Source organism: Streptococcus sanguinis SK49 (assembly GCF_000212815.1).
Classification (GTDB): domain Bacteria; phylum Bacillota; class Bacilli; order Lactobacillales; family Streptococcaceae; genus Streptococcus; species Streptococcus sanguinis_C.
In genome coordinates, this window is record NZ_GL890986.1 from 609653 (window position 1) to 667178 (window position 57526).

Sequence of the window (57526 nt, forward strand, 5' to 3'; positions counted from 1 at the left end):
ATAAAAACAGAAAGAATGTTAAATTCTTTCTGTTTTTTATATCTTTTGCTATTATTCAATAACAGCCCACTCATTTTCCCAATTCAAAAAAGACTATTTACATTCTAAAATCACACGTCAATAAATGATCATTGATCATGCCAATTGATTGCAAAAAAGCATATATAGTAGTAGAGCCAACAAAAGAAAATCCTTTCTTTTTAAGTTCCTTACTAATCTTATCGGATAGATCTGTTCGAGCGGGTACCTCTTCAATACTGGACCATGAATTTAAAATTGGTTTATTATTTACAAAAGACCAAAGATAGGGATCTAAACCACCGTAATCCTCCTTTAATTTTATATAGGCTTTAGCATTTTTTATAACTGCCTTTATTTTCAGCTTATTTCGTATCACTCTTTGATCACTAAGCAATTCTTCAATCTTTTGCTCGTCATAATTGGAGAGTATTTCAGGATCGAAGTTTTCATAAGCATCTGTCATAGCATCCATTTTTGATAAAATAGTTTGCCAGCTCAAGCCCGCCTGCTGACCTTCTAAAATCAACATTTTAAAGAGTTTATGCTCGTCATGCACAGGTCGCCCCCATTCATGGTCATGATAATTTCTCTCAAGCTCACTATTTTCGGCCCAATCGCACCTTTTTATCTCAACCATCTATTTTCTCCTTATAGTTTGATTTTCTCAACTTGATTATTATCTAAGACCAAGAAAGCATCCGAAAAAGATACTTCAAAAAGTTGCAAGGAGTTGCTATGCTGCTCAATAATATCTTGATAATAAGGATACTTCTGGATAAAAACGCTTTTTATATCCTCAATAGAAAGCTGGCTTTCTTTGACACTCCCTTGAATCCGGATATACCTCCCATCACCTTTCGGGACTGTTGTAAGAGCAATACGATTATTGATTGCCAGCTCTTGGATTTTATGACTATTTTTAAATGATATAAAGAACAATTTCTTTGTCTCCTCATCATAGTAAAAATTGACAATTCTTACATTTGGGATATCCTTTACAGAAGTAGCTAGAGCCATTTCTTTCTGTTCTGCCAATAAGGCCTTAAAATATTGATTCATATTTGACTCCTTTATTATTTTCTCTAAAACTAGTATAATATAAAAAGGTATCATTTTTTGAAACCATTTAATAAAATATGGAGTTTCTCATGAATAAATCTCAAAGAATTAACGATATGCTTATTTTTCTCAATAAGAAAAGACAATTCAATCTAAAAGATATTATGAATCGATATCATATTTCAAAAAGCACTGCCCTTCGTGATATTGCCAGCCTTGAAACGTTAGGCATTCCAATTTATTCTGACTTAGGTCGGAATGGCAGTTATAAAATTCTTAGCAACGACTTGTTATCTCCTATTATTTTCTCCATAGATGAAATTTCTGCCTTGTATTTTTCCATGCTGACTCTGGAAAACTACAATATGTGCCCTTTTGATATTGACCTGCAAAAATTAAAAGAAAAATTTGAAAACTCGATTTCAGAACAGCAGTTAAGCAAGATCACAAAAATTGAGAAAATCCTTCAACCAGAAGTCAGAAAAACGATCAACAACTCTCAGCTGCGAATCATTCTTGATATTTTATTGCACAGGCAGGGAGAATTTTTTCCAATTAAGTATGAACAGCAGTCTCTTCAGGTTCAATTTATCAAACTATTTAGCTACAAAGGAGACTGGTATGTAGAAGTCCTAAATAAAGACACTGGCCAAAAATGGGAACTTTCCTGCCAGTCTATTGACTTTTACCCGTAAATTTAACGCAAAAAAACCAGCGGTCTCGAGTCTCCGCTGGTTTCTTGATAAATCGTTTGGATTAAGCAGCCAAAACTTTGCGTCCTTTACGACGGCGAGCTGCCAATACACGACGACCGTTTTTAGTTGACATACGGTGGCGGAAACCATGTTTACGCGCACGACGGATTTTACTTGGTTGATAAGTACGTTTCACGATGAATACCTCCTCTTAGATTCTTGTATTCGTTTAGCCGGCTAGTTGTGATCAGTTACTAAACATACTTTACTATTCTATATGATTCCGAGGCTTTTGTCAATACTTACTTAAATAACTTTCTCTTTGTAAACGTAATCATAAAGCCCGAGTCGCCTCATAAAAGGGAATCAAAGCTGTCATGGCCTCCTGCAGCTGGGAAAGCACTTGCTCTCTTGAAGCAGCCTGAGAAAGGGGAATATCGTATTTGACCAAGACCTTACGAACCTGACCGACCACCAGCTGCTGAGTAAGGAGCTGGCGATTTTCCTCTGTTCCTTCAAAACGCTGACTCACACCATCTATCTGGGCAAAATAATAAGCTGGCGGCTGAATAGGCAACTCCAAGACCCGATTTTGCTTGCTGAGGCTGTACTCATCTTTCTTGCGCTCCATGAAGCTCACCTCCAGCGACACTCCAAAATCTTCTGCAGTTCCATACAAGCGCAGGGCAAACATCGGTTCTGTGATTTCCCCATAGCCTTTAAGATAATTCCAAAAATGGGGCCGCAGTATCTGCGCCTGATTCATCCACTGGCTGGTTCGCTCCAAGGTCAGCTTGGGATAGAGGATCTGAAAATCCTTGACTAGTGCCGCAAACTCCTTTCGTGCCGCCTGCCCCTTAGCTCTCAACTCCAACATAGACTCACGCAGCTGCCCTGCCTTGTCTGGAGATATATACTTAGCCCCTTGATGAGGCAGATAACTTTCAATAGCTGGAAAAAGTGACATAAAAAATCCTTTCTTTACTCTCTATAATAGAAAACCTCAGGCTTATCAACAACAACACTCTGAGTTATAAGAATTCGATCTTGTTTTTTATTAGAAGCATCTGCTATCGTTTGATCATCCGCAGTCACAGACATATCAACACCTGCTGGAATAAATAAGATGGCTGCACCCGGACCTCCAGAGGATACTCCACCTTGTAAATAAGAATCAATCATTCTAAAATTATTTCCCAATTTTAGGTCGTTATTAACCAAGCCATTTTTATCAAATACTAATTCACTCCCCTTCCCATTTCTCCATCTACCTTCAATACTAGTATAATCTCCTTTTTGGATGGCTTCCAAATCCAATTGAGGCGAACTACTTTGTTCTTTGCGATTTTCAACACTTGTCGTTGCTTGATAGTCTTCTATGTCTTTCCACTTTAACGAAGATAGATCAACTTCTTTTTTAGAAGCTAACCCAAAAACTGAATCTACGCTTTTTTCAGAATTTGAATCTACACCTGCTATTTGAAAATCTGCTTCTTTTAGCACATCTATACCACTATTATCAGATCTCAGTCGATAAAGATAACCCTTAGCATCAGGACTTAGAGAGTGCCATTGAGCATAAAAGACTGTTCCATCTGTATATATTGTGGCGCTTTCTCGACTTCCACCTGCTGAAGCTACTTTTGATTGAGCTAAATAAGTTGATGTTCCTTGATTCAAATAATAAATAGCCGCTAAATAATAAGCCCCGTCAGAATGATGTCCTGTGATTAGTTCATTCGTCCCATTTTTATCAATATCATAGAATGTGTATATCTGCGCACGGCCTTCAGAAGTATCTTTTGTTAATTTCTCCAAAGTCGAAGCATATAATTTTTCATCTTGTTCTACTGAAATTGAAGAACTCTTTTGCTCTTTATCCAATGCACTCTTACTCGAATCAGGAGTATTATCCTGATTCTCTATTTTCTTTTGGCCACAGGCAGCAAGTAATGCTAACCCTAAAATAATTAGAAAAACTCTCTTCTTCATAATTCTTTCTCCTAGTTTATTACTACAAAAACCAGCATCTCTGCTGGCTTTCTTTTTATTCGCTATCAATATCCACGACGACATAGCGGTTAGGCTCGTCGCCTTCGGAATAGCTAGTCACGCCATCGATGCGAGAGATGATGCGGTGGATAATTTTGCGCTCGCTGTTAGACATAGGGTCAGTGTGCTGACCGCGTCGGTCTTCCAAAGCCCGCTGAGCCAGTTTCTGCGCATAGCTTTGCAGCACTTCTGCCCGATGCTCAACATAATCATTGACATTAATAGAAATGTAGAAGCTCTTAGAATATTGGTTATAAAGATAGTTTTGTGCCAATAGCTGCAGAGCTTTCAAGACTTTTCCGTGGTAGCCAATCACGCGCCCTGGTTCATTGGTATCAATCTGCATGTTAATGGTACGACGATTGTGACTGCTGGAAATGCCCGCTTCCACATCCATCTCATCCACGATTTTCTGAACATAGTTCGTTACGTTGTCAACCACTTCTTCAATATCGTAGTCTGCTTCGACTTGGATACCTAAGTCAGCAAAAGAGCTTTCTTCTGTTTCTGTCGGTTCAGCCTTGTCTTTAGCTGCTTGTTCAAAAGAGATAACCTTGCTATCGTCCGCTTCTGCTTGAGCAATTGACTCATCAATAGCTTGGTTGGTCTTGAGAAGATCAATGGTGCCAGTCTCTTCTAAAATCGTATTGGCTTGCTTGTCATTTTTGAGTATTTCAGCCTTGACCTCATCTGAGATAACTTCGCCTTCGCCTTCGACCTTCTTGATGGCAGCTACCACACGGCCCAAATCAACCGTTGCTTCACTGACAGACTGCACAGGCTCATTCTGAGCGTTAATCTCTTCGGGAACACCTTTTACAGCCTTTTGATTGGCCTTGACAACTGTCGTCTCAGCAATCGGTTCGACATCCACCTGAGCTGGCTTCTTGCCAAACAGACCTAAAAAGCCTTTTTTCTCACGAGAAATAACAGTGATATGCGCTCTCATACGTGGAATATCCAACGTTTTCAAACCATTTTGAATGGCTTCTTCAACACTTGCTCCTGTAAAAATAACCATTGCAAGAGTCCTCCTTCTTACTTACTTTTTCTTTTTCTGTGCTTTTTTCAGGGCACGTTTCTTTTTCTGTTCCAATTGACGCTCTGACCGTTCCCTGGCTTCCCGCTCGGCAATGATTTTAAAAGGATTGCTCAGCAGCAAGGTCTGAACCACCTGATAAGCATTTGAGACTGCCCAGTAGAGGGCCACCCCACTCGCTGCATAGAGGGCAAAAAAGAAAATCACAACTGGCATCAGGTACATCATGACTGTCATCCCGCCATTTCTCTCAGGCAAGGCCTTGTTTGAAAGCCAAGTACTGAAGAAAGTGAAGAGAGCCGCCAACAGCGGAAGAATAAAGGTCGGATCTGTCGCTCCTAGATTGAGCCAGAGGAAGTGACCTGTTTTCATAAAATCAACCCGAGTCAGGGCTTGAAACAGAGCCAAGAGCACTGGCATCTGGATAAAGAGCGGAATGAATGAGGCATAGGGATTGACACCCTTTTCTTTGTAGAGTTTTTGCGTTTCCTCAGCCAAGGCTGTTCTGCTCTCCATATCCTTGCCAGGATACTTTTCCTGCAGTTGTTTGATATGCGGCTGCACTTCCTGCAGCTTGCGCGAAGAAGTCGTCTGAAATTGGAAGACCGGCAGGAGAACTGTCCGGATAATCAAGGTAAAGAGAATAATCCCAATTCCCTTGCTTCCGCCAAAGGATAGAAAACGAATGGTGTCCGCAAAGAAATAGACCAACTTCTCCCAAAAGCCATGTGAATCGGCCGTTACTTGAGTGGTTCCGCAGGCTGTGAGAAAGAGCAGCGAGGCGACCAGTAAAATCCCTAATTTACTTTTCTGTTTCACAAATGAATCCTTCCTGATAAAGTTTAGCAATTTTTAACACATGCAATAAATTTTGTTCAACTTGGTGGTAGTCCAGCTCCTCTACTCCTTTGCGAGCAATAACTACGAAGTCTGCCTGGACTAACTGTTTCTGATGCTGCATCAAGACATGGCGGATTTTTCTTTTAATACGATTACGAACCACTGCATTCCCCAGCTTTTTACTGACCGAAATTCCAACCCGAAAATGCTTTTGCTCTTTTTCTAACATGTAAACGACAAATTTTCGATTAGCAAAACTCTGTCCACTTTTAAAAATCGCATTAAAATCTTTTTCGCTCTTGACGCGATAGTTTTTTCTCAAAACTCAACTCCATCCACCAAAATTATATCTATTATACCATATTTTTCGAAAATGCCAATAAGTCCTGCTATGACGCTGGTTTTGCAAATATTTAAAAGGTTGATTCACTTAAAAAACACCGCAATTTCTTTGCGGCGTTCCCTATATCTTATCCCTTTTTCAGCTGTTTCTTCGCTCTTTCCAACTCCTGACGGATCTGTGCAAATCCTGTCCCGCCAAGGGAATTCCGCTTTTGTACAGCGGTCTGCGACTCAAGCGCTTGATAAATATCTTCCCCAATCAGCGACGACACTTCCTGATAACGGCTCAGCGGGATATCCTGTAGATAATAGCCTGCCTTGCTGCATTCCAGCACCAACTTTCCGACAATCTCATGGGCTTCCCGGAAAGGCAGTCCTTTCTTGGCCAGATAGTCAGCCAATTCTGTCGCATTGGAGAAGTCTTGCTGGGTTGAAACCAGCATTTTTTCCTTATTGACTGTCATACTAGACAGCATACCCGCCATAATATCCAGCGATTTTTGGATAGTATCTACTGTATCGAACATGCCTTCCTTGTCTTCCTGCAGGTCCTTATTATAGGCCAAGGGCAGGGATTTCATAACCGTCAGAAGACTGAAGAGATGGCCATAGACCCGGCCGCTCTTACCCCGAATCAGCTCCGCCATGTCCGGATTTTTCTTTTGCGGCATAATGGATGATCCTGTACTAAAGGTGTCTGACAGACTGACAAAGCCATATTCATAGCTGCACCAGTTAATCAGCTCCTCGCAGAGACGAGACAGATGCATGATGAGAATGCTGCTGTTAGATAGAAATTCCAAGATAAAGTCTCGATCACTTACCGCATCCAAGGAATTGTGGTAAATACCTTTGAAGCCCAATAAATCAGCCGTCAGCTCCCTGTCAATCGGAAATGTTGTCCCCGCCAGAGCCGCTGCTCCTAAAGGAGACAAATCCGTATGCTCCAGATTAAAGGCAAGGCGCTGACTATCACGGCTGAACATCTGATAATAGGCCAGCAGATGATGGGCAAAGCTAATCGGCTGGGCATGCTGAAGATGGGTATAGCCTGGCATAATAGTCTCTACATGCTCCTCAGCCAAGTCCAGCAGCACCTGGCGCAAATTCAAGAGTTTATACGCAATCTGACCGAGCTGATCCTTGAGATAAAGGTGCATATCTGTCGCCACCTGGTCATTACGAGAGCGAGCCGTATGAAGCTTGCCAGCTACTGGCCCAATCTCCTCAGTCAGAAGAGCCTCCATATTCATATGAATATCTTCATTCCGCACATCAAACTCAAGCTCTCCAGATTCATAACGCGCCAACAGCTTTTCCAAGCCTGCCTGAATAGCAGCTGCTTCCTCTGGAGCAATGATTCCCGTCTGTCCCAGCATTTTGACATGGGCTAGGCTGCCCTGCAGATCATAAGGAGCCAGACGATAGTCAAAGCCAATGCTGGCACCAAATTCTTCTACCCAGCCTTCCAGAGAGGCTTCAAAACGTCCGCCCCACAGTTTATGATTCACCATAGGAAAGCCCCTTTCTATTTGTCCTTGTGAGCCTGAACCTCTGCGTGAACCTTAGACGGAAGCCCCCATAGCTTGATAAAGCCAATTGCGGCATCCTGATCAAAAGTATCTGCACTGGTATAGGTAGCCAGACTTTCATCGTAGAGAGAATTGTCAGACTTACGCGCTACGACTGTTGCAGAGCCCTTATAAAGCTTCACTTTAGCTGTGCCATTGACCACCTGCTGAGTGGACTTAAGGTAGGCAATCAAAGCTTCTGTCGCTGGATTAAACCAGAGGCCATTATAGATGAGATTGGACAGTTCATTTTCGATAATCGGCTTGAAATGGGCCAGTTCTCTGACTAGAGTCAGATCCTCGATTTCCTTGTGGGCAGCCAAGAGAGTCACCGCCCCAGGGCATTCATAGATTTCCCGAGACTTAATCCCTACCAAACGGTTTTCCACATGGTCAATCCGTCCAACACCGTGCTGTCCAGCTAAGTCATTTAGCTCAAGGATCAAGTCCGCAAGCTTCATCTTTTTGCCATCTAAAGCAACTGGCACACCTGCCTCAAAGTCAATATTTACATAGACTGGGCTGTCTGGCGCTGCTTCTGGTGCAACCGTCAAATCATAGGCATCTTCCGGTGCTTCATTCCAAGGATTTTCCAAGACTCCGCACTCATTGGCCCGTCCCCAAAGGTTTTGATCGACTGAGTAAGGACTATCCAGATCTGCAGGAATTGGCACACCATTAGCTTTGGCGTAATTAATTTCTTCTTCCCGAGACCATTTCCACTCCCGAACCGGAGCAATGACATTGAGACTGGGATCCAGGGAGGCGATAGCCACTTCAAAACGTACCTGATCGTTTCCTTTTCCGGTACAGCCATGGGCAATGGTTGTCGCCCCCGTCTTGTGGGCAATTTCAACCAATTTCTTAGAAATCAAAGGTCGGCTCAGAGCGGACACTAGAGGATATTTTCGTTCGTAGAAGGTGTGTCCTTGCAGAGCAACCAAGACGTAGTCTTCTGCAAACTCATCTTTAACATCAATAACATGTGATTCGATAGCGCCAACTTTCAGCGCCTTGTCATGAATGAAATCCAAATCATTTCCTTCACCTACGTCCATACAGACCGCGATCACATCATAATCCTTGTTCAGCCAAGTAATGGCCACTGAAGTGTCCAAGCCGCCGGAATATGCTAAAATGACTTTCTCTTTAACCATATGATTACCTCTATCCTTCTACATTTTATTTTTAAACATTCTACTGTATGAAAATGCGATTGTCAAGAGAAATTTTAATATTTATTAAAATAAAAGCGTTTTATCGATTTTTATTCAAAATCAATATATTATATACTGGACTCAAAATAAGAAAAAAGAGTCCGTCAAGACTCCTTATTTTACACGGTAAAAAACATCGGGATGTTCGGAAACGCTCTGGGTGATGATGAAGCGATCTTGACTGGTATCAGTCGGATCCGTCCCATTGACAGTCTCCCCAGCTGGAAGACTCTTTCCTGCTGGAATGATAAGAAAGGCAGCACCGGTTTGGTTTTTCCAACGAATCCCTGCTCGGTAAATCCCATTTTCATCTGGCCCAGAGTAATCTCCTGTCTCAAGCTTGGCAACATCTGACTCGATACCAGACGCATCGAATGTATAACTGTTCCCTTTGGCATCCTGCCAAGTACCAATCATGCTGGAAAAATCGCCAGAAGCAATAGCCTTCATATCCAAATTAGAAGTTGGTGTCATCTCTTTCTCTTCTTTGCTAGCTCCCTTGGTAGACTTTTCACTTTCTGTTTCCGAATGCTGCTGAGAGCCAGCATCAGAAGTTTCTTGATTATCTGAGTCGCCAGAAAGTTCGCTCGAACTGTCCCCTCTTTCAGACTTTTTAGAAGATGCGGAGCTAGTCGAACTTACTTTAGAACTGTTGGAAGCAGGATTCGTCTGCTCTTTCTTTTGGTTACAGGTTACTAGCACGAGTAAAGCTACTAGCCCTCCAACCAAGATGATGAGCCATTTTTTCATTTTTCTCTCCTTAAAGTATTTTCTTATTACAATTGTGACATAAAAACAAAAATTTGCAAAGTAAAAACCAGCTCGAAAGCTGGTTTATCTTATTGAATTTGATTTAGCATGTTTTCGATATGCTGGATGGATTTTTCGCGGCCTAGCAGGTAAATCGTATCTGGCAGCTCCGGTCCATGCATTTCACCCGAAACGGCAATCCTAATCGGCATAAAGAGGTTTTTGCCCTTGATCCCTGTCTCTTTTTGGACAGCCTTGATTTGCGGGAAGATATTCTCTGTCACAAAATCTGCATCAGACATAGCTTCTAGCTTTTCTTTGAAGGCTGTCAACACGGTCGGTACCGTTTCACCAGCCATGACCTCACGCTCCGCATCTGTCAACTCTGGGAAGTCCGCAAAGAAGAGGTCTGTCAGCGGCACAATTTCGTCTACAGACTTCATTTGTGGTTTGTAGAGCTCTACAAGCTTTTCTGCCTTATCGGTCAAACGACCTGCTTCTTCCAAGTATGGCTTAGCCAGAGCAAAGATTGTGTCAAAATCCGCATTCTTGATGTATTCGTTGTTCATCCAGTCCAGCTTCTTCTGGTCAAAGGCAGCTGGGGACTTACTGAGACGTTTTTCATCAAAGAGCTCGATCAATTCTTGGCGAGAGAAAATCTCATGCTCGCCGCCAGGATTCCAGCCCAGCAGTGCAATAAAGTTAAAGACTGCTTCTGGCAGGTAGCCCTTCTTGCGATAATCCTCGATAAACTGCAAGGTATTGGTATCGCGCTTGGACAGCTTCTTACCTGTTTCAGAGTTGATAATCAAGGTCATGTGCCCAAATTCTGGAGCTTCCCAGCCGAGGGCTTCATAAACCATGAGCTGCTTAGGTGTGTTAGCAATGTGGTCATCCCCCCGAATAACGTGCGAGATTTCCATCAGATGGTCATCAATAACCACAGCAAAGTTGTAGGTTGGGTAGCCGTCTTTCTTCTGGATCACCCAGTCACCACCGATATTTCCGCCTTCAAACTCAATTTCACCCTTGACCATGTCAGTCCACTTGTAGACACCAGCTTCATTAACAGCCAGACGAACCGTCGGAATGATGCCCGCTGCTTCGCGCTTAGCGATATAGGCTGCCTTTTCTTCCTCAGACATACCTAGAAACTCATTGATATAACGCGGTGTTTCACCAGCTGCTTCCTGACGTTCGCGTTCAGCCGCTAATTCTTCCTCAGTTACATAGGACTTGTAAGCCAAGCCCTTGTCCAAGAGTTCATTAACGTATTTTTGGTAAATATCCAAGCGCTCAGACTGGCGGTAGTTTTCGTGAGTCTCAGGACTTTCGTCCCAGTCAATACCCAGCCAGCGTAAGTTTTCAAGCTGTGAACGTTCTCCGTCTTCTACATGGCGCTTGCGGTCTGTATCCTCGATACGGATAATGAAGGTCCCACAATAGTGACGAGCATAGAGGTAGTTAAAGAGCGCAGTCCGCGCATTTCCGATATGTAATAGTCCAGTCGGACTTGGTGCATAACGCACTCGAATCGCTTTTGTCAAAGTTCCATTCTCCTATTTGTATTTCGGGGAATCATTCCCACTCCGATTTTCAAACGTAATCATTATATCATACTCTGAGGGCAGAATACGACTTTACAGTCTATTTTTACGACAGGCGCTCTTCCAGCTGGAAGTCGATAGGAAGCCAGGCCAGCACATTCTCCAGCTGCTTTTCCCAGTAATACCACTCATGCTTACCTGGACTGTGGCTGTAAGTAATCTCCAAACCTAAGTCTTGCAGGTTTTTCACTGCCTCCTGATTGGCCTTGTAGAGAAAATCTTCTTCGCCACACCATGCCCAAAGCTTAGTCTTTTTATCAGATTGCTTGGCTATACTCTCCAGCGAATGAGGGCTGCTGGTCCAGTCTTTATAGTCTCCAAAAACTCCTCGCCAATAGGCTGGCGTTGCCATTTCAGCATTATCTGGACGAGCATCAAGAAAACTCAAAGCTCCAGAAAGACTTGCTGCGTATGAAAAACGGTTAGACTTGAGAGCCAGCTTAAAGGCTCCGTATCCGCCCATGGAAAGACCAGCGATAAAATTCTTCTCCCGCTTATCCGACATATTTGGGAAAAAGCGCTTGAGCACCCGAGGCAGCTCCTCAGCGATGGCTTCGTAATAGTTAAAACCGTACTGAGTATCGGTGTACCAGCCATTGCTGGTATTAGGCATGACAACAATCAAGTTGGTCGAGCGAACCAGACGCTCAATATTTGAGCGCTTGAGCCAGCTGTTGTGATTCCCGTTCATACCATGAAGCAGATACAAAACAGGAATATCCTTATCATCCGGCTTGTCTACGCGAGCTGCATCCGGATAGAGGACATTAACGCCCCATTCCATCTCCAAAGCTTCAGAATAATACTCTATTTTCATCACTGCCATTCGCATTTCTCCTTCGTATCTTTCTGACAAGAAAAAGCCGAAACCCGACTTTTCTTGTATTTGTGTTCAGATTTTTACCGCACTTCCATAACGACCGGCAAAATAGCTGGGCGACGCTTGGTTTGGTCAAAGAGATATTTGGCCAGACTGTCACGGACAGCACCCTTCAGCTCACCCCAGTCAAAGCTATCCTGCGCCAAGTATTCTTCCACAGTTTTATTGATAATGTCAGAGCTTTCGCGCAAAATATCTCTGCTCTTCTTGACATAGACAAATCCACGGGTATGTACTTTAGCCTTGGAAATGATTTTCTTTTCCTTACGGTTAACTGTGAGTGCCACGATGAAAATACCATCTTCAGACAAGACCTTGCGGTCGCGGAGGACGATATTACCCACATCTCCAATCGCATTTCCATCAATCATGACATCTCCAGCTGATACTGCACCAGCCGGCACAAAATCACCATGGTCGTATTCCATGATGCTGCCACGCTTAGGAATAAAGATATTTTCCGGCAGCATACCAACTTCCATGGCAGCCTTAGCATGAGCATCCAAGCCACGGTACTCACCCTGAATAGGGAAGAGGTACTTAGGCTGCAGCAGGTTAATCATGAGCTGCAAATCACGCGCATTTCCGTGACCTGAAACCCGCAGGTTTTGGGTAATCAGCTTGACAATGCCCCCCGCCTGATAAATCATATTTTCCACGCGAGCCACGACCGCTTCCTTGGCAATAGACGGCGTAGTTACAATGTAAATCAAATCGCCTTCCTTGATTTCCACATAGCGGTGACGGCCGATCGACATCTTACGCAGACCATTGATAGGCTCGCCCATCCGGCCAGTCTCCAAGATGATCAGCTCATGGTCTTCAAACTTAGACATTTCCTTGGGCTTGATCAAAAGGCGTTCGTCCACCAAGGACAGCTTCTTGAGGCGGATAGCCGTACGAACGATGTTTTCAACATCAAAGCCAGTCAAAACCACGCGGCGGCCAGTCTCTGCCGCTGCATCAAAAACCTGCTGGATACGAGACAGGTTGCTGGCAACCGCCGCAACAATCACTCGACCATCCCAGTCAGCAATCGTATCTTCGATTTCCTTGCCAACCTCGCTCTCACTAGCCACCTGAACACTACTGTCCGCATTGGCTGAATCACTGAGCAAGGCCAGAACACCCTCGCGGCCAATCTCAGCCAGACGGCCAAAGTCTGTCGCATAGGACGGACTGGCAGACTGGTCAAACTTGAAATCACCTGTATAAACGATACTGCCTTTTCTGGTTTTGATGACAACTCCCAAACTCTCAGGAATCGAGTGAGTCGTCCGGAAGAAGGAAACTACTGTTTTGCCAAATTCAATCTCAGTATTTTCATCAATCACATGGAAATCATTGAACTTCTTAACCGCATCGTTATTTTTAACAAAAAGCTTGGCCAGCTCAATCGTCAACTCTGATCCGAAAACCGGCACCTTAGCATCTGCCAAAAGATTTGGCAGAGCACCAATCGCATCTGCGTGCCCGTGTGTCAGAAAGACACCCGCAATCCGCTTCTTGTTTTCAAACAAATAGTCCATATTGGGAACGACATAATCCACACCCAACTGCTCATTTTCTGGGTACTTCAGCCCAACATCCAATACAAAAATGGAATCATCCACTTCGGCAACGTAGAGATTTTTACCATTTTCACGCACGCCGCCCAAAGCAATCAGTTTAATATTGCTCTTGCTCATTTTTTCTCCTATTCAATTTTCAGAATCTCACTTTTATCAAAGATTCTTTATTTTATTACTAACGGTCCTTGGCTAGCCAAGTCGAATTACAGTCTTGCAAACCAAAGGTTCGCATATCCAACCTATTATAGCATTTTTTCATGTTTTTTCAAAGTCAAGTGTGTCTTCTTAGCGTACTTGACTACAAAAAACGACCTCTAGCTTTACTCGGCTAGAGGTCTGGTTTACTTCGCTGGTATGAGAGCAATCAGTTCATCCAAGGTGTAACTGAATAACAATTTTTTGATTTATTGTTTTTATTATTTTTTATAAACTTTTAATTCCTTCAACCGCTAATGATTTTCTTTTTATCTTAGCATTGGAAATCTCTATAATATAATAAAGCACTATTGATTGAATTCTCGAAGTTTGAAAACCATCTAAAAGCTTCTACTTTCTATACAATCGTTACAATCAGGCAGGCTAAGCGGGCCTGTCTGACAATTCAACCAATATGTCAAGTAAAGCAACTACTTATGTATCACAAACAACTATACCAACAAAGTAAACTTTAAAGCGAATGAATTTAGTTTCCTTTCTTTCTATTTCCTTAATTCTATTATAGTACTCTATCCAGATTTTTGCAAGCGTTTACAACAAAGAAATTAAAAAACTTTTTAGCTAAAAAGAAGTCAAGCAAAAAAAGAAAGGAGACCTCAAAATGATCTCCTTTAAATTCTAGATAATTTTTATCCGTGACTATAGCTAACAAAGACTTTTTATAAGGAAAATCAACTATTGGTTTTATTTATCGTCTTTCTTAACCATATTTTTAACGCCTTCGATTGCGCCTTCAACAGCATCTTTGGCATCTTCTGCAACTTCTTTAACTTTAGAAACTACTTTTTCAGCAGCTCCTTCTTTTTCTGTTTTTTTATCACCAGTTAATTTGCCTAGGCCTTCTTTAACAGAACCTTTAGCTTGGTTGAATTTTTCTTCTGTAGACATAATTTAGACCTCCATTGTCAGTTTCAATTTTTAAAGAAATGAAACAATATAAGAATCTCTAATCCCAGTTAGAGGATTAATGAACGCGTGCTTTTTCCTTTGATGCAGCGTCTTTAACAGCATCTACACCATCGCCAACTTTTTCTTGAACAGCTGAGAAACCACCGCTAATGCCAGATTTTGCTTTTTCGAATTGCTCAGAAGCAAATTCGCCTGTTGATTCAGCAACATCTGTCACTCTGTCTTGAAGGCTTACTGAATCCGCTTCGTGTTGTTCTTTCGTTTTAATATCAACAACATTTACATTTACTTCAACAACTTCCAAATCAGTCATCTTAGAAACTTCTTCTGCAACGACTTTCTTGATTTCTTTGTATAAAGTAGGAACATTCTTTTGATATTCTGCAACAACATTCAAGTCAACAGCTACTTGTTCTTTACCAACTTCAACATTGACACCATGAGTGACATTGTCAGAGTTGACCAATTTATCTTTTATGTTAGAGAAGAAACCACCATCAACAGCCAGCAAGCCTGAAACTTTCTCTAAAGAGAGACCGATAATTTTTTGAATGACCTTATCATCGTAAGTCAATTCACCTTTTACTTCGTGAGCTACTTGAGCAACTTCTTTTTTAGCAACATCTTTAACATCTTTATTTGACATGTTAAACTCCTTTATTTTTATTTAAATATATTATTTTTTTGAATATAATATCCGATTCCTGCCCCTAGAGTAGCGCAAATCAAGACAAATAGAGTCTTAAAGAAGCCAAAGGATAGGATAAAACATGCTAGAATAATGCCTGCCAATCCAGACAAGATTGGATATTGATATTTTTTAAACCATTCCATTTTTTACTTCCTTACTTTACTCGGCTAGTAGTTTTTGTAGCCGCTTCTTTTGGCTTGAAGTCTGAGACAGAGATTTTAAGCTTGACATTATGATTGATTCCGAAGAATTCTGTCAATCCAGACGCAATTTCTTCTTGAATCAACTGACTTCTCTTGATGATGTTTTCCGAAGGAACAATCGCTCCTTTAACAGAAACCATGCATTTGTTTTTACGGCTATTTACTGAAACTGTAGGATCTTTAATTAAACCGTGTTCTGTTAACAGACTACGAACAAACCCTTCAATGGCTGAATTTTTCAGCATCAGTTTCCCATCCGCATCAGCTAGCTGAATTTCCAAACGTCTCTTAGGATAAAAAGCTATCACTAACATCAGTAGTAAGATTAAGCTTGCTAAAACCACAGTGCCCCAGAAAACATATCGAGAAAGATAGTAGCCCACAAAAGGAATCTGCTTCCAAGTGAATAACTTCCAACTAAATAACTGGAGCCCCAGACCGCTGACTTTATGAAAGTCTAGCAAAACAGGAATCAAAATTGTCAAGATTAAAATACATAAAATAAGGGAAAGTATTTTTCTTGATTTTGACATATTGAATCCTCACATCATTAAATTTTAAAATATAATTTGAACAGTAAAAAGACAATTTATGCCTTTTTACCTACAAAAAATGATACAACAGCTACTACAATAACTGCACCAATGATAGAAGGAAGCAAGGCCATACCAGCCAAACTAGGACCCCAAGTTCCCAAAAGTGACTGACCGACAGCAGAACCAACTAAACCTGCAACAACGTTTGCAATAACACCCATTGAGCCGCCTTTTTTAGTGATTGATCCAGCAATAAGACCAATAAGACCACCAACAATAATTGACCAAAGCATATTGATTCTCCTTTCTAATTTTTTCTAAATCAAAACTGTTAAGTAATATTTTTTACTATTGTTTTTTGATTAACATAATTATATAATTTTCCAACTTGGAAACATAATAATTCAACTTGGTTTTCTTTCCGTTTATCTGTACTATAGATACGTAAAAATGAGAATACATTGTTTTATAGGCATTTATCAGCGTTTTTAGATATATTTTTGAGTTATTAAACGAGGTTAAATGCATAAAATATGGTATAATTGCCTGATAATAAAAACACTATATAAAGAAAGATAATATTTTAATGCGAGAATTACTGTCTAAAAAGAGCCACAGGCAATTAGAACTATTAGAACTACTATTTAAAAACAAACGCTGGTTTCATATTTCTGAACTGGCTGAACTATTGAATTGTACAGAACGTTCAGTAAAAGATGATTTATCTCATGTCAAGTCTGCGTTTCCTCAATTGATTTTTCACTCGTCCACTAATGGCATACGTATCATTAATACCGATGATAGTGATATTGAGATGGTCTATCACCATTTTTTTAAGCACTCAACCCATTTTTCAATTTTAGAATTCATCTTCTTTAACGAAGGATATGAAACTGAGAGTATTTGTAAAGAGTTTTATATAAGCTCTTCCTCACTCTATCGTATAATCAGTCATATTAACAAAATTATAAAAAAACAATATAATTTCAAAATTAGTCTCAATCCTACTCGGATTATTGGAGATGAGATTGATATCCGTTATTTTTTTGCACAATATTTTTCGGAAAAATATTATTTTCTTGAATGGCCCTTTACAGATTTTTCAGTAGAACCTTTGTGTAAGCTGTTAGCACTGGTCTATAAAGAAACTGCATTCCCTGTCAATTTCGCAACTCAACGAATGTTAAAATTGCTCCTCGTTACAAATTTATATCGAATAAAATTTGGTCATTTCTTGGAAGTTGAGAAAGATTCTTTTAACAATCAATTGTTAGAATCTTTCATGCAGGCAGAAGGAATCGAAGACATTGTAGCGAGCTTTGATTCTGAATATCATATCCCTTTGAATAAAGAAGTGATAGGCCAACTATTTGTCTCCTATTTTCAAAAAATGTTTTTCATTGATGAAAATCTATTTATGAGCTACACAAAAACAGACAGCTATGTAAAAAATTCGTATCAATTATTAAGTGATTTAATTGATCAGATAGAAAGCAAATATAATCTAAAAATAGACAATAATGACAATCTTATTTGGCATTTGCATAATACAGCACATCTGCACCGTCAGGAACTATCTACAGAATTTATTCTGTTTGATCAAAAAGGGAATACCATCAAGAACTTTCAAAATATTTTCCCTCAATTTGTTTCAGATATAAAAAAAGGGATCGAACATTACCTAGAGACTTTGGATATCTATAGCACACCAATGAAAGTCAACCATCTATCCTATACTTTTATCACTCACAGCAAACATTTAGTGCTGAACCTTTTACAAAATCAGCCTAAATTAAAAGTTTTAGTCATGAGTAATTTTGATCAGTATCATGCAAGATCAGTAGCAGAGACACTTTCTTATTATTGCAGCAACAATTTTGAACTGGAGGTTTGGAATAAATTAGAATTATCAATCGATTCTTTAAAAGAATCACCTTACGATATCATCATTTCTAATTTTATTATTCCACCCATTGAGAACAAAAGACTGATCTATTCCAATAATATTAATACGGTCGCACTCATCTCCTTACTTAACGCAATGATGTTTATTCGATTAGACGAGTGATTTAGACTATTTTTATAACAAAAAAACCGCATTCTAGCGGTTTTTTTTAATCTATTTTTATTAATCTATGAGAGTCTTTTGAACATTAATTGTCTAACTTTGTGGGAGCAGTACATTATTTAGTACATATTCTTTCTCTTGGTTTTACAAAACTCTGAGCAAGCCTATTCAAACAAGCCATAGTAGTCTGCGATGGTCATCTTGGCTTTCTCGTCTTTGTTCAAGTCCTGAATAATCTGCCCGTCTTTCATGACGATTAGTCGATTGCCGTATTTTAGAGCATCTTCCATGTGATGGGTAATCATAAGAGCTGTGAGGCGGTCACGACTGACAAACTCATTGGTCAGCTCCATCAAGGCTACACTGGTCTTAGGATCCAGTGCTGCAGTATGCTCATCCAGAAGCAAAAGCTCTGGTCGCTTGAGCGTTGCCATGAGCAGGCTCAAAGCCTGTCTTTGCCCACCAGATAGAAATTCAATCGGCGTATCCAGATGTTTGTCCAGACCATTACCGATTTTCTCAATCGTCGCCTGAAACTCTTCCCTGTAGCTGTTGAGCCCACGGGGCACCAAGCCACGCTTTTCGCCTCGGAATTTGGCGATAAGAAGATTTTCCGCCACTGTCATCCGCGGAGCTGTTCCCATCTTAGGATCCTGAAAGACACGAGACAGGTACTTGGCTCGCTTTTCTGGTGAAAAATGAGTGACATTTTCCCCCAAGATATGAATGCTGCCACTGGTCAGAGGGAGAGTGCCGGCAATAACATTGAACAGGGTCGACTTTCCTGCACCGTTTCCACCTAAAATCGTAATAAAATCATGCTCGTGAATGTCTAAAGAAACATCATTTAGGATGATTTTTTCTTCATCAAAGCCGCTCTTTACAAGCTTGGTTGCATTTCTTAATTCTACAATCGCTGTCATTTGCTTAACTTGGCTCCTTTAAAGAATTTATTTTTCAGGGTTGGAATCATGAGACAGACGGCCAGAATCACCGCACTGTAAAGACGGAGATAGTTGGTATTGAAGCCGAGAGCAATGACACCCCAGATCAAGAACTGATAGGCAATCGCACCAACTACAATAGTGATTAGCCGCTCTGCCAAGGTCAGACTCTGGAAGAGCACCTCGCCAATGATAAGACTGGCCAGACCGACAACGATCACTCCAATCCCGCGGGACACATCCGCATAGCCTTCCTGTTGGGCAATCAGCGCCCCAGCCAGAGCAATCAAGCCATTTGACAGAATCAGTCCCATCAACTCCATACGGCCAGTATTGATTCCAAAACTGCGAGCCATATCCGGATTATCTCCGGTCGCGATATAAGCCTGCCCGAGCTTAGTATCCAAGAAAAAGAGCAGGGCTGCAATCACTAGGCTGACAAAAATCAAACCAGTCAAGAGGTCATTGACTTCCCCTGAAAAGGGCAGAATATCCTGAATCTTACTGCTGCCTAAAAGCCCCAGATTGGCACGGCCCATCAGCATCAGCATGATAGAGTGGCAGGAGGTCATGACCAAAATCCCAGAAAGCAAGGTCGGAATTTTCCCCTTGGTATAGAGCAGACCTGTCACTGCACCCGCAGCACAGCCCGCTAAAACGGCCGTTGCTGTTGCTAGAAAAGGATTGACTCCCTTGGTAATCAAGGTAACGGCCACCGCCCCGCCCAAGGGGAAGGAGCCTTCTGTCGTCATATCAGGAAAGCCCAGAATCCGGAAGGTCATAAAAATACCTAGACCTAAAACGGCCCAAACCAGTCCCTGAGAAATAATGGAAAGAATCATAACATTGTCCTAACTAATTAAAATCGTTTCTCTATTTTAACATAAAAAAGGAGCCAATTTCAATGCTGATGCGCAGACAAAGAAATTGACTTCCTAACTACTCCTCAACAACTGTCATCCGACCAGTATCTACATCATAAACCGCGCCTGAGATTTTTATATCAGCTGGGATCAGCGGCGACTGCCGCAGCAAGGCCATATCCTCACGCACACTTTCCTCTACATCTGTAAAGGGCAAAAAGTCCTGTTCGCTGACATCGACACCTAGTTCTTTATGAAGATAGGCCGTAAAATCTTCATTCTTAAAGGTCTGTGCCCCGCAGTCTGTATGATGCAAAACCACGATTTCCCGCGTTCCTAGCTGCTGCTGGGAGATGACCAGCGAGCGAATCATGTCCTCTGTTACCCGACCGCCGGCATTGCGCAAGATATGAGCGTCTCCAAGCGCTAGACCCAGAGCCTGAGCCACGTGAAGCCTAGAGTCCATACAGGTCACAATAGCTACCTTAGTCTTGGGATTAATGGGCAGATGTGCTGTCCCATGCAAATCAACATAAGCTTTATTGGCCTTCATAAAGTTTTCAAAATATGACATTCTTTCCCCTTGCTGATACTTTGATATTCAAATAATTTTATATTATCTTACCATCTTTTCTGCTATTTGTCAGTTCTCGGCTTTGTTACAAAAAAATAGGACAGTCAAACGCAGCATCTAATCTGGTTTTCTGTCCTAGTTTTATTTGTTATGAGCTTCTTGGGATATACTTGCTGAGTGAGCCTGCAAAGGTTTGAAGATTGAGACTTTGCACATAGACTTCACCAGTACCTTGGAAGGTGTTGACCACTCCTTCTCCCGTTCCGATAGACTGCCAGAAGCCATTTTCCAGATGGATATTATAATTCAAAGACTGGCTCCAAGCTACTACATGGGCATTGTCAATTGTCACTTCTTGGTTATGAAGCTCAATTCTCTTGATAGATCCAAAGGCATTAGCCAAAAGAGTGCCTTGACCTTGTGTCGTCATAACAAAGAGCCCCCCTTGCCCTCCAAAGATAGCCTTACCGACAGACTGGCGCTCCATAGTATAGTATGCCGTACCATCAAGAGCTAAAAAGGCACCGTCATTCAGCCGATATTGCTTTTCGCCTAGCTGAAGAGGAATGACTTGACCAGGAGCATCTGGCGCTAAAGCAAGATAGCCATTATTAGACTGGGCAACAGCCTGGGTGATAAAAGTACTTTCACCCGAGACCATCGAACGCCCTACAGCCTTGACAAAACGTCCTAAGCCAGAACCACTTGCATTGAGCTGGGTATTCAAGGTCACATTCGGCGTGTGGTAGACCATACTGCCACGCTGGATAAAGACAGTTTCTCCTTGATTGAGAGACAACTCAACTAAAGGAAACTGCATATTACTGTCCATAGAAAATCGCATAAGAAATGCCTCCTTGTTTTTCTAAATTATAACAACAATAAAATATTTTTGCAATCTAAAACAGAGCAAATTTATCAAGAAAATACTTTCTTTAAGACTTGTCCAATCGTCGTCACACCGATGACTTGGATATTGTCTGGAACTTTGAGGCCGTTCAGAGAGTTTTTAGGAGCGTAGACTTTGGTGAAGCCCAGCTTTGCTGCTTCATTGATGCGCTGCTCGATGCGGTTGACCCGTCGGATTTCGCCAGTCAGGCCAATTTCACCGATAAAGCACTCTTGGGGGTTGGTAGGCAAATCCTTGTAGCTGGAAGTAATGGCGACCGCTACCGCCAAGTCAATAGCCGGCTCATCTAGCTTGACGCCACCAGCAGACTTGAGGTAGGCATCTTGATTTTGCAGGAGGAGTCCTGCCCGTTTTTCCAGAACTGCCATGATGAGGCTGGCTCGGTTAAAGTCCAGACCAGTCGTGGTTCGTTTGGCATTGCCGAACATGGTTGGTGTCACCAAAGCCTGCACCTCAGCTAAAATCGGCCTCGTTCCTTCCATGGTCACGACAATAGACGAACCTGTCGCGCCGTCCAGACGCTCTTCCAGAAAGACTTCACTTGGATTGACAACCTCAACTAGCCCGCCAGATTGCATCTCAAAAATACCGATTTCATTGGTCGAACCAAAGCGGTTCTTGACCGCTCTCAAGATACGGAAAGTATGCTGACGTTCACCCTCAAAATAAAGCACGGTGTCCACCATGTGCTCCAAAGTTCGAGGACCAGCTAAGGTTCCTTCCTTGGTCATGTGACCAACGATAAAGGTCGCAATATTATTGGTCTTGGCCAGCTGCATGAGCTCAGCTGTCACCTCTCGAACCTGAGAAACAGAGCCTTGAACACTGGAAATTTCCGGCGACATCACTGTCTGAATGGAGTCAATAATCAGAAAATCTGGCTTGATTTTCTCAATCTCTGTGCGGATATTCTGCATATTGGTCTCGGCGTAGAGATAAAATTCACTGTCAATATCACCGAGACGCTCCGCCCGCAACTTAATCTGCTCAGCTGATTCCTCCCCACTGACATATAGGACGGTGCCCTGGTGGGAAAGCTGGGTGGATACTTGCAGAAGCAGGGTGGATTTCCCGATACCGGGATCCCCGCCAATCAGAACCAGACTACCAGGCACTACGCCACCACCCAGCACACGGTTGAACTCGTCCATTTCCGTCTTGGTCCGATTGACATCAATCGAAGTGACCTCAGCCAGCTTCATGGGCCGGGTCTTTTCGCCTGTCAAGGAAACACGGGCATGCTTGACCTCTGCAGCCTCTACTTCCTCAACGAAAGAAGACCAAGAGCCGCAGTTAGGACAACGGCCTAGATACTTGGGCGAATGATATTCACAATTTTGACAGACAAAGGTCGTTTTTTTCTTAGCGATGAGATGTCTCCTTTATATTTCTAATTCACATTCAACAAACTGGCAAAAATCAATCTGCTGATCAGCTACAAACTGGCGAATGAGCATGCGGTGGGCTACAAGAGCTACCGTCTCGTATTCTCTGTATTTACTTAGGGTACGCACAAAGCGGTCTTTCATCTGCTCAGCCGTTTCATAACGGACAGGACTTCCTGCAGGAAGAGAACCATTATTTTCAAAAAATAACTTCCGAGCCTGCTCAAACTTTTCTGTCCCACTCTCATATACCTGCCATTCATGCAGAAAAGGCTCCACAAAAAGCGGGAGTTGGCGGTCTCGAATCAAATAGGAGGCCGTCTCCAAAGCCCGCGTCACAGAAGAGGAAATCAGAATTTCCGCCTGTTCCAGCAAAGGATTAGCAGCGGCCTCTGTCGCCATCCGACGACCAGCAGCCGACAAGGGAGCCAAATCTAGTCCAAAGCCAGTGTAACCAGCCTCTTCCAAAAGTGAATAATCTGGCTCTCCGTGACGGATAAAAATGATTTTCATACTAATGTCCTCATAAAGCTATCCAATCTTGATTCCGCAATCTTGCCATTGCTTCAGTGTTTTAGAGAATTTCTTCTGGTTAGCAACTCCGACAGCGGACAAATCGATGGAAACCTGATAATTCTCCTTGACAGCTGCCAAAACGGAAGCCTTGACACAGCCATTGCCATCGACCCCAATAAACTCTATGCTTTTAGCACCGTTTCCCTCTAAAAAATCTTTTAAATCCGGATTAGTAAAGCAAGAAGCCCAACGCTTCTCAAAGATGCGAGAAGATACCACCTGCAAGCCAGTCGCAAATTTCTTCTTCCTATCTTTTCTCTCCTAGAAAAAACGGTTGAGAATTTAGATAACCCGATTGCTGGGATAGCTGGCAATTTTGTCATTTACAGCCACAGTCAGTGCTTCATTATCATATGCTTTTCCTACAGCAACATAATCTGACTGCATATCTACAACTAATAAATAGTCTGACATTTTCTTACTCTATTTCCCTGTCGAGCCAAATCCGCCGATCCGCACACCTTCCGCTTCATCTCCATCCGCAATTAGAAATGGTGCAAAGACAGCCTGCACTACACGTTCGCCAACTTCAAGGACGACTTCCTGATCCGTGATATTCTTCATTTGGGCAAAGATATGGCCTTCGTTTTCAGGATTGCCATAGTAGTCGCCATCAATGACCCCAACGGAGTTAATCAAAACCAGGCCTTTTTTACGAGGGTTGGATGAGCGATCGTAAAGATAAAGCACCTCGCTCGGCTGCATATAGGCCTTGACACCAGTCGAAACCAGCTTAATCTCCCCTGGCGCAATGATTGTGCGCTCTGCCACTTTCAAATCGTAGCCCGCTGCGTGAGCCGTCTCTCTCTTGGGCAACAAATCTTCATTTGTAAAGCTGGAAACCAGCTCGAATCCTCGAATTTTCATGCATTTCTCTTTTCTATTTTTGCTGTCCCTATTATACTAAATTCGCAAAAAACAAGCAAAAAAACCGCCAATGGCGATTCTCCCTAGTATAGATCTCTGATGATCTCTCCATTATCCAGATAGGTAAACTGCTCCGTCAAATCTGATGTGAAAACTTGATACATTTCCTTAAAGCTCACAGCCAGCGAGTAGCTGTCAAAATCTTCACGGTTAATCCAGAACACCTCGCCTTCGTCGGATGAAACTAGCTCTCCTTCAAAACGATTGGTCTTGTAAAGAAAAACGATGTAGCGCTCATCTTTTTCAGTATAAAACTGCTTGACACCACACAAGCGAGGCTCATAGATAGTCAAACCCGTTTCTTCCTTAACTTCCCGTATCACTGATTTGACAAAGGATTCACGATTTTCAACATGGCCGCCTGGAAAGCAAAGGCCGGTCCAATCATCATTTACTTTATTTTGCACTAAAATGCGGTCCTCATCATAAACCATACACATATTTGTTAAAATAACTCGCTCCGCTCTTGACATCTCTGCTCCTCCATCTACCAACCAATTCGTTCGGCCTACTTGTGACTCATTATAACATAAAAGACATCAAATTGATGAAAATCTAGATTTCTCAGCCTTTCAAGCAAAAAAACCGCCAATTGGGCGGTTCTTATAGGGAGATTATTATGAAAAAGAAAAGTTTTAGGATTTCTAAACAAAGTTAGGAGGTCTTTGTTTATGGTCTTAGTATAGAACACTTATCTTAAATTTTCCTAAAAGTAACTTAAAAAAATGAAATAATTTTTTACAGCTCTTGCAAGAGGTACTGAAACAGCTCCAAATTGCCCTTTTCTTCGTTTATTAAAAACTCCGGATGCCATTGAAGGCCTATGATACGATGATTGTCAACCGATTCAATCGCTTCGATGGTATTGTCTCTTGGGTCAAAGGCTGTCGCGCGGAAATTAGGTGCCAAGTCCTTGATGCTTTGGCGATGAACCGAATTAATCTGACTAGCCTGACCAAACAAACGCTCCACAACGCTGTCTTTCTCCGTGCAAATGGAGTGCGAAGTACCAAATGGCAAGCCCTGCCAGTGATTTTCGATATGCTGATTGAGAGTGCCGCCAAAAGCAACATTTACCAACTGCAGACCGCGGCAAATAGCCATGACTGGCTTATTTTGGCGCAGAGCTTCTTTCAAGAGTGCCAACTCAAACTCATCGCGGACAATATTATAGTCATCACTGTCAATGGTCTTTTCTTCCCCATAAAACTGCGGGTGAACATTTTGCCCGCCTGACAAAATCAACTTGTCAATCGTTTCTACATAATCCTGAACTAAACTTTTATCCCCAACGGGAATCACCATTGGCAGGCCACCAACCATTCGTACGCCGTCCACAAACTTGCGTGAAACAGAGGTGTGAATATTCTTTCCAGCTTCATCTACTGGACAAAGATTGGCTGAAATTCCAACAATTGTTCTACACATACCGTGATTCCCCCTTATTTTGATATAGTATATCTTACCACTCCTCTGCGAAGCCGTCCAATAGATTTTTTTAAAGCTGGTTATAAAAATTTTTTATCGGAATATGCAACACCATAAATCTCTTTTTTTAAATTTAGAAAAACATTTCAGAATTATCAGAAAATTATTTACTTTTGGAAGAAATTTGTTATAATAAGCAGTGTAAAAACTCATGACTTGGAGGTCCCTATGAGAAAATCAAATATTCTTCTTGCCGCAGGGCTCACTCTGCTCTCTGTCGGCTTACTTACAGCTTGCTCTGGAGGCGGAAATTCCCAATCCAGCAAAAAAATCTACAGCTATGTCTTTACGTCTGATCCAACGACTTTGGACTACATCCAGTCGGCAAAGGTGTCTACCCATGAGCTGACTACAAATGGTGTAGATGGCCTACTGGAAAATGATAAATATGGAAACTTAGCTCCGTCTATCGCAGAAGACTGGACAGTCTCTCCAGATGGTCTCGTCTATACCTATAAGCTGCGCAAAGATGCCAAGTGGTATACCGCTGATGGTGAAGAATACGCAGATGTTACAGCTCAGGACTTTATAACAGGTATCAAACATGCTGCCGATATCAAATCTGACGCCCTCCCTCTTATCCAAGATTCCATCAAGGGACTGAGTGAATATGCAGCTGGTACCAACAAGGACTTTTCAGCTGTTGGAGTTAAGGCACTGGACGATCATACGGTTCAATATACACTCAACAAGCCTGAAACCTACTGGAACTCTAAAACAACATCAGGTGTTATGATGCCGGTCAACGAGGCCTTCCTAGAAAAGCAAGGCAAGGAATTCGGTCAGGCAACCAAAGCCGACTCCATTCTGTATAACGGTCCATTTATCATGAAATCCATTACTTCTAAATCCTCTGTCGAATTTGAGAAGAACCCTAACTACTGGGATAAGGACAAGGTCAAGATTGATGGTGTCAAACTGTCTTACTACGATGGTTCTGACCAAGATTCATTAGCGCGGACCTTCGGAGATGGCGGCTACAGTTTGGCAAGACTCTACCCAGCAACTTCCAGTTATTCCTCAATCGCTGAGAAATACAAAGATAATATCTTCATGACAGAAGCAGGAGCGGGGGTCGGTCTAATCAGCTTTAACATTGACCGTCAAAGTTATAACCATACTTCTAAAACCAGCGATGAACAAAAAGAAGCTACCAAAAAAGCTCTGCTGAACAAAGACTTCCGCCAAGCTCTAGCCTTTGCCCTTAACCGCGAAAGCTATTCGGCTCAGGTCAACGGAGAAGATGCAGCCAAGCCAGCTGTCCGTAATCTCTTTGTTCCGCCAACCTTCGTACAAGCCAATGGCAAGGAATTTGGCACTCTTGTCGAAGAATCACTGGCTTCCTATGGTGACGAGTGGAAAGGTATCAAGCTAGATGACGGTCAAGACGGTCTCCACAATACTGACAAAGCCAAGGCGGAATTTGCCAAAGCCAAGCAGGCTCTTGCAAATGAAGGCGTACAATTCCCAATTCACCTAGATGTTCCTGTCACTCAGAATTCTACTAACTTCGTCAACCGTATGCAATCTCTGAAACAGTCATTAGAAGAGGCTTTAGGAAAGGACAATGTCTCTGTAGATCTACAGATGCTGGCTGAGGACGAAGCACTAAACATCACCTTCAATGCTGAAGCTGCTAGCCAGGAAGACTGGGATATCAACGGTCTCGTTGGCTGGGAGCCAGACTACCAAGATCCATCTACTTACCTAGACATTTTAGTCCCAGGTAACAGCACTCAGACCAGAACCTACCTTGGATTTGAAGACAAAGACAATGCTGCTGCTAAAGCTGTAGGACTGGATGAGTACAGCAAACTGATTGAAGAGGCCGGAAACGAAACACAAGATGTTGACAAGCGTTATGAAAAATATGCTGCAGCTCAAGCATGGCTGACAGATAGTGCCCTCGTTGTGCCAACTATGAGCAGCAGAGGAGCAGCACCGTTCATTTCTCGGATTGTGCCATTTACTAACTCTTATGCTCAGACAGGTACAAAAGACGCCAACTATCATAAATACGTGGAAATCAGTGATGAGATTGTCACAACTAAAGACTATCAAAAGGCCCAAGAAAAGTGGAAAAAAGAAAAAGAGGAATCCAATAAAAAGGCCCAAGAAGATCTGGCTAAACATGTGAAATAATCACTACTTTGATGTTAATTAAAAAACCAGCAGGAACAGAAACCTGCTGGATTTTTTAACTTTTCTATTTAATATTTTAAAGCCCGGCTGATTATCCAGCTGCAAAACCAACCATCTACTCAAAGACAAACTGGTTGTGATAGAGTTCTGAATAGAAACCGCCGAGTTTGAGGAGCTGGTGATGATTGCCCTGTTCGATAACCTCTCCGTCTTTGAGGACGATAATCTGGTCTGCATTGAGGATTGTTTTGAGGCGGTGAGCAATGACAAAGCTAGTTCGGCCAGCCACAACGGCTTCCATGGCCTGCTGAATCTTGCTCTCTGTTACTGTATCGACATTAGAAGTCGCTTCATCCAAAATCAAGACTTGCGGATCCGTCAGCAGGGTTCTAGCAATGGAAATCAGCTGTTTCTGCCCAGTTGAGAAAATATTCTGGTCATCATCCACGATGGTATCGTATTTGTCTGGCAGACTTTCAATATAGTCATGAATATGGGTCGCACGCGCAGCCGTTTCGACCATCTCCTGACTGGCATCTGGTACCCCGAAGCGGATATTGTCCCGAATCGTACCGCTAAATAGCACCGAATCCTGCAAGACAATGCCCACATGGCTCCGTAAGCTGTCCAGCTCATAGTCCCGAATGTCGCGACCGTCAAACTCAATGCTGCCACTATCCACATCGTAAAAGCGATTGAGCAGGTTCATAATGGTCGTCTTACCTGAACCAGTAGGGCCAACAACAGCCGTCATCTTGCCCTTAGGGGCTAAAATAGACACGTCTTTGAGAATAGGCTTGCCTTCCACATAAGAGAAGTCCACATGCTTGATCTCCACGGAGTCTGTAAGCTCTGTGAAAGCAGGTGCATTCTCTGGCCGGACTTCCTCTGGTGCATCAAACATCTCCTGAATCCGGTCAGCCCCTGTAAAGGCCAACTGCAAACTGCCCCAGCTGGCAGCAATCTGGATGATGGGCTGATAATACTGCTGGGAAAACTGAGTAAAAGTAGTAATCAGGCCAACTGCAACAGCCGTTTCGACATTAGGGTCGCTCAGTAAGACAGCCGAACCAACAAAAATAACAATGGCTGTATTAATCAAATTCATCCCGTTCATGATAGGGAAGAGAAGGCCTGAAAAGGTTCGGCCTTTAAAGGTTGCTGAGCGTACTCGGTCATTCTGCTCAATGAAACCTTTGATGACCTCCTCCTGCATTCCCTGAACGATAACGGCTTTCTGACCGGAAATAGTCTCGTCCATATAAGCATTGAGGCGGCCGACTTCTTTTTGCTGAAGATTGGTGTACTTCCTAGCCAACCTGACAATGACCACTAGAAGAAGAAAAGCAACCGGTGTGCTGGCTACCGTTATCCAGGCCAATCTAGCATTTTGGACAAACATGATAATCACGAGGCCCAGATAGAGCAAGGCATTGCTCATAACCTGTATCATACTCTCGTTTAGAGCTTGCAGGATATTGTCCAAGTCGCTAGTAAAGCGCGATAAAATATCTCCATCCTGATGGCGATCAAAGAAAGCAACTGTCAGCTTGGATAGCTTGCCAAACAGGCCCTTGCGCATCTCATTGGTCGAATGGGCAATAACTCGGGTCATCAAAACCATATAAATCAAGCTAGAAACAGACAGGCAGACAAAGGACACTAATACACTGCCCATGACTCTGCCAAAAATCGACAGAATTTGATCAGTCTCACCCTTCTCCGCAAAAGCACGTCCCAACTCAACCAAATGCTGAACAGCCTGACCAACATTAACCGGAAAAAGGACCTGAAAAACAGTCGCTGTTATCATCATCAAAAGGACAACGACAAAGGATAATTTGTAACGCTTAAAATATTGCCAAAAAAATGCAATCGTCCGCATCTTAGTCCTCCTTTCCTTTCTGAGTTTCGTAAATTTCGCGGTAGATATCGTTAGTTGCGACCAATTCCGCATGCGTCCCTTGGCCAATCAGCCGTCCTTGATCCAAGACCAGAATCTTATCTGCATGAACGACGGAGCTAATCTTTTGAGCAATGATAATTGTTGTCGTTCCTTGCAGCTCTTTATTCAAGGCTTCTTGAACCAGCTTTTCTGACTTGGCATCTAAGGCTGAGGTCGAATCATCTAAAATCAAAATATTCGGATTGTTGACAACACCTCTGGCAATGGACATTCGCTGCTTCTGACCGCCGGAGAAGTTGCTGCCGCGCTCCTCCACTTCACTATCAAAACTCTCTTCCATACGGCTGATAAATTCACTGGCTTGGGCAATACGAGCCGCCCGCTCCATCTCAGGCAGCGAAGCGTTGAGCTTACCCTGACGGAGATTGTCCGCAATGGTTCCGCTAAATAGAATCGCCCGCTGCAGCACGATGGAAACATTTTTACGAAGCGTTCCCTGACTAAGCTTTCGCAGATCCCGGCCGCCAATCTTTACAGAACCTTCCTGCGGGTCAAAAAGACGGGGAATCAGCTGGGCCAAGGTGGACTTACCAGCACCTGTCGCACCGACAACACCAATCATTTGCCCCGGCTCAACCTCAAAGCTGATATCCTTTAGCATTGGCTCGTCATCATTGGGATAGGAAAAAGTCACACGCTCAAAGCTGAGGCTGCCTTCTAGTTCTTCATCTGGCGAGTCTGGGAAAGTCATGGCCGGATCCGTCGCCAATACTTCCTTGATCCGACGGATAGAAATGATCCCCCTCGTCACACCATTCCCCAAGAAACCAACCATAATGATAGTGAAAATAATCTGGCTCAGATAACCGATAAAAGAAGCGATAGAGCTAACCAGCCCTGGCTCCGCCTGAATCATGCCAGACAGAGTCCAGATAGCCAAGTAAACAGAGCTGTAGCCGACCAACATCATCATTGGCTCAATGATTGAAAAAGCATAGCCAATATAGAGATTTTCTGACAAAAGTTCATCAGACACCTGACTGAACTTATGAAACTGGTCTTCCTCCCGAACGAAGGACTTGACCACTCGCACACCACGAAGATTTTCCTTGGCAATGGCATTGATCTTATCCAAAAGAGTTTGGAATTTCTTAAAACGAGGACCCATCTTCCCCATCATGACAGCCGTTAGACCAGCTATGAGCACAATCAGCAAGAAGATAATCCACCAGAGAGAGGGCATGGTCACAATAGCCAGAATGACTGAACCGATAAAAAGGATGGGCAAGCGAAGAAGAATTTGAAAGAGCATCATAGTCACATTTTGAATCTGATTGATGTCATTCGTCATCCGCACGACTAGATTTCCAGCGTTGAATTCCTCGATATTGGCATAAGAAAAGGTCTGAATCTTGCGAAAAGTCTCTTCACGGAGATCTGAAGAGACAGCCTGAGCAATGTAAGCCGCCAAGGTCACATTAATCCCTCCTGCTACTAGCCCGACAAAACCGATGCCAATCAGCCAACCGCCCATACTGTAGATGGTCTGGCTATTTTGCTCCTGCAGAGCATCTAAGATGTGCTTTAAAAACCAGGGCAGTAAAAGAGAGCTGGCAATCATCAGCGAGGTCATCAAAAACGAACTCAGGGCATACCATTTATACCGTAATAGACTTTTAAAAAACATGCTTCCTCCTACTTTTTTCATATTTGACTTAGTTTCCTTACTATATCACAGATAAAAACAATGTCAAGCAAGAAATTTCTTATATTATATGGTAAAATGAGATATAGAACTCTAAAACCGATTTAAATTCAGACTCGGAATTTCATCATAAGGAGAAGATATGGATAAACAACGAGTTGCTGTGATTGGTCCTGGTTCTTGGGGAACGGCCTTATCACAAGTGTTAAATGACAACGGACACGAGGTTCGTATTTGGGGAAATATCGCTGAGCAAATCAACGAAATCAATGACGAACACACCAACAAACGCTATTTCAAAGATATTGTACTGGACGAAAAGATCAAGGCTTATCACAACCTAGAAGATGCTTTAAAAGATGCGGATGCCGTGCTTTTTGTCGTGCCGACCAAGGTAACCCGTCTGGTAGCCAAACAAGTAGCTCAAGCCCTAGACCACAAGGTGAAAATCATGCACGCCTCCAAGGGACTGGAGCCCAATACCCACGAAAGGATTTCAACTATCCTAGAAGAAGAAATCCCTGCAGAGCTCCGTAGCGAGATCGTCGTTGTCTCAGGTCCCAGCCATGCTGAGGAAACCATTGTGCGCGATATTACCCTGATTACTGCTGCTTCTAAGGATCTGGAAACAGCTAAGTATGTGCAGGAGCTTTTCAGCAATCACTACTTCCGCCTCTACACCAATACCGACGTTATCGGAGTGGAGACTGCCGGCGCTCTGAAAAACATCATCGCAGTCGGAGCTGGTGCTCTCCATGGACTAGGTTATGGTGACAACGCCAAGGCAGCTATTATCACACGCGGTCTGGCCGAAATCACGCGTCTAGGTGTCAAGCTAGGAGCCAGTCCTCTGACTTACAGCGGCTTATCTGGTGTCGGTGACCTGATTGTCACAGGGACCTCTGTACACTCCCGCAACTGGCGGGCCGGCAATGCTCTAGGACGCGGTGAGAAATTAGCTGATATTGAAGCCAATATGGGTATGGTTATCGAAGGAATTTCCACCACCAAGGCTGCCTATGAACTGGCCCAAGAGTTAGATGTTTATATGCCGATTACACAGGCTATTTATAAGGTTATTTATCAAAACTGTAATATCAAAGATGCCATTTATGAAATCATGAACAATGAATTCAAGGCTGAGAACGAATGGACTTCGCTCTAATAGAAAGGAAATGATTATGTCAAAAGTTAAGAAAGCCGTCATACCTGCAGCTGGTCTTGGAACCCGCTTCCTTCCAGCTACCAAAGCACTGGCCAAGGAAATGCTACCAATTGTTGACAAGCCAACCATTCAGTTTATTGTTGAGGAAGCTCTTAAGTCTGGAATCGAAGATATTCTAGTTGTCACAGGTAAGTCTAAACGCTCAATCGAAGACCACTTTGACTCCAACTTTGAATTGGAATACAACCTCAAAGAAAAGGGTAAAGATGACTTACTTAAATTGGTCGATGAAACCACGGGTATCGGTCTGCACTTCATCCGTCAGAGCCATCCGCGCGGACTAGGAGATGCTGTTCTTCAGGCTAAGGCTTTCGTCGGAAACGAGCCTTTTGTTGTCATGTTGGGCGATGACCTCATGGATATTACTAATGACAGAGCTATGCCTCTTACCAAACAATTGATGAATGATTACGAAGCTACCCATGCTTCTACTATCGCTGTCATGCAGGTCCCTCATGACGAAGTATCTTCTTACGGTGTAATTTCCCCTCAAGGTGAAGGAGTCAACGGCCTATATAGTGTGGAAACTTTCGTTGAAAAGCCAAAACCTGAAGATGCACCGAGTGATTTGGCTATTATCGGCCGCTATCTTCTGACACCAGAAATTTTTGAAATCTTGGAAAATCAAACTCCTGGTGCTGGCAATGAGATTCAGCTGACAGATGCAATTGACACCCTCAACAAAACACAGCGCGTGTTCGCCCGCGAATTCAAGGGCGATCGCTATGATGTCGGTGATAAATTCGGCTTTATGAAGACTTCTATCGATTACGCTCTCAAGCATCCGCAGGTCAAAGACTCCTTGAAGCAGTATATCATTGACTTGGGTCATACATTAGAGAAAAAACAAAGTAAAAAATAATTGTTTCAAATAACTAGCGTTGAAAACAAAATTTCAGCTATAAAAAAGAGGTTGATGAACCTCTTTTTTATATTTCGTTAGTATCTTACACAAACTTGTTAAATCAAGGAGTAATGAAAGCCTAGAAAAATCAGAAGGGCAGCCAAGGCTAGATAGCAAAATAGGGCTAGCCAACGCTGAGCTGGTTTAAAAGTATTGCTTGATTCTTTAACAGGGAGAATGACAGCGCAGAGTATGCCACCAATTAAACCACCCAAATGTCCTGAAAGGCTGATACCAGGCATGAAACTAAAAATGATATTGACCACAATCAAGGTCATATAAGACTGACCTAGCTGCTGAATGTAGCTGTCACGAACGACATACTGCAGAGTCACGATAGATGCAAAGAGACCAAACAAGGCGGTTGAAGCCCCTGCTGACAGACTATCTGGACTAAAAAAGAAGACAAAAACATTACCCATTAGCCCCGACATCACATAGAGCAGAAAAAAATTCCGCGAACCAAAAATATCTTCTGCCTGCCGTCCAATAAAATAAAGAGTAACAACATTTACCACAAAGTGCTCCAAGCCAATATGCACAAAAATTGCAGAAAAGAGACGCCATATCTGAACAGGATTTATAATAATAGCTGGAGAAAACACTGCTCCAAATTCAAAGATGGTTTGTTCTTCAGCATAAGAAAAGCCACGTAAAACAAACATCACCACAAAGACAAGTGTTGTCAAAATTAGCAAAATACTGGTCACAGGATATTTTTTATCGTAGATGTAGTTCATAAGTCAACACTTCCTTTACTGCTATATCGTGATAATCGGGCTCAAAATCAGACTGTTGAAAACTATAGATGCTGCTGACAGACGCCCCAGCAAAATCAACTAGATAGCGATCATAGTAGCCACCGCCGTAACCAATCCGAAACCCTTGAGAATTGAAGACCACGCCCGGCACATGAATCAGATCAATTTCTGTCTTGTCCACAGCCTCTTCACTTATCGGCTCCATAAGTCCAAAAGAGCTTTTTTGCAGGCAACTTTCATTGTAATCCACAAATATCATCCGACCCTGGCCATAGGTTTTAGGCACTAAAACCCGCTTGCCATCTAACTGAGCCTGCTTGATAAAGGCTGCAGTTGAGACTTCATGCGGCATAGAAAGATAGGTAGCGATAACCTGAGCTTTTTGATAAGCTGCTGAACTGAGCAAGTGCTGGGTCAGCCAGTTATCTGCCTGCTCTTTTTCTTTTCCTGTCAGTTTCTTCATCTGGTTCAGTACAGTTTGTCTCAGCTCTTTTTTCACGCAGCTCGTCCACCTTTTTCTTATCTTTCGTTGATTTTATAATCTAGGAATTTCCCAATCTTTTCAATAGCAAAGGGCAGTGCTGCATCATCCGGTGTCATCTTGGGATGATGGAGGGCATAGGGACTATCCACTCCCAGCCAGAACATGACGCCCTTGACCTTGCTGAGCAGATAGCCAAAGTCCTCGCCTGTCATAGCCGGCGCAATATCAATCAGCTCCACTCCTTCTTCCTTCTGGAAAAAGTCCATTAATTCGTCTGCTAGGTCAGAATGATTTTCTACAGGCAGATAACCACCTTGCTTGAGTTCCAAGTCCAATTCCAGACCGAAACTTTGGGCTATGCCCTCTGCTATTTCCCGTAAGCGTTTCTGAGTCAAGAGGTTCATCTCCTGAGTCAGAGTCCGAATGGTACCATGCAAAAAGGCCGTTTCTGCTATGACATTGTTGGTCGTGCCAGCATGGAGCGAACCAAAGGTCACAACCGCTCCCTCGATAGGATCGACATTGCGACTGACAATGGTCTGCACCTGGGTGATAAAGTAGCTAGCCGCAACCAAAGCATCGTTGGCTTCATGAGGAAAAGCCGCATGGCCCCCCTTCCCCTTAAAGGTCAGCTTGACTTCACAGGTGCCAGCAAAAAGCGTTCCTCTATTAGTGGCAATATCGCCAACTTTGAGATCCGGCCGCACATGGAGGCCGTAAAACTCATCCGGCAGCCAGTCGCCAAAGGCACCATCTTCATACATGAGCATTCCGCCAGCTTCATTTTCCTCAGCAGGCTGAAAGAGAAAAAGCAGATTGTGGGTAGGCTGAGTGCTCACAGCTTGCTCCAGCAGTCCTAGAGCGACCGTCATGTGCATATCGTGTCCGCAGGCATGCATCCGGCCTTCATGAGTGCTGGCAAAGTCCAGGCCTGTATCCTCCACAATCGGAAGACCATCAATATCTGTCCGCCAGCCAATCGTCTTATCTGGTGAACTTCCCTTGATAAAGACCAAAATACCAGTTCGCCAAGTTCGGATTTCCACAAAGTCTAGACCTGCTGTCAGTCCATCAATGACCTGCATCAGGTAGGCATGAGTCTTGTATTCTTCCAGACCGATTTCTGGTATCTGGTGTAAATCACGGCGAATTTTCAGATAATCAAGCATTTTTCTTTCCTTTAAAATCTTGTCAGACCTGTCAAAGTTTTGGGCTAGGCCCAATCAATTCATCTTTATGCCATTTTTAAAGAGTACGCAGGGCGTCTTCCAGAGCTGTCTTCTGCTGGGTCTTCTCGTCAATGGTCTTGATAACTCGTGCCGGAACACCAGCAACTACTACGTTTTCCGGAACATCCTGGGTCACAATCGCACCAGCCGCAACAACGGAACCACTGCCAATTTGTACGCCTTCAATCACAACCGCATTGGCACCAATCAGCACATTGTCACCGACCCGAACTGGCTCAGCACTAGCCGGCTCAATGACTCCCGCCAGAACAGCACCAGCACCGACATGACTGTTTTTGCCGACAATCGCTCGGCCTCCCAGAATGGCACCCATATCAATCATGGTCCCAGCACCAATCTCCGCACCGATATTGATGACTGCTCCCATCATGATGACAGCATTATCGCCAATTTCAACTTGGTCACGGATAATAGCGCCTGGCTCAATGCGGGCATTGATATCGCGCTTGTCCAAGAGCGGTACCGCTGAGTTGCGGGCATCCTGCTCTACGACATAGGTCTTATTTTCCTCTAAGTTCACTAGGAGCGGCTTGATTTCTTCCCAGTCTCCAAAAAGAACATTGCCTAACTTTACAACAGACCAAGGGATTGATCCGTGCAATTCTCCATCAAAGGTTACTTTGACAGGAGTTTTTTTCTTGGCATCAGCGATAAATTTGATAATTTCTTGAGCGTTCATTTTAGTAGCAGACATAGCTTTACCTCTTTGTTCTTTCTATTTCTTTATTTAGAGAAAGATACACTCTCTCCTAGCCATTTAATATTTATCTATTATAACACATTTCAGATGTTTAGTTTGCACATTATTAGAATGATACTATTATTTCCTATTCATAGGTTTTAATATTTTTTAAATGAAGTCTCCCATCTTTACCCTCAGCAAATTCCAAATGATAGTATGTTCTATCCAATATACCATACTCCATGGATGCAGAGTAATAGCCCTTAACTCCTAATTTGTAATAACTGTTTGGAAGCCCCAAATGTTCTAAAACCTCTTGGTCACTTATACCTTTTTCTGAGTCAGGCTTTAATTCCTTGAGGAAGGATAGTTTCTCCTCTGACAAATCTTCCTTTTGATCGGTAAAGTAATTGACACTAATAAGACGCATTCCTGAACCAAAATCTCCAAACTGAAAAAGGGCAAATCCTCCTCCTGCTAGAGTATAGGTAAGTGACAATAATTTATCTTTCTCAACCATCATCTCTTCACTTCTTTGAGCCAAACCATACCGTTTGACAAAGTCAGAAACTGTAATATTCTTATACTCAATCTCTTCAATCTTGTAGTTCACAAAATCAATTTTTTCCCACTCCAGAGCTTTAGCATTTGGAGAACTGTACTTTGGTTCTTCTCGAATCAACTGCTTCTCTCTATGAAAACTTGTTCGATTTCCAAATAGGACAATAAGTCCTACACAAAGAACTGTTATTACCACAGCAGTCACCACTCTGAAAAGAGGTGATTTAGATTTAATCTTTGATACTCCTAGCTTTCTAGACTCTGTTCTATAAATTTGTCTATTAGAATTCTTAACGTTCTGTTTGTCTAAAGTCTTTGTTACTTCCTTGAAGTTTGACTCAGGTATTGATTTTGTTTCTTCCTTGAGATTTGGATTAGATGTCAGAGCTTGCTCTGCCTTAAAATTTCTCGTTGAAGAAATTTTAGTTCTACTAAATTTCTCCTTGTGTTCCCTTCGTAATTTTTCTAAATCCCTTTTTCCCATCGTCACATCTTTCTATTACTTTTAAAACAGGAGTCTATCTTCTCAGACTTTACTTTTCAACAAATTTTTTAGACGGTAAAGCCCATTTACTTCATCAAAATACAAAGAAACCGTCATATTGTCTGTGGTGGAATAACTAAGACTAATTAAAACAACTTGCCCCTTACCTACTTTAGAAGCATAAATGGTTTTAGGCATCCCCAGTTCTGCTATGGCCTGTTTTACTTCCATTCCTTCTTGCTCATCTTGAGGAATAAGAGATTGGTAATCATCGACCGATTTCGTAACTGGCCCCCAAGCATTACGAAATATTCTAACGTATACTAATGAGAGCTCTGTTTGACCTCCAACATCCCTAAACCTTAAGATAATATCTCCTTTCTCTCCTATTAATTTATACGTCAATTCAACTAGTTGGCTGCCTTTCACGCTATTATCTATGCTACCGGAACTAGCTTTTCCATACTTCTCAACAATATCCTGTGGAAGTACATTAGGTTCTTTCATCGTTTTTACCATCTGTAGCACATCTTCTATTTGAAAGTCTATTTGTCGATTCTCTTCAATAAGGTCAGAATATTCTTCAGTCTGCTTCTTTATATTGTCTTCTGATTCATTCTGAACAGTACTAGCAGACTGCGCTGATGACTCATTTGGTACTTGATTGGACCTTGGCCACATATATGATACAAGGATTGAAAAACAAGTAATTAGCACTAGACCTGTAGAAACTACTAACAAAGAGGCGTATCGAGACTGACCTAAACTTGATATAAGTTTAGGTTTTCGATTCCCTGCCTACTTTTTTTGCTGTTTTTCTTTAGCTGTAGCCTCAAAGACTTCCCCCTGAGGACTGCTATCAGAGAATACACTAGTTGCTTGCTTGTTTAATCCCGTCTTCTTTGACCATTCTCGTTGAATTTTTCGTCCTCTTCCCATGCACTTCTCCTCAAATAAACCAAATCTCTATTTTTTCTATCAATTATTTTTTTAAAACAAAGAAGACCGTCTGCCTACTTTTTCATAATCTGACAAATACTATCCATTCAATAAAATGAACCTTGGTCGCACAATAGAGGATATTTTTAATTTTCCACTGCAATGAATACTCATAAGCATCTTCAATCATTGCCTACTGATACTTTTCGCTCTCAAGATAGCTAACATCAGGTGATATGTTTTTCGTAAAGAAGATAGTCACCGGCCTGAGAAACGGTGAACCAGAGACTTACATATTTCCCATCCTTCAACTTATATAAAACATTCAGCTTTTGACCACTCTCGCCACCGGAATCAATTTCTATGTATTTTGATAGACCAAACTTCTCTAAAATTTCCTGATAGCTAGTTCCATCTTCGTTTTGAAACTCTTTACCAAGGACAAGATGTTCAAAATCTTCCTCTTTTAGATCCGTTCGGCTTTGAACATGCTGCGAACTAGCAAGATTATAAGAATAAATACCTGACAATTGATATTCATTATTTATTTTTTCAAAGTAGAAAGACAAACGCTGCCGCGGTTCTTCTCGAGAATAGAAAAGACTCATGCGCCCATCAGTCTGATTCAGGAAAGGAGCTAGATTACCTGACTGCGCTTTACCAAATTTCTTCACAATATCCTTGGGTGTTAGTCCAGACCCACTTCGCTCATCAACATCACTTTTTTTCTGTAGTTGAAGCTGACTAATATCCTCATAAGTCCAGTCAAAATGATTGTTCCCCTTATCCACATATTCGTCCAATACTCTCTGAGGGGATAAGAAATGTTCAAACCGTTCCACCAAATAAGGAACTGACAAAAGCAAGAGGATGGACAAGAAACCTACTGATAACCACAGCACTTGTTTATTAACAAGCTTACGTCCAAGAATTCCTTTTCTGTCTCTCTCAACCGGAGTAGAGCACTTATTTTCCACCCTATTCTTCGCAACTTCTTGGCGCTCTGCTTCAGTAATATCTAGTTCCTGTTCCTCTTGAACTTTTCCTGCTCTCTTCTGACCCTGTTGAAATTTAGTTTGACGCTTCTGACGCAGACTCTCCCAGTCTTTTCTTGCCATCCTTCTCTCCTTCATGACCCAACTATCATCCCCAAACAAATAATTCTAAACCATAGAATAAGAATCTTCTTATCAATAAACATACTTCCGAGTCAGTCGATAATCTCCTGTCTTTGATAAGGCAAAGTCTAAGTAAAGATAGCTTTTATTCGTCAGCTTATATTTGAGATAGACAATCGTTCTGTCTTTATAGTCTACAGACTTGTTGATAACTTGTGGCAAACCAAAACGCGACACCACATCTTGAATGTGGGCACCTTGACCAAATTCGTCTGCTTTCAAGTCCTGGAAATCTGCTTCAGTCAGCGTTTCTGAGCCACTTGAGTAAAGCGAGCTGCTCAGTTGGTTACCACGGATTGTGCTCAGTCGGTACTTGCCGTCAATTTTTTTGAACAAAAGACTAGCTGTTTGTTGTCCACTCGATTCACTATAAAAAAGATAAAGTGTATCGTCGCTACCGTTATTGCTTTCTCCTCCAGAAGTTGCCTTCCCAAACCGTTCGATAATTTCTTCGGCAGTTGGAGCGTCTTGTCCTCTTCCTTGCTGTTCAGATGAATAGACTTGAAGAGCTAAGATATCATCAAATGTCCAAGCGAAGTTAGCTGCTTTCTTATCAACATAAGCTGTCGCTTCTTGAGAAGTCTCATCCTCAGGAACCTCCCATGAGCGAGATGATGTTTCCGAAAAAGAGTAACTCTCACTTTCCTTACTAGAGGACCAACTAGATTGATAGGTGTTGCGTTCCTGACTTCCCTTATTTGAAGAAACATATCGAAAAATAGGAATAAGCACCAATATCACTAAAAGAATTGACCCGCTTGTCCAGACCCACTTTAAATTTTTTCTCCTCTTCTCTACAAACTCCCCTTGCTTCCAATCAGTTTTTGTTTCGAGTTTCTTCTCTCCTGTTGGTAACTGTTGTGATTCTTCTTTCGTTTTATCAATATCAGGACTTATTTGAGGTTGTCGCTGCTCTTTTTTAGCTGTCGCCGATTTACCTCCTGTAAATTTAGCCCTGTGCTGTTGTCTCAATGACTCTAAATCTCTTTTTTTCATCCATCCTCCTATTGTATTTTTTTAACTCTATGCTTTTAGCACCTTGAACAAAATTAGCTTCTACATCAAGCGCTAAGTGTTTGTTTCTCCTGCTCCATCCTCTAAACCAGGATTTTTTTCTAATATATAACCTTGAGAATCAGAGACTCCAAAAGAAAGATGAACTATTTGGCCATCAGATAACTGATAACTAATAGACACTTTGCTAGAAGATATGTAATTTGTATAGATAGAAAGACTATCTGGCAATCCCAATTGACCGACAACTTCTTGGTAGGATTTCCCTTTCTCTATACCAGAAAAATCTTGACGAGTTAATTGAGAATTTCTATTTGGCAAACTGTTGCTGCTAAGACGATGACTAAACAGAGAATCTAATTTAGGCGTTCCCACACTACCGTAACTAGAAAAAGAAATTGAAACCGAAGCATTTGATCCTGCATCAGGATAATCTAAATTCAGTGTTATTATTTGATTATCATAGTTATGTTCTCTCCCTGATTTCGCTTTTCCTAACTTAGCAACCACTTCGTCTGCAGTTAAACGAGAGGCAGTTCCTTTAAAATCCGCAAACAAAAGTGCAATATCATCATAAGTGATATGAAACTGATAGTCTTCTCCAGCAATCAATTCTGAACGATTAGTAGAATTTAAATCTTTTTCGCTGTTAGATGGCGTTCCCCCCTGATAAATATCAAAAGAATCATTATAAATATTGTTTGTTTTAGAGCTCGGATTGGAAACTAGCCCTGCAGCTCCTAGTCCTATGAGTAACATAAAAAAAGCCCACATAAGTTTCCAACCCATAGAACTATCAGAAGAAGACTCCGAATTTTCCTTCCAAAAAGCCTCATTCTCTTCTTTTTTAGCGAGCTCCTCAGCACTAAATCTCGGACGAAGCTCATACTCCTCTGCTTCAGATACAAGTTCTGAGTCTGGACGATTAGTTTCATCCTTAAAATAGAGTGATTCTTTCTTCTTAGATTTCAAGGATTCTAAAGCAAAAATAAGACGAGATAACTCCCTCCCCCTCAGGTACAAGAAGTCATCTGACTCAGCCGTTGAAACTCGTTTAGTCTCTGTTTCAATTCTCAAGCCGTCTGGAGTCTCTGAAACATCCTGATAGCTTAACTGAGCTCCACTATCTTTGTCGCTTACATTAATTATTGGATTAGAGGAGGATTCATTGAACTCAATGTTTTCGACTGATTTTTTCTCAGTCATTTGTGATTGAGCTAAAGCCTGAGATTCCTCTTCTTCAGATTTTCTGGATGGAAATACAGAATGATTGACGTCCCTTCTTTTAGGCTGAACCTTGTTAAATTTTGATTCATGTTCCCGTCTTAAGGCTTCCAGATTTCTTTTTTCCATATATTCTCCCAATCATATTTTTTAAACTAATCAGCATTAGTAAGATAGCATTTGTTATTTATTTTGATAGAACTACTCGGAAAGACAGACACTAGCTTCTCTTTCTTCAATAAGCTAAAAATACCATATCTGTATCAATAACTTTTTTAAGATATCATTTACTCTTTAAAATATTTTACAACAAAAATAACTAATGTGAGACTTTAGATGGATAGTCCTTTTAACTTCTCAGTTCACCCTTCCTCTAAACACTTTGAAAAGGCAATGTTTCGCTAAGACAGTCTTGTTCCAGTATATCATATTTTGAACAGGTTTAGCTCTAAATCTACGAGGAAAAAGACACGAACTTTCGTCCGTGCCCAACAAAGCAATTCCAAACTTATATACCAACGACCTTATTTAATTCTTTCGTTCAAAATGTTTCCAGTGTTGGCGTCAATGGTCATTTTGATCTTTTGCGCACCGTTCAGAGCTTCCTCTCCATCAAAAGCACTGTCTACACTAAAATGCTCTTTCTTGAGAAGCTTGGTCAAACTGCGATTCAGATCCACTTCATCTTCCACCAACAATAACTTCATCAAGTCCCTTTCCAATCTTAGTCTTTCGTTTTCACAAGAATAGTAATCACATCTGATCTAATTAGGTTTCTAGCAGCTTGATGAAAGTCTATCGCACTGCTGCTAGGTCTTCTCTGATTGTAACATATAATCAAGGAAAGGAAAACTACTGCTAAATAGACAAGTAAGTAAAAGACAAGCCAGATAGCGGACTAACCAACAAAACTTGATAAAATCTAATTTTTAAAATAGCAAAAAAACCTCCCCTAAGGGAGGCTGCGTTTCCTATTACAAACGAGCATTCAATTCTTTGCTCAGCTCTTCAAATCCTGGTTTTCCAAGAAGGGCAAACATGTTGCGTTTGTATGCTTCAACACCTGGTTGGTCAAATGGGTTAATGGCATTCAAGTAACCTGAAAGGGCGATGGCCAATTCGAAGAAGTAGATAGTGTAGCCAAGAGTGAAAGCATCTTGCTCCGGAAGAGTCACATACATATTTGGTACGTCACCATCTGTGTGGGCAAGAAGAACACCGTCAGTCGCTTTTTTGTTTACAAAGTCAACGTCTTTTCCTTGAAGGTAACCAAGTCCGTCAAGGTCTTCTTCCAAGCTAGGGATAATCACGTTCTTACTTGGTTTGTCAACACGGACAACTGTTTCAAACATGATACGAGTTCCTTCTTGGATAAATTGACCAAGTGAGTGCAAGTCAGTTGAGAAGTTAGCTGAAGTTGGGTAAATACCTTTTTGGTCTTTCCCTTCTGACTCACCAGCCAATTGTTTCCACCATTCTGAGAAGTATTGAAGTGATGGTTCGTAGTTTACCAAGATTTCAGTAGCATAGCCTTTGCGGTAAAGGATGTTACGAACGGCTGCGTATTGGTAAGCTTCGTTTTCAGCAATCTTGTCTGAAGTGTAATCTTTACGAGCTGCATTGGCACCTTCCATAAGGGCTTTGATGTCCGCACCTGATGCAGCGATTGGAAGCAAGCCAACTGCTGTCAAGACTGAGAAACGTCCACCGATATCATCTGGAACAACAAATGTTTCCCAACCGTTAGCATCTGCTTCAACCTTAACAGCACCTTTTTGGCGGTCAGTTGTGGCATAGATACGTTTATTGGCTTCTTCTTGGCCGTATTTCTTAACCAAAAGCTCTTTAAAGACACGGAAGGCAATCGCTGGTTCAGTTGTTGTACCAGATTTAGAAATCACGTTTACTGAGAAATCTTTGTCAGCTACATACTCTACCAGGTCAGCAAGGTAAGTAGATGAGATTGAGTTTCCTGCGTAAAGGATTTGTGGAGCTTTGCGTTCTTCTTTTGTTTGCAAGTTAGCAAAGTGGTGGTTTAAGAAGTCGATTGCTGCTTTGGCACCAAGGTAAGATCCACCGATACCGATTACAACCAAGACATCGCTATCTGACTTGATTTGCTCAGCAGCTTTCAAGATGCGGTCAAATTCTTCGCGATCATAATTTTCAGGAAGGTCCAACCAACCCAAAAAGTCGCTGCCAGCACCAGTTCCTTTGCGGATCAATTCATCTGCTGCTGTTACTTGTGATTGCATGTACTCCACTTCATGTGGGGCAACAAATTTATCTAAAACTTTTGAATAATCAAATTTAATATGTGACATGATATTCCTCCATTTTTTATTCCACTCTATCATATCGCTTTCATACTTATTTAGCAAGTAATTTATTGTTTTAAAACGCTTCCAATTTAATTTTTTATAAATGAGCTAATCCTAGTAGCCATCTGAAAGCAATCGTTTGCGTAAGTCAACAAATTTTAGGCCTATTGAGAAGAATATTTTCGATTGACAAGAAAACCAATATGCTTCTTAAGATTGAATGTCAGCTGAATTCATTTCAGATCCGTTCGAACTAGATTCACTACTCCAATATTCATCTGTGCCTTTCAGGCTTGATTCATTCAACATCGGAACGTAGTTCTCGCTTCGCTCAAACTGCGTCAATGTCTCTAAACTCATCTTCCTCCTTCGGAGTTGATTCGTTAAGAGGCATAGAAAAAGAGCACACAGCTTACTTCGCTTAGGGCTGCTGGATTCCTCCCCTGACCCGCTTCACGCAAAACTGTTGCTCCATGAATAGTATATCACATTTTTTTACTTTTGGCGACGATTTCTAAAAAAATCTTGCATGATTTGAGCGCACTCTTCTTGGAGGACACCTGTCTCCACCTCTACTCGGTGGTTAAGACGCTCATCCGTCAGAATATCATAAAGGCTGCCAGCTGCTCCAAACTTTTGATTTGCTGCTCCATAGACAACGTGAGGAATGCGCGCTAGACCGATTGCTCCGCTGCACATAACACAGGGCTCAATAGTCACAAAAAGCGTTGTATCCAGCAAGCGCCAGCTATTTTCATGCCGATTCGCCTCTTCGATAGCCATAATCTCCGCATGCATAACAGCCCGCTGCAGCTCCTCACGTGCATTGTGACCGCGGCCGATAATCTTACCTTCTTTAACCAAGACACAGCCGATAGGAATTTCATCATGAGCTAGGGCAATCTCAGCCTCCTTTAAAGCTTCCCGCATAAATGCTTCTTTTTCTTCAATCGTATAATTCATCATTGTCTTTCTAAAACTATAGTCGTCTATCCCATTATACCACAAGCCTGCTGCACTTCTCAGAAAAAGTAAAAGCCACCACTGGGGTGACTTTCAGGAGATTATTATGAAAAAGTTTAGGATTTTTAAACAAAGTTAGGAGGTCTTTGTTTATGCTGTTAGTATAAAATATATATCTTAAACGAATCTTAATGATGGAATTTTCCTACAAAAAAGCACAAGAAGCAATTTCCTTGTGCTGACTTTTTTATAAATTAGACCAGACGCTTTCCAAGATATTGGTCTGCTCGCGGCCAGGACCGACTGAGAAAGTAGAAATACGAACGCCAACCAGCTCACTCACTCGGCGAACATAGTTGCGGGCATTTTCTGGCAAGTCTTCCAGACTGCGGACTCCAGTGATGTCCTCTGACCAGCCTGGCAGCTCTTCGTAAATCGGCTGGCAGCGCTTGAGCTGTTCTAGACTAGCGGGGTAATGGTCAATTCGCTGACCATCCAAATCATAGGCTACACAGATTTTCACTGTATCCAGACCGCTCAAAACATCGATGGAGTTAAGCGAAAGATTGGTAATCCCTGACACACGGCGGCTATGTCGCATGACAACAGAGTCAAACCAGCCTACCCGACGCGGACGACCGGTAGTAGTGCCATATTCGTGGCCGATATCACGAATGCGGTCACCTACTTCATCGAAAAGCTCTGTTGGGAATGGTCCATCTCCGACCCGACTGGTGTAGGCCTTGCAGACACCAACCACCTTGTCAATCTTGCTCGGACCAACACCGGAACCAATAGTCACTCCCCCCGCAACTGGGTTAGATGAAGTTACAAATGGATAAGTCCCTTGGTCAATATCCAGCATAACCCCTTGGGCCCCTTCAAAGAGCACTCGCTTCCCTTGATCCAGCGCATCGTTGAGGATGACAGAGGTATCGCTCACATACTGCTTAATTTGCTGACCATATTCATAGTATTCTTCAAAAATATCATCAAAGCTGATTGCTGTACTATCGTACAATTTCTCAAAGAGGCGGTTCTTCTCAGCTAAATTCCGCTCCAAGCGCTCCCTGAAAATATCTTTATCCAAAAGGTCAGCGATGCGGATACCGACACGAGCAGCCTTGTCCATATAGGCAGGGCCGATTCCCTTGATTGTCGTTCCGATTTTATTGTCACCTTTTGCTTCTTCCTGCAGACGATCCAGCTCGATATGGTAAGGCAAGATGACATGCGCTCGATCAGAGATGCGAAGGTTATCCGTCGTCACACCCTCTTCATGCAGGTAGTTCAATTCTTTAACCAGAGATTTAGGATTGACCACCATTCCATTTCCAATGACAGAGATTTTTTCCGGGAAGAAAATCCCTGACGGAATCAGGTGCAGCTTGTACTTTTTGCCATCAATCACGATGGTATGGCCGGCATTGTCACCACCCTGATAGCGGGCAATCACTTCGGCATTGGCTGAAAGGAAGTCTGTAATCTTCCCTTTTCCTTCATCTCCCCACTGGGTTCCTACAACAACTACTGATGTCATAATTCTGTCTGAGCTGAAGCAGCTCTTCCTTTCTTGAAAAGCAGGCAGGAATCTCACCTGCGATTATGTTTTATACCTCATTATATGAAAAATTTAACAATTTTTCAAGATGGGATCCATTCTTGATTTGCTTTTTCCCTTTTGAAAACGAATTAAATTTTCAAAAAATCTGTTTTTTTCTGAAAGTTGTTAGTTTATTAAAAATAAAAGTTCGGAATTTTTGTAAAATCGTAGCGAAAATTTGTTTTCTTTTTCTGTTTGTAATAGACTAAAATTACTATCATAGGACGGTGAAACGATGACGATTAATCAATTACTGCAGAAACTGGATATATCAAGCCCCATTCTCCAAGCAACCTTTGGTCTGGAAAGGGAAAATCTGCGGGTGACAGCTGACGGACACTTAGCTCAAACTGCCCATCCGAGTCAGCTTGCTTCCCGCAATTTCCACCCGACCATCCAAACAGACTTCAGCGAGCAACAACTGGAACTAATTACACCTATCGCTCACTCGACTAAGGAAGCACGGCGCTTACTGGGAGCTATCAGCGATGTGGCTGGTCGCTCGATTGACAAGAATGAACGCCTCTGGCCTCTGTCCATGCCACCACAGCTGACGGAAGAAGAGATTGCCATCGCCCATCTGGAAAACGACTATGAACGCCACTACCGAGAGGGCTTAGCTAAAAAATATGGTAAAAAACTACAGGCTATCTCTGGCATCCACTACAATATGGAACTAGGGAAAGATCTGGTCACTGCTCTCTTTCAAGTCAGTTCCCACCATTCGCTCAAGGACTTTAAAAATGACCTCTATCTCAAGCTGGCTCGAAACTTTCTGCGCTTCCGCTGGATCTTAACCTATCTCTATGGTGCTGCCCCTTTGGCAGAAGCTAGCTTCTATAGTCAGGACATTCCCCAGCCTATCCGCTCTTTTCGTAACAGTGACTATGGCTATGTCAATGAAGAGAATATTCAGGTGTCCTACGCTTCTTTGGAGCAATATGTAACTGATATTGAAAACTACGTTCAGTCAGGCGAGCTCAGCGCTGAAAAAGAATTTTACTCAGCCGTTCGCTTCCGTGGACAGAAGCACAATCTTGCCTATCTGGAGCAGGGTATCACCTATCTGGAATTCCGCTGCTTTGACCTCAATCCTTTTGACCATTTAGGCATCAGCCAAGAGACCTTAGATACCGTCCATCTCTTTTTACTGAGCCTGCTCTGGCTAGATGATGTAGAAAATGTGGATGCTACATTAAAAGCTGCCCACGACTTGAACCAAAAGATTGCTTGTAGCCATCCGCTGACTGCCCTGCCAGATGAGGCAGACAGCTCAGCACTGCTCCAAGCCATGGAAAAGCTCATCCAGCATTTTGAACTGCCAACTTACTACCAAACCTTACTTCAACAGCTTAAGGAGGTACTACTAAATCCTCAGCTAACCCTATCTGGCCAGCTCCTGCCTCATATCCAGCAGGATTCCTTAATGGCCTTTGGGCTAGAAAAAGCAGAGGAATATCACCGCTACGCTTGGACTGCTCCTTATGCCCTTAAAGGCTACGAAAATATGGAACTGTCCACCCAGATGCTGCTCTTTGATGCCATTCAGAAGGGGCTTAATGTCGAAATTTTAGATGAAAATGACCAATTTCTCAAGCTTTGGCATGGTCACCATGTGGAGTATGTCAAGAATGGCAATATGACCTCCAAGGATAACTATGTCATCCCTCTGGCCATGGCCAATAAAACCGTCACCAAAAAGATTTTGGCTGCAGCTGACTTTCCTGTTCCGGCTGGATCAGAATTTTCTTCCCTAGAGGATGGACTAGCCTATTACCCTTTGATTAAGGATTGTCAAATTGTCGTCAAACCCAAGTCAACTAACTTCGGACTGGGCATCTCCATCTTCCAAGAACCAGCTAGCTTGGAAGCTTATCGCAAGGCTTTAGAGATCGCTTTTTCAGAAGACGCTGCTGTCTTAGTCGAAGAATTTATCGCTGGAACGGAGTACCGCTTCTTTGTCTTAGACGGTCAGTGTGAGGCAGTCCTCTTGCGAGTAGCAGCCAATGTCGTCGGAGACGGTCAACATACCGTGAGAGAATTGGTTGCCATCAAAAACGACAATCCCCTGCGCGGTCGAGACCATCGCTCACCGCTCGAAATCATTGAACTGGGGAACATTGAACTGCTCATGCTGGACCAGCAAGGTTATGGACCAGATGATATCCTGCCTGCTGGAGTCAAGGTTGACTTGCGGCGCAATTCCAATATTTCTACCGGTGGAGACTCGATTGATGTCACAGACAGCATGCACTCATCTTATAAGGAACTTGCTGCGGACATGGCACGAGCTATGGGAGCTTGGGCCTGTGGCGTTGACCTGATTATTCCTGACAGCTCTGCTATTTCTACCAAGGAAAATCCTAACTGTACCTGCATCGAGCTCAACTTCAACCCCTCTATGTATATGCACACCTATTGCGCTGAGGGGCCGGGACAAAGCATCACCCCTAAAATACTGGCTAAACTTTTCCCAGAAATGGACTAATAATAAACACTCGCAGAGAAAGTATCTGCGAGTGTTTATATACGTCCATAAAATCATATAACATAACTGATATACCTTGATGATTTCCCTAAGTCAAAATTAGTCTAACCTTTATATGGTTTCAAGATAAATAAATCTGATCTATATCTTGCATCTAGCTAAAATTGATATACCTAAAATGTTTGAACAAACTAATAGCATAAAATAAGTTGCTAAAAATCTAATATTAGCCTAAGCTAGAAAATCACTTTATATCCTTCACCCAAAAGTTGCATCAACTTGGCCCCCATGATAAGATCCAAACTGAAGCTGTTTAGCATAAGTATTATAATTTCCTACGAAATATGAATTCTCTTTTCCATCAGATGTTAGCTTGCAAACAAATTGAACTACATCAGCATGTTTCGTCTCAAAAACTTCAATGGCTCCAGGATCTACTGCATAATTCCCAAACTTAATTACAATCCAATAAGTCTGTATCATACCAGGACTAGACATCAACATATGATTATATTGATCTCCTTTTAATTCGTCAGGATGATTTACCCCTCTAACATAATTCTGAGCTGCTATCAAAGCAGTTGTGACATCTGCTTTTAAACTATCGCTTACAGGCTGGTCAAGAGACTCAAGAGTGTTTAATGCCTTCTGATGGTTCTCTTCATTCATTGAGCTTTCCATATCAACAGAAGGCTCTGAAGACTTCTCAGATTGCGTTTGACTTGAAGATTGAGATACAGATTCATTTTCTTTTGAGCGGATAGATGATGAACTGCTAATTGACACTTCCATCGAATTTTTTTGATTATTTTTTAAACTACATCCCGTAACAATTAGCAAAAAAATGGCTAAAATCAAACTGTACACTATATGGCGGAGCTTTGTTTTAATGAAACACTTACCTTGATTATTCAAAATATTTCCTCCTAAAATGAAACTATATCACTTTTTATAAAACTATTTTACCAAAAATTTTTGCAAAATGACCTTGCTTATAGAAACTTTTCAATCTTTATCCTTCAAAAACCAGCTTTTATGTTAAAATAGAGATATCACATTGAGAAGAAAGAGAAACGTCCATGTCGAGGAGAAATGATGATTCCAACCAGCAACCAGAATGGTTTAGCTGGATTTGGATACTTGTATTTGTATTTGGTTCTGGAGCTGTAGCCAGCTATCTAATTCCCATAGCTATTCTGGGAGCTATTGGCTACGGAATCTATCGCCACCAAAGCCAGAAAAAAGTTCGGATTGAAGCTAAACAAGCCAGCATTGGTCGTATTGAAGATTTGAAATCAGAGATTGGTAATGCTGACCGCCGTATTAAAGAATTGGAAGGCTACCAAGAAGATGGAGACCAAGAAAGCTATCAGAATTTAGCTCTAGAAATTCTTCCCCAGCTAACCTATATCAAAAATGCTGCTAACGACCTACGTGGAGAGATTCCTACTTCCGTCTACCAGCGAATCCAGACTAAAATTCGTACTGTAACCGATGAAATCGATGAACAACTGAAAAAGATTGAACGAGAGAAAAAACGAAAAGAAGCGCAGCCTAAGAAAACTAGTCTAGAAAAGCTAGCCCCAGAATTGGTCGCTACGGTTCGCAATATTCAGATTGACCATGAGGCCATTCTTCAAAAAATCTCCCAATCCGAAAGCAACAACAAGGAAGAGCTGACTGCCATTCATCAGTCCCAGATGGAGCACTACGAAGATATTTTAGAAGGATACCTCAAAATCAAAGCTTCTCCCAAAGATTTTTACAATGCAGAGGAGCGGCTAGCCAAGGCCAAAGCAGCTATCGAGCAGTTTGACTTGGACCTAGATGAAACACTGCGCCAGTTAAATGAAGCTGATTTGAGGGACTTTGACATTAGCCTGCGCATCTTAGACAAAGAAAAGCACACAGACACCGGCTTTTAAGCTAGATAAACCAAAGGAGAAACTATGAGCCAAGAATTTAATTTTGATATTGATAAAATTGCCAATAATGCTATCAGCAAAAGCGACAAAACAACAGAAATCATCGAAGCCAACACGACTCAAGAAAATGGTCAGCTAACTTTTCTGGAAAAGCTGACTCCTGAGCAACAGAGTGCGATTACAGCTAAAGCTCCGCAGCTGGTGGATAATTTCGTGTCAGACCAAAATGCCTTGCTAGATTTTGGCCAATCTGCTGTAGAAGAGGTCAACGGTACTGTCAATCGTATCTTAGCCGAGCAGAAAAAATTACAAATTCCTCAGGTGGATGAGCTTTTAAAAAATACCAACAAAGAACTCAATGGCTTTGTCGCAAAATACAAGGATGCTCAAGTAGCAGAACTGGACAAGAAGCCTAATTTCTTGGAAAAACTCTTCAAACAGAGCAAAAACACTCTTCAAGAATTCTATTTTGACTCACAAAATATTGAACAGAAAATGGACGGAATGGCTGCAACCGTCGTCAAGCAAGAAGACGTTCTGGCTCGCAATATTGTTTCTGCTGAAATGCTGATTGAGGACAATACCAAATCGATTGAAAACCTAGTCGGAGTTATTTCCTTTATCGAAGCTGCTCAGCAAGAATCTGGCAATCGAGCGCTCAAGCTGCAGGCTGAAGTCGCTCAGCTAGATATGTCAACTGTTGACTATCAAGTCAAATCGCAAGAATTAGCCCGAATGACAGAGGTGGTCAATACCTTAGAGCAGCAACATACTGAATATGTCAGCCGTCTCTATGTAGCTTGGGCGACGACTCCTCAAATGCGTAATCTGGTCAAGGTTTCCTCTGATATGCGCCAAAAACTTGGAATGCTCCGTCGCAATACCATTCCAACTATGAAACTGTCTATCGCCCAGTTAGGCATTCTCCAGCAATCGATGAAGTCTGGTCAGGTAGCTGACGCTATCTCTAATGCGAATAACGCTGCTCTGCAAATGCTCGCTGAAACGAGCAAGGAAGTCATTCCTCAGCTGGAGCGGATTTCCCAAAGCCCTACTATCGCTGTTGAGTCTGTCACTAAGCTGGCAGAAAGCCTCGTCGCACAAAACCAAGGCATTATCGAAGCCATTGATAAAGGACGGGAAAAACGCGCTCTGCTAGAAGCCACTGTTATCCAATCTGCAGAGACCATCAACAACTCTGTCAAACTGCGTGATCAAAAGATTATCCAAGCCCTGTTGGACCAAGGCAAGGAGGCCCAGAAAGAATTAACTACAGAATAAGTAAAAGAGCCTAGATGGCTCTTTTAATGTTTTACTTTTTAAATGATCAATACAGTCCTGTCTTCCGATTATCCCTTTAAAACAAGCAGCTTTCCAGCAGTTCTTTATTGCGCAGCTGGGATAACCAGTTGTCAGGGATCCCTTCCAAACCATAGATGATACCAGCCAAGCCGCCAGCAACTGCTGCTACTGTATCAGTGTCATCGCCCAAATTAACAGCTTTCAGGACAGTTTCCAGATAAGAAGTGCTAGTCAGCAGACACCACAGCGCTGCTTCCAAGGTATCCACCACATAGCCGCTAGAGCGAATGTCATCTTCGGTCAGCTCTTCTAAAGTTTGCAACCGAGCATAGGTCTTGCTAGTCTCTAAGCCTGATAGTATTTCCGATAGTTGCTCACCCTTTAAGAGCCTACGAGCAATATCCACATAAAGCTGGCAGGCCTCTACGGAAGTCGCATGGGCATGTGTAATACTGGAAACAGCCTCAATATCAGACGGACCAGCTGCCGTAAAAGCTAGAGGCAGAATCCGCATCAAAGAACCATTTCCATTGGAATATTCATCAGATAGGCCGTGTCCTCTTGTCAAGGCTTCGCGAGTCGCATTTCCTACATCAAAGGTCAGACCATCTGGTGTGTATGCTCCCTTAAAGAGCCAATTTTTAAACCGCTGCTGCATATCAGTAAGATCAATCTTACCTTTTTCCCTGATAGAATCACAGGTAGCCAAAACAAGGCTGGTGTCATCTGACCAAGTGCCAGCTGGTTGCTGATGGCTGCCATAGCCCACCATCTCAACTGCTTCAAAACTGCCACGGGTCAAGAATTCATACGGAACTCCTAATGCATCAGCCACTGCCAGACCATAGATAGCCGTTTTCAAAAATTGGTTCATGCTAGCCTCCTTTGTTTTATTATACTATTTTTGATCTTAAAATGCTTCCTAACCCAAAAAACAAGCGCAGTCGCGCGCTTGTTTTTCTTTTTTGTGTTAAAATAAAGGGTATGGACAAAATTATCAAAACTATCTCAGAAAATGGTTCATTCCGCGCTTACGTGCTGGATAGCACAGAGACGGTTCGGGCTGCTCAAGAAAAACATCAAACTCAAGCAAGTTCTACTGTTGCACTTGGCCGCACACTGATTGCCAGCCAGATTTTGGCTGCAAATGAAAAAGGCCAGACCAAGATTACCGTCAAGGTCCTCGGAACCAGCTCATTAGGCGCGATTATCACAGTGGCAGATACCGAAGGCAATGTCAAAGGCTATGTGCAAAATCCCGGAGTAGATATCAAAAAGACAGCTACTAGTGAAGTGCTGGTTGGTCCTTTTGTTGGCCAAGGCGAATTCCTCGTCATCACGGACTACGGGACTGGCAATCCTTACAACTCCATGACTCCTCTCATCTCTGGAGAAATCGGCGAAGACCTAGCTTTCTACCTAACCGAAAGCCAGCAAACACCTTCCGCAGTTGGCCTCAACGTCCTCTTAGATGAGAATGATAGAGTCAAGGTTGCTGGCGGTTTCTTGGTACAAGTTCTGCCTGGTGCCAAAGAAGCTGAAATCGCCCGCTTTGAGAAGCGAATCCAAGAAATGCCCGCTATCTCAAAACTGCTGGAATCCGATGACCATATCGAAGCTCTGCTGGCTGCCATCTATGGTGATGAGCCATATAAACGCCTGTCTGAAGAGAAAATCCGCTTCCAGTGCGACTGCAGCAAAGAGCGCTTCATGAATGCCTTGGCTACTCTGCCAAAGGCTGACTTAGAAGAAATGCGTGACCAAGACCAAGGAGCTGAAATCGTCTGCCAATTCTGCCAGACAGCCTATCACTTTGACCAAAACGACCTGGAGGAACTGATTCGTGACAAATCTTAATACCCCTTTTATGATTGGGAAAGTCGAAATTCCCAACCGCACAGTTCTGGCGCCCATGGCCGGCGTAACCAACTCTGCTTTCCGGACCATTGCCAAAGAGCTGGGAGCAGGCCTGGTCGTGATGGAAATGGTCTCTGACAAGGGCATCCAGTATAACAACGAAAAAACCCTCCACATGCTCCACATTGATGAAGGAGAAAATCCCGTTTCTATCCAGCTTTTCGGTAGCGACGAGGACAGTTTAGCCCGCGCAGCGGAATTTATCCAAGAAAATACCAAGACGGATATCGTCGATATCAATATGGGCTGCCCGGTCAACAAAATTGTCAAAAACGAAGCTGGAGCTAAATGGCTCAAGGACCCTGAGAAAATCTATAAAATCATCAACAAGGTCCAGTCCGTTCTGGATATTCCTCTGACAGTCAAGATGCGGACTGGATGGTCTGACAGCTCACTAGCTGTAGAAAATGCTCTGGCAGCTGAAGCCGCTGGAGTCTCAGCCCTGGCTATGCACGGTCGTACCCGTGAGCAAATGTATACTGGTCATGCTGACCTTGAGACCTTGCACGACGTAGCCCATGCTCTGACTAAGATTCCTTTCATCGCTAATGGTGATATTCGCAGCGTCCAAGACGCTAAACAGCGTATCGAGGAAGTCGGTGCCGATGCCGTCATGGTAGGTCGAGCAGCTATGGGAAATCCTTATCTCTTTAACCAAATCAACCACTACTTTGAAACCGGCGAAATCCTCCCAGACCTCAGCTTCGAGGACAAGATGAAAATCGCCCATGACCACCTCTCCCGCTTGGTAAATCTCAAAGGAGAATATGTGGCCATCCGCGAATTCCGTGGTCTAGCTCCGCATTATCTACGCGGTACTGCTGGAGCAGCCAAGCTCCGCGGTGCTATTTCGCAAGCTGAAAGTCTAGCTGAAATCGAAGAACTCTTACAAATTCAAAAATAAACAAAAAAGGAAGCCAATTGGACTTCCTTTTTTGTTCTGTTTAGGGTTGAGTCACCACAACGCTTGTTACTGAACCATCTGCTCCTGTTGTAATCTGCAGATTGGCATTTGCTTGGCCGCTTAATTGAGCATTGTATTTGCCATCATCCAGCGTATAAGAGTAGGAAGCGATGGAATAATTATCTGTTTTTCCATCTGCAGACTGGACTGTGAATTGACCATTACCTGATACAGTCACAGTATTTCCATTGGCATCCTTCCAAGTACCAGCAGCCGCTGAGAAATCCCCATCCACCATTGTCAAGACACCTTTATAGCGAGCATTGCTGGCTGCCTGTTTATTCTGAAGCTGGCGATTGCTTTCGGGCGCTTGGGCTGGTTGAGTTACTTGATTCTGAGTGTTTTGTCGACCTGAAGCTTGCTTCGGCTGCGTTTGTTGGACTTGAGGTGCTTCGACAGTAGACTGTTGCTGATTAGCAGGAATTTCGGCTTGTCCAGGCTGGCTAACTGCTCCTTCTGAAGAAGCGCTATTGCTAGCCTTAGGAGAAGCGCTGACCTTACTGGATGACGCAGCTTTTGAGCTAGAAGAAGCTTGAACAGTCTTGCTAGAACTAGCACTTGTTGTACTTTCTTCTTTCTTGCCACATGCCCCTAAAAGCAAACTAGAAGCCAGAACTGCAGCTGCCATCAATTTTGTATAAGTACGTGTTTTCATCTTTTGTCTCCTTGTAATATTAAGAAATCTTTTTGTAACATTATTGTAACACTGTAATTTTACTATGTCAATCATTTATGCAAAATTCTTAAAAAATTTTTTACTCAAGCGAAGTTCTGTTTCTCAATCTGTTTCTTTTGTCATGAGAAACTCGCTCCTACTTATCTATTCGTCATTAAAATAAGAAAAACAGGACAAATTTGTCCTGCAAGAGAAATATATGATCAGCTTTCTTTTAATCTGATTTTTCTGCCTTCAGCCGATACACTTTTCTCGGCTTCTTCTTTGGCACGCGCTTAACGCCAGCCTCCTCTAGGTATTCTCCAAATTTCACTAGAAAATTATTGCTGACAATAGGTCGTCTAGGCGTGATGAGATTGACCAACTCAGTCCCTTCATAGACAGTAAACGGTGATTCTAGCAAATGGAGAAAAGTTGGATTCCAGTCCAGTCGCCCCTGAATCCGCTTGATAGATTCCAGCAGGATTTGGTAGTGGTCAAAGGCAAAGTCCTCTGCTGTCAGGAGCCGCTCACCGTCTCTAAAACTCCTTGTCTTAAAGTCTACATCAAGAAAGGTGACTTCCTTGGCATCATCGCCAGCTTGTACTTGGTCTACTGCTATGGCCGGCAGATAGACCAGATGGGCAATAGTGATGACCCAACCTCGCGGATCACGCCCAGGAGTAGATACCGTCATCAGCTGCTCCACCTTTTCCAGCGGTATCTCCAGCCCCACCTCTTCCTTGACTTCCCGAATGCAGGCCTGATAGGCATCCTCATGCTTGTCTACAAAGCCTCCAACTAGGGCATATTTATTCTGATAAGGGTGGGCCTTGCGCTTGATGACCAAAAGTTTTATCTGCCTTTCCACGAAGCAGTATGCCACCATATCCGCTGTTACACTAGGCGTTTCATACTTAGGTAAATCCTGTGTCTTGTACCATGCCAAAAAGGCGGACTCATCCGCCATGGTTTCATAGTACTCTTTTTCCGAC

Annotated in this window: 57 protein-coding genes, 1 other RNA gene and 4 pseudogenes (1 of these 62 only partly in view); 10 read left to right on the top strand and 52 right to left on the bottom strand. The window is 42.5% G+C overall.

Annotation, left to right across the window (positions count from 1 at the left end; all coding sequences use genetic code 11):
• Nucleotides 1-97 precede the first annotated feature (97 nt).
• A complete protein-coding gene (locus HMPREF9380_RS00385; RefSeq protein ID WP_004193850.1) occupies nt 98-658 on the bottom strand; it encodes a DNA-3-methyladenine glycosylase I in 561 nt (186 codons plus the stop codon).
• Nucleotides 659-669: 11 nt separating this feature from the next.
• Nucleotides 670-1134: a pyridoxamine 5'-phosphate oxidase family protein gene (locus HMPREF9380_RS00380; RefSeq protein WP_004193852.1), complete on the bottom strand. Its 465-nt coding sequence runs from the start codon at nt 1132-1134 to the stop codon at nt 670-672.
• A gap of 23 nt (nt 1135-1157) precedes the next feature.
• Between HMPREF9380_RS00380 and HMPREF9380_RS00375 the strand changes: the two genes are divergently transcribed.
• Nucleotides 1158-1775, top strand: a complete 618-nt coding sequence (locus HMPREF9380_RS00375) for a helix-turn-helix transcriptional regulator (protein WP_004193854.1) — start codon at nt 1158-1160, stop codon at nt 1773-1775.
• 61 nt (nt 1776-1836) lie between these two features.
• Here the strand turns inward: HMPREF9380_RS00375 and rpmH are convergent, their stop codons facing one another.
• From rpmH to HMPREF9380_RS00290, 17 genes are all read right to left on the bottom strand, one after another.
• Nucleotides 1837-1971 carry a 50S ribosomal protein L34 gene (gene rpmH / locus HMPREF9380_RS00370; protein WP_002893904.1) on the bottom strand — a complete coding sequence of 45 codons (135 nt, stop codon included), beginning with the start codon at nt 1969-1971 and terminating at the stop codon, nt 1837-1839.
• A 138-nt stretch (nt 1972-2109) separates the two neighbouring features.
• Nucleotides 2110-2742 (bottom strand): hypothetical protein, encoded by a 633-nt coding sequence (locus HMPREF9380_RS00365; protein WP_004193857.1) that lies wholly within the window; start codon nt 2740-2742, stop codon nt 2110-2112.
• Between the two features lie 14 nt (nt 2743-2756).
• Nucleotides 2757-3851 carry a DUF6287 domain-containing protein gene (locus HMPREF9380_RS00360; RefSeq protein ID WP_004193858.1) on the bottom strand — a complete coding sequence of 365 codons (1095 nt, stop codon included), beginning with the start codon at nt 3849-3851 and terminating at the stop codon, nt 2757-2759.
• Nucleotides 3823-4848 (bottom strand): RNA-binding cell elongation regulator Jag/EloR, encoded by a 1026-nt coding sequence (jag, locus tag HMPREF9380_RS00355; RefSeq protein WP_002905445.1) that lies wholly within the window; start codon nt 4846-4848, stop codon nt 3823-3825. The genes HMPREF9380_RS00360 and jag overlap by 29 nt, the downstream gene beginning before the upstream one ends.
• A gap of 21 nt (nt 4849-4869) precedes the next feature.
• The gene (locus tag HMPREF9380_RS00350) at nt 4870-5685 is read right to left on the bottom strand and encodes a YidC/Oxa1 family membrane protein insertase (protein WP_004193861.1); all 816 of its coding nucleotides are present in this window, start codon (nt 5683-5685) and stop codon (nt 4870-4872) included.
• Nucleotides 5669-6028 carry a ribonuclease P protein component gene (gene rnpA, locus HMPREF9380_RS00345; protein ID WP_002907899.1) on the bottom strand — a complete coding sequence of 120 codons (360 nt, stop codon included), beginning with the start codon at nt 6026-6028 and terminating at the stop codon, nt 5669-5671. The genes HMPREF9380_RS00350 and rnpA overlap by 17 nt, the downstream gene beginning before the upstream one ends.
• Before the next feature lie 148 nt (nt 6029-6176).
• Nucleotides 6177-7562, bottom strand: coding sequence for an argininosuccinate lyase (argH, locus tag HMPREF9380_RS00340; RefSeq protein WP_004193865.1), 1386 nt, complete (start codon nt 7560-7562; stop codon nt 6177-6179).
• 14 nt (nt 7563-7576) lie between these two features.
• The gene (locus tag HMPREF9380_RS00335; protein WP_004193868.1) at nt 7577-8776 is read right to left on the bottom strand and encodes an argininosuccinate synthase; all 1200 of its coding nucleotides are present in this window, start codon (nt 8774-8776) and stop codon (nt 7577-7579) included.
• A 174-nt stretch (nt 8777-8950) separates the two neighbouring features.
• Nucleotides 8951-9586, bottom strand: a complete 636-nt coding sequence (locus HMPREF9380_RS00330; protein ID WP_004193870.1) for a DUF6287 domain-containing protein — start codon at nt 9584-9586, stop codon at nt 8951-8953.
• A gap of 89 nt (nt 9587-9675) precedes the next feature.
• On the bottom strand, nt 9676-11133 hold the full coding sequence (gltX, locus tag HMPREF9380_RS00325) for a glutamate--tRNA ligase (RefSeq protein ID WP_004193873.1): 1458 nt from the start codon (nt 11131-11133) through the stop codon (nt 9676-9678).
• 106 nt (nt 11134-11239) lie between these two features.
• On the bottom strand, nt 11240-12019 hold the full coding sequence (locus HMPREF9380_RS00320) for an alpha/beta hydrolase (protein ID WP_002916601.1): 780 nt from the start codon (nt 12017-12019) through the stop codon (nt 11240-11242).
• A gap of 74 nt (nt 12020-12093) precedes the next feature.
• On the bottom strand, nt 12094-13761 hold the full coding sequence (locus HMPREF9380_RS00315; protein WP_004193875.1) for a ribonuclease J: 1668 nt from the start codon (nt 13759-13761) through the stop codon (nt 12094-12096).
• A 783-nt stretch (nt 13762-14544) separates the two neighbouring features.
• Nucleotides 14545-14748, bottom strand: coding sequence for a CsbD family protein (locus HMPREF9380_RS00310; RefSeq protein ID WP_002893927.1), 204 nt, complete (start codon nt 14746-14748; stop codon nt 14545-14547).
• A 76-nt stretch (nt 14749-14824) separates the two neighbouring features.
• On the bottom strand, nt 14825-15415 hold the full coding sequence (locus HMPREF9380_RS00305) for an Asp23/Gls24 family envelope stress response protein (RefSeq protein WP_004193877.1): 591 nt from the start codon (nt 15413-15415) through the stop codon (nt 14825-14827).
• A 17-nt stretch (nt 15416-15432) separates the two neighbouring features.
• Nucleotides 15433-15603 carry a DUF2273 domain-containing protein gene (locus HMPREF9380_RS11670; protein ID WP_002905455.1) on the bottom strand — a complete coding sequence of 57 codons (171 nt, stop codon included), beginning with the start codon at nt 15601-15603 and terminating at the stop codon, nt 15433-15435.
• An 11-nt stretch (nt 15604-15614) separates the two neighbouring features.
• Nucleotides 15615-16196: an alkaline shock response membrane anchor protein AmaP gene (gene amaP / locus HMPREF9380_RS00295; RefSeq protein WP_004193879.1), complete on the bottom strand. Its 582-nt coding sequence runs from the start codon at nt 16194-16196 to the stop codon at nt 15615-15617.
• Nucleotides 16197-16252: 56 nt separating this feature from the next.
• Nucleotides 16253-16492 carry a GlsB/YeaQ/YmgE family stress response membrane protein gene (locus tag HMPREF9380_RS00290; RefSeq protein ID WP_002893931.1) on the bottom strand — a complete coding sequence of 80 codons (240 nt, stop codon included), beginning with the start codon at nt 16490-16492 and terminating at the stop codon, nt 16253-16255.
• A 293-nt stretch (nt 16493-16785) separates the two neighbouring features.
• On the opposite strand from HMPREF9380_RS00290, the gene HMPREF9380_RS00285 reads away from it, so the two are divergent.
• Nucleotides 16786-18267, top strand: a complete 1482-nt coding sequence (locus HMPREF9380_RS00285) for a M protein trans-acting positive regulator PRD domain-containing protein (protein WP_004193881.1) — start codon at nt 16786-16788, stop codon at nt 18265-18267.
• Nucleotides 18268-18431: 164 nt separating this feature from the next.
• Here HMPREF9380_RS00285 and HMPREF9380_RS00280 read toward each other — a convergent pair whose 3' ends face one another.
• The 10 genes and pseudogenes from HMPREF9380_RS00280 to HMPREF9380_RS00240 form a co-directional block, all read right to left on the bottom strand.
• Nucleotides 18432-19190, bottom strand: a complete 759-nt coding sequence (locus tag HMPREF9380_RS00280; RefSeq protein WP_002926225.1) for an ABC transporter ATP-binding protein — start codon at nt 19188-19190, stop codon at nt 18432-18434.
• Nucleotides 19187-20053 (bottom strand): ABC transporter permease, encoded by an 867-nt coding sequence (locus tag HMPREF9380_RS00275; protein ID WP_004193883.1) that lies wholly within the window; start codon nt 20051-20053, stop codon nt 19187-19189. Before HMPREF9380_RS00275 ends, HMPREF9380_RS00280 begins: the two co-directional genes overlap by 4 nt.
• A gap of 97 nt (nt 20054-20150) precedes the next feature.
• Nucleotides 20151-20648, bottom strand: coding sequence for a beta-class carbonic anhydrase (locus HMPREF9380_RS00270; RefSeq protein WP_004193886.1), 498 nt, complete (start codon nt 20646-20648; stop codon nt 20151-20153).
• A 148-nt stretch (nt 20649-20796) separates the two neighbouring features.
• Complete coding sequence (locus HMPREF9380_RS00265) at nt 20797-21492, bottom strand: TIGR00266 family protein (protein WP_004193889.1); 696 nt, start codon at nt 21490-21492, stop codon at nt 20797-20799.
• 74 nt (nt 21493-21566) lie between these two features.
• Complete coding sequence (gene radA / locus HMPREF9380_RS00260; protein WP_080560705.1) at nt 21567-22928, bottom strand: DNA repair protein RadA; 1362 nt, start codon at nt 22926-22928, stop codon at nt 21567-21569.
• A gap of 12 nt (nt 22929-22940) precedes the next feature.
• The gene (locus tag HMPREF9380_RS00255) at nt 22941-23456 is read right to left on the bottom strand and encodes a histidine phosphatase family protein (protein WP_004193893.1); all 516 of its coding nucleotides are present in this window, start codon (nt 23454-23456) and stop codon (nt 22941-22943) included.
• Between the two features lie 18 nt (nt 23457-23474).
• Nucleotides 23475-23933, bottom strand: a pseudogene (locus HMPREF9380_RS0111170) (cysteine hydrolase family protein).
• A 9-nt stretch (nt 23934-23942) separates the two neighbouring features.
• Complete coding sequence (locus tag HMPREF9380_RS00250) at nt 23943-24386, bottom strand: dUTP diphosphatase (protein WP_004193900.1); 444 nt, start codon at nt 24384-24386, stop codon at nt 23943-23945.
• 83 nt (nt 24387-24469) lie between these two features.
• Entirely contained in the window at nt 24470-24919 is a 450-nt protein-coding gene (locus HMPREF9380_RS00245; protein ID WP_004193902.1) for an 8-oxo-dGTP diphosphatase, read from the bottom strand.
• A 265-nt stretch (nt 24920-25184) separates the two neighbouring features.
• On the bottom strand, nt 25185-25874 hold the full coding sequence (locus HMPREF9380_RS00240) for a gamma-glutamyl-gamma-aminobutyrate hydrolase family protein (RefSeq protein WP_004193904.1): 690 nt from the start codon (nt 25872-25874) through the stop codon (nt 25185-25187).
• 228 nt (nt 25875-26102) lie between these two features.
• Between HMPREF9380_RS00240 and HMPREF9380_RS00235 the strand changes: the two genes are divergently transcribed.
• Nucleotides 26103-28076 carry a peptide ABC transporter substrate-binding protein gene (locus tag HMPREF9380_RS00235; RefSeq protein WP_004193906.1) on the top strand — a complete coding sequence of 658 codons (1974 nt, stop codon included), beginning with the start codon at nt 26103-26105 and terminating at the stop codon, nt 28074-28076.
• Between the two features lie 115 nt (nt 28077-28191).
• On the opposite strand, the gene HMPREF9380_RS12195 is transcribed toward HMPREF9380_RS00235, so the two are convergent.
• The 4 genes and pseudogenes from HMPREF9380_RS12195 to HMPREF9380_RS00225 all read right to left on the bottom strand — a co-directional run bounded on the left by HMPREF9380_RS12195 (nt 28192) and on the right by HMPREF9380_RS00225 (nt 31669).
• Nucleotides 28192-28980 carry an ABC transporter ATP-binding protein gene (locus HMPREF9380_RS12195; protein WP_412774858.1) on the bottom strand — a complete coding sequence of 263 codons (789 nt, stop codon included), beginning with the start codon at nt 28978-28980 and terminating at the stop codon, nt 28192-28194.
• Between the two features lie 135 nt (nt 28981-29115).
• Nucleotides 29116-29844, bottom strand: a pseudogene (locus tag HMPREF9380_RS12200) (ABC transporter permease); the annotation flags it as partial.
• Nucleotides 29823-29961, bottom strand: a pseudogene (locus tag HMPREF9380_RS12205) (ABC transporter ATP-binding protein); the annotation flags it as partial. The pseudogenes HMPREF9380_RS12200 and HMPREF9380_RS12205, both read right to left, overlap by 22 nt.
• A gap of 1 nt (nt 29962) precedes the next feature.
• Nucleotides 29963-31669, bottom strand: a complete 1707-nt coding sequence (locus HMPREF9380_RS00225; RefSeq protein ID WP_032907796.1) for an ABC transporter ATP-binding protein — start codon at nt 31667-31669, stop codon at nt 29963-29965.
• Nucleotides 31670-31829: 160 nt separating this feature from the next.
• Between HMPREF9380_RS00225 and HMPREF9380_RS00220 the strand changes: the two genes are divergently transcribed.
• Nucleotides 31830-32852, top strand: coding sequence for an NAD(P)H-dependent glycerol-3-phosphate dehydrogenase (locus HMPREF9380_RS00220; protein WP_004193913.1), 1023 nt, complete (start codon nt 31830-31832; stop codon nt 32850-32852).
• Nucleotides 32853-32868: 16 nt separating this feature from the next.
• On the top strand, nt 32869-33774 hold the full coding sequence (galU, locus tag HMPREF9380_RS00215; protein ID WP_032907798.1) for a UTP--glucose-1-phosphate uridylyltransferase GalU: 906 nt from the start codon (nt 32869-32871) through the stop codon (nt 33772-33774).
• A 98-nt stretch (nt 33775-33872) separates the two neighbouring features.
• On the opposite strand, the gene HMPREF9380_RS00210 is transcribed toward galU, so the two are convergent.
• From HMPREF9380_RS00210 to HMPREF9380_RS00155, 15 genes and pseudogenes are all read right to left on the bottom strand, one after another.
• Nucleotides 33873-34556, bottom strand: a complete 684-nt coding sequence (locus tag HMPREF9380_RS00210) for a rhomboid family intramembrane serine protease (protein ID WP_004193918.1) — start codon at nt 34554-34556, stop codon at nt 33873-33875.
• Nucleotides 34537-35076, bottom strand: a complete 540-nt coding sequence (locus tag HMPREF9380_RS00205) for a 5-formyltetrahydrofolate cyclo-ligase (protein ID WP_004193920.1) — start codon at nt 35074-35076, stop codon at nt 34537-34539. The genes HMPREF9380_RS00210 and HMPREF9380_RS00205 overlap by 20 nt, the downstream gene beginning before the upstream one ends.
• A 20-nt stretch (nt 35077-35096) precedes the next feature.
• On the bottom strand, nt 35097-36230 hold the full coding sequence (locus tag HMPREF9380_RS00200; RefSeq protein ID WP_032907801.1) for an N-acetyldiaminopimelate deacetylase: 1134 nt from the start codon (nt 36228-36230) through the stop codon (nt 35097-35099).
• Nucleotides 36231-36306: 76 nt separating this feature from the next.
• Nucleotides 36307-37005, bottom strand: a complete 699-nt coding sequence (dapD, locus tag HMPREF9380_RS00195; protein ID WP_002917803.1) for a 2,3,4,5-tetrahydropyridine-2,6-dicarboxylate N-acetyltransferase — start codon at nt 37003-37005, stop codon at nt 36307-36309.
• A gap of 133 nt (nt 37006-37138) precedes the next feature.
• A complete protein-coding gene (locus HMPREF9380_RS00190) occupies nt 37139-38038 on the bottom strand; it encodes a hypothetical protein (protein WP_004193925.1) in 900 nt (299 codons plus the stop codon).
• Nucleotides 38039-38080: 42 nt separating this feature from the next.
• Nucleotides 38081-38719: a hypothetical protein gene (locus HMPREF9380_RS0111175; RefSeq protein ID WP_004193927.1), complete on the bottom strand. Its 639-nt coding sequence runs from the start codon at nt 38717-38719 to the stop codon at nt 38081-38083.
• 117 nt (nt 38720-38836) lie between these two features.
• Complete coding sequence (locus tag HMPREF9380_RS12090; protein ID WP_004193930.1) at nt 38837-38977, bottom strand: hypothetical protein; 141 nt, start codon at nt 38975-38977, stop codon at nt 38837-38839.
• Between the two features lie 227 nt (nt 38978-39204).
• Entirely contained in the window at nt 39205-40095 is an 891-nt protein-coding gene (locus tag HMPREF9380_RS00185; RefSeq protein ID WP_032907804.1) for a hypothetical protein, read from the bottom strand.
• Between the two features lie 72 nt (nt 40096-40167).
• On the bottom strand, nt 40168-41151 hold the full coding sequence (locus tag HMPREF9380_RS00180; protein ID WP_004193934.1) for a hypothetical protein: 984 nt from the start codon (nt 41149-41151) through the stop codon (nt 40168-40170).
• A gap of 72 nt (nt 41152-41223) precedes the next feature.
• Nucleotides 41224-42522, bottom strand: coding sequence for a hypothetical protein (locus HMPREF9380_RS00175; protein WP_004193936.1), 1299 nt, complete (start codon nt 42520-42522; stop codon nt 41224-41226).
• Nucleotides 42523-42989: 467 nt separating this feature from the next.
• Nucleotides 42990-43100: pseudogene (locus HMPREF9380_RS11845) on the bottom strand (DNA-binding response regulator); the annotation flags it as partial.
• Nucleotides 43101-43367: 267 nt separating this feature from the next.
• Entirely contained in the window at nt 43368-44717 is a 1350-nt protein-coding gene (locus tag HMPREF9380_RS00165) for a glucose-6-phosphate isomerase (RefSeq protein ID WP_032907807.1), read from the bottom strand.
• A 382-nt stretch (nt 44718-45099) separates the two neighbouring features.
• An RNA gene (gene ffs, locus HMPREF9380_RS11240) (signal recognition particle sRNA small type) lies at nt 45100-45197 on the bottom strand.
• Between the two features lie 12 nt (nt 45198-45209).
• On the bottom strand, nt 45210-45680 hold the full coding sequence (gene tadA, locus HMPREF9380_RS00160) for a tRNA adenosine(34) deaminase TadA (RefSeq protein WP_004193942.1): 471 nt from the start codon (nt 45678-45680) through the stop codon (nt 45210-45212).
• Nucleotides 45681-45924: 244 nt separating this feature from the next.
• Entirely contained in the window at nt 45925-47217 is a 1293-nt protein-coding gene (locus tag HMPREF9380_RS00155) for an adenylosuccinate synthase (RefSeq protein WP_004193944.1), read from the bottom strand.
• Between the two features lie 298 nt (nt 47218-47515).
• On the opposite strand from HMPREF9380_RS00155, the gene gshAB reads away from it, so the two are divergent.
• Nucleotides 47516-49768, top strand: coding sequence for a bifunctional glutamate--cysteine ligase GshA/glutathione synthetase GshB (gene gshAB, locus HMPREF9380_RS00150; RefSeq protein ID WP_004193945.1), 2253 nt, complete (start codon nt 47516-47518; stop codon nt 49766-49768).
• Between the two features lie 258 nt (nt 49769-50026).
• Here the strand turns inward: gshAB and HMPREF9380_RS11230 are convergent, their stop codons facing one another.
• The gene (locus HMPREF9380_RS11230) at nt 50027-50683 is read right to left on the bottom strand and encodes a hypothetical protein (protein ID WP_004193947.1); all 657 of its coding nucleotides are present in this window, start codon (nt 50681-50683) and stop codon (nt 50027-50029) included.
• Nucleotides 50684-50847: 164 nt separating this feature from the next.
• On the opposite strand from HMPREF9380_RS11230, the gene HMPREF9380_RS00145 reads away from it, so the two are divergent.
• Together HMPREF9380_RS00145 and HMPREF9380_RS00140 are read left to right on the top strand one after the other, a co-directional pair.
• On the top strand, nt 50848-51693 hold the full coding sequence (locus HMPREF9380_RS00145) for a hypothetical protein (RefSeq protein ID WP_004193949.1): 846 nt from the start codon (nt 50848-50850) through the stop codon (nt 51691-51693).
• A gap of 24 nt (nt 51694-51717) precedes the next feature.
• Nucleotides 51718-52974 carry a toxic anion resistance protein gene (locus HMPREF9380_RS00140; protein WP_004193952.1) on the top strand — a complete coding sequence of 419 codons (1257 nt, stop codon included), beginning with the start codon at nt 51718-51720 and terminating at the stop codon, nt 52972-52974.
• A gap of 76 nt (nt 52975-53050) precedes the next feature.
• Here the strand turns inward: HMPREF9380_RS00140 and HMPREF9380_RS00135 are convergent, their stop codons facing one another.
• Nucleotides 53051-53869, bottom strand: a complete 819-nt coding sequence (locus tag HMPREF9380_RS00135) for an ADP-ribosylglycohydrolase family protein (RefSeq protein ID WP_004193953.1) — start codon at nt 53867-53869, stop codon at nt 53051-53053.
• Nucleotides 53870-53979: 110 nt separating this feature from the next.
• On the opposite strand from HMPREF9380_RS00135, the gene hslO reads away from it, so the two are divergent.
• Nucleotides 53980-54852 carry an Hsp33 family molecular chaperone HslO gene (hslO, locus tag HMPREF9380_RS00130; RefSeq protein ID WP_032907811.1) on the top strand — a complete coding sequence of 291 codons (873 nt, stop codon included), beginning with the start codon at nt 53980-53982 and terminating at the stop codon, nt 54850-54852.
• Nucleotides 54839-55816 carry a tRNA dihydrouridine synthase DusB gene (gene dusB / locus HMPREF9380_RS00125; protein ID WP_004193956.1) on the top strand — a complete coding sequence of 326 codons (978 nt, stop codon included), beginning with the start codon at nt 54839-54841 and terminating at the stop codon, nt 55814-55816. The genes hslO and dusB overlap by 14 nt, the downstream gene beginning before the upstream one ends.
• A 40-nt stretch (nt 55817-55856) precedes the next feature.
• Here dusB and HMPREF9380_RS00120 read toward each other — a convergent pair whose 3' ends face one another.
• Complete coding sequence (locus HMPREF9380_RS00120) at nt 55857-56606, bottom strand: DUF6287 domain-containing protein (protein ID WP_004193958.1); 750 nt, start codon at nt 56604-56606, stop codon at nt 55857-55859.
• A gap of 160 nt (nt 56607-56766) precedes the next feature.
• Nucleotides 56767-57526, bottom strand: partial view of an NUDIX domain-containing protein gene (locus tag HMPREF9380_RS00115; protein ID WP_004193960.1) — the 3' portion only. The gene runs 29 nt beyond the window's last position; 760 of the gene's 789 nt are visible here — the last part of the coding sequence; its start codon lies off the right edge, out of view; the stop codon is at nt 56767-56769.

What these genes read in the sequence shown, in the direction of transcription:
- HMPREF9380_RS00330 (WP_004193870.1), bottom strand. Translation starts at nt 9,586, where the DNA reads ATGAAAAAATGGCTCATCATCTTGGTTGGAGGGCTAGTAGCTTTACTC.
- HMPREF9380_RS00280 (WP_002926225.1), bottom strand. Translation starts at nt 19,190, where the DNA reads ATGACAGCGATTGTAGAATTAAGAAATGCAACCAAGCTTGTAAAGAGC.
- HMPREF9380_RS00120 (WP_004193958.1), bottom strand. Translation starts at nt 56,606, where the DNA reads ATGATTGACATAGTAAAATTACAGTGTTACAATAATGTTACAAAAAGA.
- HMPREF9380_RS00185 (WP_032907804.1), bottom strand. Translation starts at nt 40,095, where the DNA reads ATGGCAAGAAAAGACTGGGAGAGTCTGCGTCAGAAGCGTCAAACTAAA.
- HMPREF9380_RS00335 (WP_004193868.1), bottom strand. Translation starts at nt 8,776, where the DNA reads ATGGTTAAAGAGAAAGTCATTTTAGCATATTCCGGCGGCTTGGACACT.
- jag (WP_002905445.1), bottom strand. Translation starts at nt 4,848, where the DNA reads ATGGTTATTTTTACAGGAGCAAGTGTTGAAGAAGCCATTCAAAATGGT.
- HMPREF9380_RS0111175 (WP_004193927.1), bottom strand. Translation starts at nt 38,719, where the DNA reads ATGTGGCCAAGGTCCAATCAAGTACCAAATGAGTCATCAGCGCAGTCT.
- HMPREF9380_RS00255 (WP_004193893.1), bottom strand. Translation starts at nt 23,456, where the DNA reads ATGAAAATCATTTTTATCCGTCACGGAGAGCCAGATTATTCACTTTTG.
- HMPREF9380_RS00175 (WP_004193936.1), bottom strand. Translation starts at nt 42,522, where the DNA reads ATGGAAAAAAGAAATCTGGAAGCCTTAAGACGGGAACATGAATCAAAA.
- HMPREF9380_RS00385 (WP_004193850.1), bottom strand. Translation starts at nt 658, where the DNA reads ATGGTTGAGATAAAAAGGTGCGATTGGGCCGAAAATAGTGAGCTTGAG.
- HMPREF9380_RS00190 (WP_004193925.1), bottom strand. Translation starts at nt 38,038, where the DNA reads ATGGGAAAAAGGGATTTAGAAAAATTACGAAGGGAACACAAGGAGAAA.
- HMPREF9380_RS00250 (WP_004193900.1), bottom strand. Translation starts at nt 24,386, where the DNA reads ATGAAAATTCGAGGATTCGAGCTGGTTTCCAGCTTTACAAATGAAGAT.
- HMPREF9380_RS00265 (WP_004193889.1), bottom strand. Translation starts at nt 21,492, where the DNA reads ATGCGATTTTCTATGGACAGTAATATGCAGTTTCCTTTAGTTGAGTTG.
- HMPREF9380_RS00320 (WP_002916601.1), bottom strand. Translation starts at nt 12,019, where the DNA reads ATGGCAGTGATGAAAATAGAGTATTATTCTGAAGCTTTGGAGATGGAA.
- HMPREF9380_RS00240 (WP_004193904.1), bottom strand. Translation starts at nt 25,874, where the DNA reads ATGTGTAGAACAATTGTTGGAATTTCAGCCAATCTTTGTCCAGTAGAT.
- HMPREF9380_RS00235 (WP_004193906.1), top strand. Translation starts at nt 26,103, where the DNA reads ATGAGAAAATCAAATATTCTTCTTGCCGCAGGGCTCACTCTGCTCTCT.
- HMPREF9380_RS00225 (WP_032907796.1), bottom strand. Translation starts at nt 31,669, where the DNA reads ATGTTTTTTAAAAGTCTATTACGGTATAAATGGTATGCCCTGAGTTCG.
- tadA (WP_004193942.1), bottom strand. Translation starts at nt 45,680, where the DNA reads ATGATGAATTATACGATTGAAGAAAAAGAAGCATTTATGCGGGAAGCT.
- HMPREF9380_RS00285 (WP_004193881.1), top strand. Translation starts at nt 16,786, where the DNA reads ATGCGAGAATTACTGTCTAAAAAGAGCCACAGGCAATTAGAACTATTA.
- HMPREF9380_RS12090 (WP_004193930.1), bottom strand. Translation starts at nt 38,977, where the DNA reads ATGGGAAGAGGACGAAAAATTCAACGAGAATGGTCAAAGAAGACGGGA.
- HMPREF9380_RS00375 (WP_004193854.1), top strand. Translation starts at nt 1,158, where the DNA reads ATGGAGTTTCTCATGAATAAATCTCAAAGAATTAACGATATGCTTATT.
- HMPREF9380_RS00220 (WP_004193913.1), top strand. Translation starts at nt 31,830, where the DNA reads ATGGATAAACAACGAGTTGCTGTGATTGGTCCTGGTTCTTGGGGAACG.
- HMPREF9380_RS00290 (WP_002893931.1), bottom strand. Translation starts at nt 16,492, where the DNA reads ATGCTTTGGTCAATTATTGTTGGTGGTCTTATTGGTCTTATTGCTGGA.
- amaP (WP_004193879.1), bottom strand. Translation starts at nt 16,196, where the DNA reads ATGTCAAAATCAAGAAAAATACTTTCCCTTATTTTATGTATTTTAATC.
- HMPREF9380_RS11670 (WP_002905455.1), bottom strand. Translation starts at nt 15,603, where the DNA reads ATGGAATGGTTTAAAAAATATCAATATCCAATCTTGTCTGGATTGGCA.
- HMPREF9380_RS00140 (WP_004193952.1), top strand. Translation starts at nt 51,718, where the DNA reads ATGAGCCAAGAATTTAATTTTGATATTGATAAAATTGCCAATAATGCT.
- HMPREF9380_RS00200 (WP_032907801.1), bottom strand. Translation starts at nt 36,230, where the DNA reads ATGCTTGATTATCTGAAAATTCGCCGTGATTTACACCAGATACCAGAA.
- argH (WP_004193865.1), bottom strand. Translation starts at nt 7,562, where the DNA reads ATGGTGAATCATAAACTGTGGGGCGGACGTTTTGAAGCCTCTCTGGAA.
- HMPREF9380_RS00275 (WP_004193883.1), bottom strand. Translation starts at nt 20,053, where the DNA reads ATGATTCTTTCCATTATTTCTCAGGGACTGGTTTGGGCCGTTTTAGGT.
- HMPREF9380_RS00305 (WP_004193877.1), bottom strand. Translation starts at nt 15,415, where the DNA reads ATGTCAAATAAAGATGTTAAAGATGTTGCTAAAAAAGAAGTTGCTCAA.
- galU (WP_032907798.1), top strand. Translation starts at nt 32,869, where the DNA reads ATGTCAAAAGTTAAGAAAGCCGTCATACCTGCAGCTGGTCTTGGAACC.
- HMPREF9380_RS00180 (WP_004193934.1), bottom strand. Translation starts at nt 41,151, where the DNA reads ATGAAAAAAAGAGATTTAGAGTCATTGAGACAACAGCACAGGGCTAAA.
- hslO (WP_032907811.1), top strand. Translation starts at nt 53,980, where the DNA reads ATGGACAAAATTATCAAAACTATCTCAGAAAATGGTTCATTCCGCGCT.
- HMPREF9380_RS00245 (WP_004193902.1), bottom strand. Translation starts at nt 24,919, where the DNA reads ATGTCAAGAGCGGAGCGAGTTATTTTAACAAATATGTGTATGGTTTAT.
- HMPREF9380_RS00365 (WP_004193857.1), bottom strand. Translation starts at nt 2,742, where the DNA reads ATGTCACTTTTTCCAGCTATTGAAAGTTATCTGCCTCATCAAGGGGCT.
- HMPREF9380_RS00315 (WP_004193875.1), bottom strand. Translation starts at nt 13,761, where the DNA reads ATGAGCAAGAGCAATATTAAACTGATTGCTTTGGGCGGCGTGCGTGAA.
- HMPREF9380_RS00380 (WP_004193852.1), bottom strand. Translation starts at nt 1,134, where the DNA reads ATGATACCTTTTTATATTATACTAGTTTTAGAGAAAATAATAAAGGAG.
- HMPREF9380_RS12195 (WP_412774858.1), bottom strand. Translation starts at nt 28,980, where the DNA reads ATGTTTGATGCACCAGAGGAAGTCCGGCCAGAGAATGCACCTGCTTTC.
- HMPREF9380_RS00270 (WP_004193886.1), bottom strand. Translation starts at nt 20,648, where the DNA reads ATGTCATATTTTGAAAACTTTATGAAGGCCAATAAAGCTTATGTTGAT.
- dapD (WP_002917803.1), bottom strand. Translation starts at nt 37,005, where the DNA reads ATGTCTGCTACTAAAATGAACGCTCAAGAAATTATCAAATTTATCGCT.
- HMPREF9380_RS00360 (WP_004193858.1), bottom strand. Translation starts at nt 3,851, where the DNA reads ATGTCGTCGTGGATATTGATAGCGAATAAAAAGAAAGCCAGCAGAGAT.
- gshAB (WP_004193945.1), top strand. Translation starts at nt 47,516, where the DNA reads ATGACGATTAATCAATTACTGCAGAAACTGGATATATCAAGCCCCATT.
- HMPREF9380_RS00155 (WP_004193944.1), bottom strand. Translation starts at nt 47,217, where the DNA reads ATGACATCAGTAGTTGTTGTAGGAACCCAGTGGGGAGATGAAGGAAAA.
- HMPREF9380_RS00135 (WP_004193953.1), bottom strand. Translation starts at nt 53,869, where the DNA reads ATGAACCAATTTTTGAAAACGGCTATCTATGGTCTGGCAGTGGCTGAT.
- HMPREF9380_RS00310 (WP_002893927.1), bottom strand. Translation starts at nt 14,748, where the DNA reads ATGTCTACAGAAGAAAAATTCAACCAAGCTAAAGGTTCTGTTAAAGAA.
- HMPREF9380_RS00145 (WP_004193949.1), top strand. Translation starts at nt 50,848, where the DNA reads ATGTCGAGGAGAAATGATGATTCCAACCAGCAACCAGAATGGTTTAGC.
- HMPREF9380_RS00210 (WP_004193918.1), bottom strand. Translation starts at nt 34,556, where the DNA reads ATGAACTACATCTACGATAAAAAATATCCTGTGACCAGTATTTTGCTA.
- HMPREF9380_RS00165 (WP_032907807.1), bottom strand. Translation starts at nt 44,717, where the DNA reads ATGTCACATATTAAATTTGATTATTCAAAAGTTTTAGATAAATTTGTT.